This window comes from Streptomyces rishiriensis (assembly GCF_030815485.1).
Classification (GTDB): domain Bacteria; phylum Actinomycetota; class Actinomycetes; order Streptomycetales; family Streptomycetaceae; genus Streptomyces; species Streptomyces rishiriensis_A.
This window is the reverse complement of sequence record NZ_JAUSWV010000002.1, coordinates 853382-909337: the sequence shown is the minus strand read 5'-3', so window position 1 is coordinate 909337 and position 55956 is coordinate 853382. Positions and strand designations below refer to the sequence as shown.

The window sequence follows — 55956 nt, the reverse complement described above, 5'->3', positions numbered from 1 at the left end:
GACGCTGACCCTGTTCGGCCTGCACACACCGGCCCGGCTCTTCGAACGGGACAACGACGCCGTGCGCGAGGAGCTCCTGGGGACGACCCTCGCCCAGCTGGAGGCCCATCTCGCCGAGCCCCTCGCCGACTGTCTGGCCACCGACGCCGACGGCCGCCCCTGCGTCGAGGCGCGGACCCCGCTGGACCTGGAGCGCGACCTCGGGCTGCCCGGCGGCAACATCTTCCACCGCGACCTGGCCTGGCCGTACGCCCAGGAGGGCGCCGGCCGCTGGGGCGTGGCGACCCGGCACGCCAACGTACTGCTGTGCGGCGCGGGCGCGGTACGCGGCGGAGGGGTCAGCGGGGTGCCGGGACACAACGCGGCGATGGCGGTGCTGGAGGAGCCGGCCGGCGGCTGACCGGCCCCGGGATCAGGCCCGCAGGCCCCGTCGACCCGCAGGACCGTGCCCGTGACGCAGGACGCCCGGTCGCTCAGCGGCCAGGCCGCGGCCCGGGCGACCTCGTCCGGGTCGGTACCCGGCCGAGGACAGCGAATCTGGCGGAGTATCAGAAAGGGGCTTCCGTCGTCGCACGGGCTGCGGCATCCTGCGCCCATGCAGACGGAGCTGAGCAAGCAACTGGGAGTCGAGCACGCCGTCTTCGGCTTCACGCCGTTCCCCGCCGTCGCCGCGGCCATCAGCCGCGCCGGCGGCTTCGGCGTGCTCGGCGCGGTCCGCTACACCGCGCCCGACGACCTCAAGCGCGACCTCGACTGGCTCGAGGCGCATGTCGACGGCATGCCGTACGGCCTCGACGTCGTCATGCCGGCGAAGAAGGTCGAAGGCGTCACGGAGGCGGACGTCGAAGCGATGATCCCGGAACCGCACCGGCAGTTCGTGCGGGACACCCTCGCCAAGTACGGGGTGCCCGAGCTGGCCGAGGGCGAGGCGTCCGGATGGCGGATCACCGGCTGGATGGAACAGGTCGCCCGCGGCCAGCTCGACGTCGCCTTCGACTACCCGATCCGGCTGCTGGCCAACGCCCTCGGCTCCCCGCCCGCCGACGTCGTCGCCCGCGCCCACGAACAGGGCGTGCTCGTCGCCGCCCTCGCCGGGAGCGCCCGGCACGCCCGCAAGCACCAGGAGGGCGGCATCGACATCGTCGTCGCCCAGGGCTACGAGGCGGGCGGCCACACCGGCGAGATCGCCTCCATGGTGCTCACCCCCGAGGTGGTCGAGGCCGTCGACCCGCTGCCGGTCCTCGCCGCCGGCGGCATAGGCAGCGGACAGCAGGTCGCCGCCGCCCTCGCACTGGGCGCCCAGGGCGTGTGGCTCGGGTCGGTCTGGCTGACCACCGCCGAGGCCGATCTGCACTCGACCGCCCTCACCCGCAAACTCCTCGGGGCCGGCTCCGGCGACACGGTCCGCTCCCGCGCCCTCACCGGGAAACCCGCCCGACAGCTGCGTACGGAATGGACCGACGCCTGGGACGCCGCCGACGGGCCCGGCACCCTCCCCATGCCGCTCCAGGGCCTGCTCGTCGCCGAGGCCGTCTCGCGCATCCAGAAGTACGAGATCGACCCCCTGCTCGGCACGCCCGTCGGCCAGATCGTCGGCCGGATGAACGACGTCCGCAGCGTCCAGGCCGTCTTCGACGACCTCACCCGCGGCTTCGAGCGGGCCGTGGACCGCGTCAACCGCATCGCCGGAAGGAGCGGCACATGACCAGCACACCCCCCGCGGGCTTCTGGGCCCAGGCGGCCCACGACCCCGACCGCACGGTCCTGATCGCGCCGGACGGAACGCGGTGGAGCGCCGGACGCCTGCACGCCGCCGCCAACCGGCTCGTGCACGGTCTGCGCGCCGCCGGTCTGGAGCGCGGTGACGCCTTCGCCGTCGTGCTGCCCAACTCGGCGGAGTTCTTCACGGCCCATCTCGCCGCCACCCAGGCCGGCTTCTACCTCGTCCCGGTCAACCACCACCTGGTGGGTCCGGAGATCGCCTGGATCGTGTCCGACTCCGGCGCCAAGGTCCTCCTCGCCCACGAGCGGTTCGCCGACCAGGCGCGCCGGGCCGCCGACGAGGCCGGTCTGCCCGCCACCCACCGGTACGCCGTCGGCGAGGTCGAGGGCTTCCGGCCGTACGCCGAACTCCTCGACGGACAACCGGAGTCGCCGCCCGCCGACCGCACGCTCGGCTGGGTCATGAACTACACGTCGGGCACCACGGGCCGCCCGCGTGGCATCCGGCGCCCGCTGCCCGGCAAGCTGCCCGAAGAGGCGTACCTCGGCGGATTCCTCGGCATCTTCGGCGTCCGGCCCTTCGACGACAACGTGCACCTGGTCTGCTCGCCGCTCTACCACACGGCGGTGCTCCAGTTCGCGGGCGCGTCCCTGCACATCGGCCACCCGCTGGTCCTGATGGACAAGTGGACGCCGGAGGAGATGCTCCGGCTCATCGACACCCACCGGTGCACCCACACCCATATGGTCCCGACCCAGTTCCACCGGCTGCTGGCCCTCCCGCCGGACGTCCGGGCACGCCACGACGTGTCGTCGATGCGGCACGCCATCCACGGTGCCGCGCCCTGCCCCGACCATGTGAAGCGGGCGATGATCGACTGGTGGGGCACCTGCGTGGAGGAGTACTACGCGGCCAGCGAGGGCGGCGGCGCCTTCGCCACGGCCGAGGACTGGCTGAAGAAGCCCGGCACGGTCGGCAAGGCCTGGCCCATCAGCGAACTGGCGGTCTTCGACGACGACGGCAACCGGCTGCCGCCCGGCGAACTCGGCACGGTCTACATGAGGATGACGACCGGTGGTTTCGCCTACCACAAGGACGACGACAAGACGAGGAAGAACCGCATCGGTGACTTCTTCACCGTCGGCGACCTCGGTGTGCTGGACGAGGACGGCTACCTCTTCCTGCGCGACCGCAAGATCGACCTGATCATCTCGGGCGGCGTCAACATCTACCCCGCCGAGATCGAGTCCGCGCTGCTCGCCCACCCCGCCGTCGCCGACGCCGCCGCCTTCGGCATCCCGCACGACGACTGGGGGGAGGAGGTGAAGGCCGTGGTCGAACCGGCCCCCGGCCGCGTACCCGGGCCCGAGCTCGCCGCCGCCCTCCTCGACCACTGCGCCGAACGGCTGGCCGGCTACAAGCGCCCCAGAAGCATCGACTTCATCACCGAGATGCCCCGCGACCCCAACGGCAAGCTCTACAAGCGGCGGTTGCGGGAGCCGTACTGGGAGGGGCGGACGCGCCCGGTGTGAGCGGGGGCCGGGAGGCGCGTGGGCGCCCCTTCCGCGCCCGGGCCGCCGGCCCGGCGGGGCGACCGGCACCCGGGGCCGCCGACGACTTGACCCGCCCCGGCCGCCCCCCGAGGATCATGAGTCATGACGCCCGGACATGGCAGCACGGTCGACGGGGTGCTGCGGCGCAGCGCCCGCCGCACTCCGGCCCGCGTCGCGGTGGAGTACCGCGACCGCACCTGGACCTACGAGGAACTCGACGAGGCCGTCTCGCGCGCGGCGAGTGTCCTGCTCGGCGAAGGTCTCGCCCCCGGCGACCGGGTCGGCGCCTACGGCCACAACTCCGACGCCTACCTCATCGCGTTCCTCGCCTGCGCCCGCGCGGGACTGGTGCACGTCCCCGTCAACCAGAACCTGACCGGCGAGGACCTGGCGTACATCGTCCGCCAGTCGGGCAGCGCACTGGTCCTCACCGACCCGGACCTGGCCGGACGGCTCCCCGCCGGGACCCGGCGACTGGCGCTGCGGGACGCGGACGGATCGCTCCTCGTCCGGCTGCCCGCGACCCCCGCGTACGACGGTCCCGAGCCCCGCTCCGAGGACCTGGTGCAACTGCTCTACACCTCGGGCACGACGGCGCTGCCCAAGGGCGCGATGATGACCCACCGTGCCCTGGTGCACGAGTACCTGAGCGCGATCACCGCTCTCGACCTGAGCGCCGGCGACCGCCCCGCGCACTCGCTGCCGCTGTACCACTCGGCGCAGCTGCACGTGTTCCTGCTGCCGTACCTCGCGGTCGGCGCCACGAACATCGTGCTGGACGCCCCCGACGGCGACCGTCTCCTCGACCTGATCGAGGCGGACCGCGTCGACAGCCTGTTCGCCCCGCCGACCGTGTGGATCGGCCTGGCCAACCGCCCCGACTTCGCGACGCGTGACCTGAGCGGGCTGCGCAAGGCGTACTACGGGGCGTCGATCATGCCGGTGCCCGTGCTGGAGCGGCTGCGTGAACGCCTGCCCGGGCTGGGTTTCTACAACTGCTTCGGGCAGAGCGAGATCGGTCCGCTCGCCACCGTCCTCGCCCCCGACGAGCACAAGGGCCGGATGGACTCCTGCGGGCGCCAGGTCCTCTTCGTGGACGCCCGTGTCGTCGACGAGAACGGCAAGGACGTCCCCGACGGCACGGCAGGCGAGATCGTCTACCGCTCCCCCCAGCTGTGCGAGGGCTACTGGGACAAGCCCGAGGAGACCGCCGCCGCCTTCCGCGACGGCTGGTTCCACTCGGGCGACCTCGCCGTGCGCGACGCCCACGGCTACTTCACGATCGTCGACCGGGTGAAGGACGTCATCAACTCCGGTGGCGTACTGGTCGCCTCCCGCCAGGTCGAGGACGCGCTCTACACCCACGACGCCGTCGCCGAGGCCGCCGTGATCGGCCTGCCCGACGCGACGTGGATCGAGGCGATCACGGCCGTGGTCGTCCCGCGCGGCGAGGTCACCGAGGAGGAACTCATCGCCCACGCCCGCGAGAACCTCCCCCACTTCAAGGCGCCGAAGCGGGTGCTGTTCGTCGAGGAGCTGCCGCGCAACGCCAGCGGCAAGATCCTCAAGCGGGAGCTGCGCGAACGGTTCGCCTCATGACTCCCGCAGGTCAGCGATCCGCCTGATCTTGCCCACCGACCGCTCCAGCGACTCCGGATCGACGATCTCGACGGCCACCGACACGCCGATCCCGTCCTTCACGGCCGCCGCGATGCTGCGCGCGGCCGTGTCACGGTCCTCGGGGGTCGCGTCGGGGCGTGCCTCCGCCCGGACCGTGAGGGCGTCGAGACGGCCCTCGCGCGTCAGCCGCAGCTGGAAGTGGGGCGCCACGCCGGGGGTGCGCAGCACGATCTCCTCGATCTGGGTGGGAAAGAGGTTCACCCCGCGCAGGATGACCATGTCGTCGCTGCGCCCGGTCACCTTCCGCATCCGCCGGAAGACGCGTGCCGTGCCCGGCAGCAACCGGGTCAGGTCGCGGGTGCGGTAGCGGACGACCGGCATCGCCTCCTTGGTGAGCGACGTGAGGACCAGTTCGCCCTCCTCGCCCTCCGGGAGGACCTCGCCGGTGATCGGGTCGACGATCTCCGGATAGAAGTGGTCCTCCCAGATGTGCAGGCCGTCCTTCGTCTCCACGCACTCCTGCGCGACCCCCGGGCCCATCACCTCCGAGAGTCCGTAGATGTCGACGGCGTCGATCGCGAACCGGTCCTCGATCTCTTGGCGCATCTGTTCCGTCCAGGGCTCCGCGCCGAACACCCCCACACGCAGCGAGGTGGAGCGCGGGTCGACACCCTGTCGTTCGAACTCGTCGAGCAGCGTGAGCATGTAGGAGGGGGTCACCATGATGATCCGGGGCTCGAGGTCCTGGATCAGCCGCACCTGACGGGACGTCATGCCGCCGGACGCGGGGATCACGGTACAGCCGAGGCGTTCGGCGCCGTAGTGGGCGCCGAGACCACCGGTGAACAGGCCGTAGCCGTAGGCCACATGGACCGTGTCACCGGGTCGGGCGCCCGCGGCGCGGAGCGAACGGGCCACCAGGTCCGCCCACAGGGACAGGTCGGCCTCCGTGTAGCCGACGATCGTGGGGCGGCCGGTGGTGCCGCTGGAGGCGTGGATGCGGCGGACCCGGTCGCGGGGGACGGCGAACATCCCGTACGGGTAGTGCTCGCGCAGGTCGGCCTTGGTGGTGAAGGGGAAGCGCGAGAGATCGCCGAGGTCGCGGCAGTCGTCGGGGTGGACGCCCGCCTTGTCGAAGGACTCGCGGTAGAAGGGCACGCGGGCGTACGCGTGGCGCAGCGAGGCCCGCAGCCGCTCCCGTTGCAGTGCGCGCAGAGCGCTCTCGTCGAGGAGCTCGCCCTCGTCCAGCGGATCGCTCGCACCCGTCATGGAGATTCTCCCTCGTCACGCTCGCCGAGCCATGCCGACCCGATCATCGAACCATGTCAATACGGACGACCGATCATTCGGTCGTTCCTCTCGGGATCAGTAATCCAGGCCGGCCGGCCGCGGGCAAGGGGGCGGCCGTGACTTTCGCCCCGGGGAACTCCGTTGCGGACCGCTGCCGCGCGCGTCGAGGATCGGGGCATGCCCACCTTCACCGCCCCGGACGGGACCGAGCTCGCCTACCACGTACGGGGCGAGGGCGAGCCGCTCGTCGTCCTGCCCGGCGGCCCCCTGCGCGCCTCCGCCTACCTCGGCGACCTCGGCGGTCTCGCCGCCCGGCGCCGGCTGATCCTCCTCGACCTGCGCGGCACCGGCGACTCCGCCGTCCCGGCGGACCCGGCGACGTACCGCTGCGACCGGCAGGTCGACGACGTCGAGGCGCTGCGCGGCCGTCTCGGGCTCGAGCGGATCGATGTGCTCGCCCATTCCGCGGGCGGCAGCCTCGCGCTGCTGTACGCGGCCCGGTACCCGCACCGGGTGTCGCGGCTCGCGCTGATCACCGCCACCCCGTGGGCCCTTGACCGGCCGGCCACGGCCGAGGACCGGCTGACGGCGGCTCGGCTGCGCCGGGACGAATCCTGGTTCAGGGCGGCGTATCCGGTGTTCGAGGCGTGGCTCACGGGCGGGGGCGACCCCGACTGGGAGGTCGTCGGCGCCTTCTTCTACGGCCGGTGGGACGACGCCGCCCGCGCCCACGACGCCGCCGCGGACGAGCAGACCAACTCCGCGGCGGAGAACCTGTTCCTGGACCCGGAGGCCGTCGATCCACCCGCCCTGCGGGCCGCCCTCGCCGAGCTCGCGGCCCCGGTGCTGGTGCTCGCCGGCGAGGTGGACGGCGGCCCCCGGCCCGAGCTCGCCCGGCTCCTCGCCGACGCCTGCCCGAACGCCGAGTTCGCCGTACAGCCCGGTGCCGGCCACTACCCGTGGCTGGACGACCCGGAGTGGTTCGCCGGACGCACCGGCGCCTTCCTCGACGGCACACCCGTCGCCGGTTCGGTGCCGCCCGCCTGAACCGAGGGTGCCTCCACCGGCGAACCCGGACCCGCTCTTCACCTACGGCACCCCGCACCGAGGCATCGCCTTCGACGCCGGGTCCGGGCTGGCTGAGCGGCCGACGGGCGCCACCGGCGTCGCCGGCGCCGGCGTCTTGGCCGTCGGCGCATGCGCTCTGACGTTTTGGGGCCGATGCCCGGCCGGGTCACCGGTCCTCGGCGACCGCCACCTCCCGCGCCCACCGGTAGTCCGCCTTGCCGCTCGGTGAGCGGCGGATGGATTCCGTGACCACCAGCTGACGCGGGATCTTGTAGCCGGCGAGCCGGGAGCGGCAGTGACGCTGGATGTCCTCCAGCGAGGGCTGCGCCGCGCCGTCGCGCACCTGCACGACCGCCGCCACATGGTTGCCCCACGTCGGGTCCGGCACCCCGGCCACCAGGGCGTCGTACACGTCCGGATGAGCCTTGAGGGCCTGCTCGACCTCCTCGGGGTACACCTTCTCGCCCCCCGTGTTGATGCACTGCGAGCCGCGCCCGAGGACCACGACCACGCCCTGCTCGTCGACGGTCGCCATGTCGCCGAGCAGCACCCAGCGTTCGCCGTCCTTGCGGAAGAAGGTCTCGGCCGTCTTCGCCGGGTCGTTGTAGTAGCCGAGCGGCACGTGACCGCGCTGGGCGACCCGCCCGACCTCGCCCGCGGCGACCGGCTCATGGGTGGCCGGATCGACCACTCTCGTACGGGAGTTGACGCGTACCCGGAAGCCGCGCTCGGGTCCCGAGTCCTCCGTCGCCGTGCCGTTGAACCCCGATTCCGAGGAGCCGAAGTTGTTCAGCAGCATCGCGTTCGGCATCAGCTCCCGGAACTGCCGACGGACCGTGTCCGACATGATGGCGCCGGACGAGGACACGCTGAACACCGACGAGCAGTCCGTGCCCCTCAGCGGGCCCCCGAGTGCGTCGATCAACGGCCGCAGCATCGCGTCGCCCACCAGGGAGATGCTGGTGACCTTCTCCCTCTCGATCGTCCTCAGGACTTCCTCGGGCACGAACTTGCGGTGGATCAGGACACGCTGGCCGAAGTTGAAGCCGATGAAGGCGGTGAGGGTGGAGGTGCCGTGCATCAGCGGCGGGGTGGGGAAGAAGGTGATCCCGGCGCCGCCGGCCGCGACCCGCTCGGCGATCTCCTCGGGCTTCTTCACCGGTTCGCCGGTGGGTGAGCCGCCGCCCAGCCCCGAGAAGAAGAGGTCCTCCTGACGCCACATCACCCCCTTGGGCAGGCCGGTCGTGCCGCCGGTGTAGATGATGAACTGGTCGTCTCCCGAGCGGTCCGGGAACCCGCGCCCGGGAGAGCCGCTCGCCTCGGCGTCCGCGAAGGAGATGACGCCCTCGCCCGGCGGCCCCACCCGGACCAGATGCCGCAGCGCCGGGGTCTGCGGCAGCGCCGCCGCCACCCGGTCCGTGAACTCCGCGTCGAAGACGAGGGCCACCAGATCCGCGTCCCGGTAGAGATAGACCAGCTCCTCCTCTACATAACGGTAGTTGACGTTGACCGGCACGATCCGCGCCTTGAGGCACCCCAGCACCGTCTGGAGGTACTCGACGCCGTTGTACAGATGCAGGCCGAGATGCTCGCCGGGACGGATGCCGCTGTCGAGGAGGTGGTGGCCGATGCGGTTGGCCGCCGCGTCCAGTTCCGCGTACGTCAGACGGCGTTCCGCGCCCGTGCCGGGATGGTCGACGTACACGAGCGCCTCACGGTCCGCCGCCACGTCGACGACCGACTCGAACAGGTCGGCAAGGTTGTACTCCACCGCTCCTCCTGACCGGGGGCCTGGTTCTCCGACGGTTCGTCGGTCATCTGAGCAAAGGGGGCGGCAAGTGGGAAGGGCCGGTGCCAATAAATCTGACCGTCTGTCAGAAAACCCTTGAACTGCCATCACGCCTCCTGCAACCTGTTCTCGTTCTTTCCGAGGGGAGACCTGCCATGGGCGGCACCGAACACCTCACCGTGCGCCGCGAAGGCGCCACACTCGTGCTCACGCTCAACAGACCGGAGGCCAGGAACGCGCTCTCGATCGCCATGCTCGTCGGCCTGTACGACGGCTGGCTCGAGGCCGACGCGGACGACTCGGTCCGCTCGGTCGTCCTCACCGGCGCGGGCGGCTCCTTCTGCGCCGGCATGGACCTCAAGGCCCTGGCCGGCCGGGGCATGGCGGGCGAGCGGCACCGCGACCGGCTCAAGGCCGACCCCGACCTGCACTGGAAGGCGATGCTGCGCCACCACCGCCCCCGCAAACCGGTGCTCGCCGCCGTCGAGGGGTACTGCGTGGCGGGCGGCACCGAGATGCTCCAGGGCACCGACATCCGCGTCGCGGGCGAGTCCGCCACCTTCGGCCTCTTCGAGGTGAAACGCGGCCTCTTCCCGATCGGCGGCTCGACGGTCCGGCTGCCCCGCCAGATACCCCGCACCCATGCCCTGGAGATGCTGCTCACCGGCCGGTCCTACACCGCCCGCGAGGCCGCCGCCATCGGGCTGATCGGGCATGTCGTCCCCGACGGTACGGCCCTGGAGAGGGCCCTGGAGATCGCCGAACGCGTGAACGCCTGCGGGCCGCTCGCCGTGGAGGCCGTGAAGGCGTCCGTGTACGAGGCCGCCGAGCTGACCGAGGCCGACGGGCTGGCCGCCGAACTCGCGCGCGGCTGGCCGGTGTTCGACACGGACGACGCCAAGGAAGGCGCCCGCGCCTTCGCCGAGAAACGGGCGCCGCTCTACAAGCGTGCGTGACGCTCCGCGGGTCGAGCGGACGGGGAGGCGCCGTTGGCCGGCTGCGGGCCCGCCGCGAGCCGGTCGCCCAGTTTCCCCCCGCCCCTTACGGGGCCCCGCCCCATCGATGTCGCTCGGCCCGGCCCCAGCACGCCGGATGCCCAAGGAGGCAGCCCTGATGCCCGAAATCCTCAAAGCACCGCTCGTCGTCGAGTTTCCGTTCACCCGGTCCCTCGGGCCCGTCCAGAGCGCCTTTCTCACCGGTCTGCGCGAACGGGTCGTGCTGGGGGTGACGACCACCGACGGCCGCACCCTCGTCCCGCCCGTCGAGTACGACCCGGTCACCGCCGACGACCTCCGCGACCTGGTCGAGGTCGCCCCCACCGGAACGGTCACCACCTGGGCCTGGAACCACGCCCCCCGCCGCGGACAGCCCCTCACCACCCCCTTCGCCTGGGTCCTGGTCCGCCTCGACGGCGCCGACACCGCCCTGCTGCACGCCCTCGACGCCCCCGGCCCCGACGCCGTCCACACCGGACTGCGCGTCCGGATCCGCTGGGCCGAGGAGCGCACCGGCGCCATCACCGACATCGCCTGCTTCGAGCCGTACGACGGCGGACCGGCCCGACTCACGGGCAGCACGGACGAGTTCGCGGATCCGGTCGGCGGAATCGTCGCCACCGCCCGGCTCGACTACACCTACTCGCCCGGCCGCGCCCAGACCGCCTACATCAACTCCCTCGCCGACCGCAGGACCGTCGGCGAGCGCTGCCCGTCCTGCCGCAAGGTGTACGTGCCACCGCGCGGGGCCTGCCCCACCTGCGGTGTCCCGACCGCCGAGCAGGTCGAGGTCGGACCGCGCGGGACCGTCACCACCTTCTGCATCGTCAACATCAAGGCCAGGAACCTCGACATCGAAGTGCCCTACGTCTACGCCCACATCGCCCTCGACGGCGCCGACCTCGCGCTGCACGCCCGCATCGGCGGCATCCCCTACGACCAGGTGCGCATGGGCCTGCGCGTCGAACCCGTCTGGACGGACGGCGCCCGCTACCCCGACCACTACCGGCCGACCGGCGAACCCGACGCCGACTACGACGCCTACAAGGAGCTGCTGTGACCCGGGACATCGCGGTGGTGGCCTTCGCGCAGACCGACGTCCTGCGCACCACCGACGAACTCTCCGAGGTCGAGATGCTCATGCCGGTCCTGCACAGCGTCCTGGACCGGACCGGCCTGAAGACCGCCGACATCGGCTTCACCTGCTCCGGGTCCAGCGACTACCTCGCCGGCCGGGCCTTCTCCTTCACCCTCGCCCTCGACGGCGTCGGCGCCTGGCCGCCCATCGCGGAGTCCCATGTCGAGATGGACGGCGCCTGGGCGCTGTACGAGGCGTGGACCAAGCTGCTCACCGGCGACGCCGACACCGCGCTCGTCTACTCCTACGGCAAGTCCTCCGGCGGCTCCCTGCGCGACGTGCTCACCCGTCAGCTCGACCCGTACTACGTCGCCCCGCTGTGGCCGGACTCCGTCGCCCTCGCCGCCCTCCAGGCGCAGGCACTGATCGACGCGGGCGACACCGACGAGAGTGCCCTCGCCGCCATCGGGGCCCGCAGCCGCCGGGTCGCGACCCTCAACTCCCACGCACAGCTCCGTGGTTCCGTGCCCCAAGGGGACTACGTCGTACGACCGCTGCGCACCGGCGACTGCCCGCCCGTCGGGGACGGCGCCGCCGCCGTGATCCTCGCGGCCGGGGAGCGGGCCCGCGAGCTGTGCTCGCGACCCGCCTGGATCCGCGGCATCGACCACCGGATCGAGGCCCACACGCTCGGCGTGCGCGACCTGACCGACTCGCCCTCCACCCGGCTGGCCGCCGAACGCGCCGGCGCCTTCGAACGGCCCGTCGACACCGCCGAACTGCACGCCCCGTTCAGTGCGCAGGAGGTCGTCCTGCGCAAGGCGCTGCGGCTCGACGACAGCGTGCGGGTGAACCTGTCCGGCGGCGCCCTCGCCGCCAACCCGATGATGGCCGCCGGCCTCGTCCGCGTCGGCGAGGCCGCCGCCCGCATCCACCGGGGCGAGTCCGACCGCGCCCTCGCCCATGCCACCTCCGGCCCGTGTCTGCAGCAGAACCTGGTCGCCGTACTCGAAGGAGAACCGCGATGAGCAAGGAGCCCGTGGCCGTCGTCGGGATCGGCCAGACCAAGCACGTCGCCGCCCGCAGGGACGTCTCGATCGCCGGGCTCGTCCGCGAGGCCGCCCGACGCGCTCTCGAGGACGCCGAGCTGACCTGGGCCGACATCGACGCCGTCGTCATCGGCAAGGCCCCCGACTTCTTCGAGGGCGTCATGATGCCCGAGCTCTACCTCGCCGACGCGCTCGGCGCGGTCGGCAAGCCGATGCTGCGGGTGCACACGGCGGGGTCCGTCGGCGGGTCCACCGCCCTCGTCGCCGCCCAGCTCGTCGCGGCCCGCGTCCACGGCACCGTGCTGACCCTCGCCTTCGAGAAACAGTCCGAGTCCAACGCCATGTGGGGACTGTCGCTGCCGATCCCCTTCCAGCAGCCGCTGCTCGCCGGAGCGGGCGGATTCTTCGCGCCGCACGTGCGGGCGTACATGCGGCGCAGCGGCGCCCCCGACACCGTCGGCTCGCTGGTCGCGTACAAGGACCGGCGCAACGCGCTGAAGAACCCCTACGCCCACCTCCACGAGCACGACATCACGCTGGAGAAGGTCCAGGCCTCGCCCATGCTCTGGGACCCGATCCGCTACTCGGAGACCTGCCCCTCGTCCGACGGCGCCTGCGCGATGATCCTCACCGACCGGGCCGGAGCCGCCCGCGCGCCCCGGCCGCCCGCCTGGATGCTCGGCGGCGCGATGCGCAGCGAGCCGACCCTGTTCGCCGGCAAGGACGCCGTGTCGCCGCGGGCCGGCCAGGACTGCGCCGCCGACGTCTACCGGCAGGCCGGTGTCACCGACCCGCGCCGGGACATCGACGCCGTCGAGCTGTACGTGCCGTTCTCCTGGTACGAGCCCATGTGGCTGGAGAACCTCGGCTTCGCCGACGAGGGCGAGGGCTGGAAGCTGACCGAGGCCGGGGTGACCGAGCTCGACGGCGACCTGCCCGTCAACATGTCGGGCGGCGTGCTGTCCACCAATCCCATCGGCGCCTCCGGGATGATCCGCTTCGCGGAGGCGGCGCTCCAGGTCCGCGGCCAGGCCGGGGAACACCAGGTGGAGCGGGCCGGGAAGGTCCTCGGGCACGCCTACGGCGGTGGCTCGCAGTTCTTCTCCATGTGGCTGGTGGGAGCGCGGCCGCCGCAGTCCTGAAAGGTCCCCCTCACGTGCTCTGTCGGCGTTCGGGACCGATCGCTAGGCTGACCCGCGGACGACGAACCGGGAGGAGCACGGACGTGGCCGAGAGCACCATCCAGCAGCAGCCGCTCACGGGCTGGGACAAGCCGGAGCTGGACCTCAGCAACGCCGAGTGGCAGTCCAGCAGCCGGGGGCGGGGGGATGTCCAGATCGCCTTCGTCGAGGGATTCATCGCGATGCGCAACAGCGGCAGCCCGCAGAGCCCTTCCCTGATCTTCACGCCCGCCGAGTGGGGCGCGTTCGTGTCGGGGGCGCGGGAGGGGGAGTTCGACCTGACCTGAGACCGGTGTCGGCCGGACGGCCGGCAGCGTGACCTTGCCCGGACGGGGGGACCGGGCGGCGACCGGGCGGTGCACGCGCCGGCCGCCATCACCCGGAGCGCGACGGCGCCCCGGGACGACGGACCCGCGTCCCTCCCGGCGGTCGCCGAACGGCGCTGTCCACGTACCATGGCCGCATGTCGTTCCTCCGCCGCCGCAGCGCCACTCCCGCCGGGCCCGACTTCGACGTCCTGGCCATGGATCCGGGCGACTGGCCCGGCAACCTGGGCGCCGGGCTGCTGCCCGCCCCCGACGGCAGCTGTCAGGGTGTCTTCCTGCGCTACGACCTCTTCGGCGGCCGCGGCCCCGCGATGATCATCGGCAATCTGCCCGAGGGCTCCCCGGCCCGCGAGGTGGAGGAGGACGAGGTCCCCTTCGAGGTCGCCCAGCTGCTGCTCGCCCTGGAGAACGACGAGGAGGTGACCGTCGTCGGCACCGAGGACATGCCGGTGATGCAGGGTGACAACCTGCTGATCGTGCGCCGCCTCAAGCTCTCCGAGGGCCGGATCTCCTGCGTGCAGTTCGACCGCAGCGACAACGTCCTGGTGACCATCGCCGCCTGGGACCGCCCCATCACCGACGACCTGTACGCCCTGCTGAAACCGCTCCCGGCGGAGCTGTTCCAGCAGGGCTGAGGCGCGGCTACGACGTCGACGACGTCAGTTTCACGTCCGCTGCCCGCACGAACGCCACCCGGTGCCCGTACTGGATCTCGTAGTACTGGTCCTCGCCGGTCACGACCCGGTGCGAACCGGTGGCGAAGGTGACCGCGTAGTAGTACTCACCCGGCACCTGGTCGCCGACCACGTACTTCTGGCCCTTCGGCAGGGTGTACGGCAGCGGTGAGACCGCCTGGGCCGGGACGCCCGACGGGTAGGCCGACGCCTCCGGGTAGGCGCGGCCGTAGACCGGAACGCCGTCCCGGCCGTCCTTCGGGGTGATCACCCGGCCGGCCGAGGGCACCGCCGTCGGCGAGTCCTTCGGGTTCCGGAACCACGCCTTCTGACCCAGGTACCAGATCGCCGTCCACTCACCCCACTGGTCGGCGACCGCGTACTGCTGGCCGGTGGACACCCGCGAGGAGGTGTCGTTCACACCGGTGGTGGGGGCCGACCCCTGGCCGATGTCCCTGATCAGGGCCGACTTCTCGTCGTGGTCGGAGTACAGCCGCACCGCGCCGGAACCGTGCGCCGCACACGGTTCGCCCTTGGTGGCGCAGTCCGTGTACACCGGCCGGTTGGCGAGGTAGTCCGGCCGGATCGTCACCAGGCCACCGCTCCTGCGGGCCGTCGCCGCGAAGGGCCGGTCCAGCAGTTCGAAGTAGTGCCGCCAGTCCCAGTAGGGGCCCGGGTCGGTGTGCATCCCGGAGACGGTCGCGGTGGTAGGCCCGGGCACGTTGTCGTGGCCCAGGATGTGCTGCCGGTCCAGCGGGATGCCGTACCGCGCGGCCAGGTACTTCACCAGGCGCGCCGAGGACCGGTACATCGCCTCCGTGTACCAGGAGTCCGGCTGGGCGAGGAAGCCCTCGTGCTCCAGGCCGATCGACTTGGCGTTGATGTACCAGTTGCCCGCGTGCCAGGCCACGTCCTTGGCCTTCACATGCTGGGCGACATGACCGTCGGTGGAGCGCAGGGTGTAGTTCCAGGACACATAGGTGGGGTCCTGGACCATGTTCAGCACCCCCTCCCAGCCGCCTTCGGTGTCGTGCACGACGATGTACCTGATGCCCGGCGCGGCCGGCCGGTCGCCGAGGTCGTGGTTGCCGTAGTCGTTGTCGCCGAACTGTTCGTAAGGCGCCGGGATCCACTCGCAGGACACCGTGGTCGGGCACTCCGTGCCGGCCTTGGAGGCCGTGCGCAGGCCGGTCTCCCGCAGCTGGGCGGTCCGCGGGGCCAGGCCCGGCACGGCGGCCAGGACGACGGGCCCGCCGGCGTCCGTGACGCGCTCCGCTCCGGTGCGGAGCACGTCGTAGACGTCGTCGGCGTAGGTGGCGGCCGTCGCGCTGTCGTCCGCGCCCGAGAAGCGCGCCACCGCGCCGTACCAGTCCGCCGGATCGGCGCTCAGCGGCTCGCCCAGGCTCCGCTGCGCGGCGGCGAGGAGCGCCGCGCCGCCCGCGATGTTGGCCGCGGGGTCCGTGCGCAGCCGCTCGGCGCTCAGTCCTGTCAGCTGCGCCGCCCTCGGCAGGGTGCGCAGCCGGGCCGGGAGCTCGTCACCGGCCGGGAGCCGCGTCTGCGGGACCCGGGCCGGGCGGGCGGAGTCGCCACGGGCGTCCTGGGTGCCCCGCCCGTCGCGCGGGGCCGCGGCGAGCGCCGTACGGGCGTCCGTGAGGTGCATCGGTCCGTAGCCGCCGGTCACGCTCGGCGCTCCGGTGTGCGTGTCCCAGCGGGACTGCAGGTAGGAGACGCCCAGCAACAGGTTCCGCGGCACGTGGTACTCGGCGGCCGCGACGACGAAGGCCCGCTGGAGGCCGGCCGCTCCGGACGCCGGGACGGCCGAGGGATCCGTGGCCTCGGCCGGGGAGGCCGCGCCGAGCAGCGGGAGCAGCAGAGCCGCCGACGCCATGGCGCCTGCGGCTCTTCGGGTGTGTCTGCCAGGTCCGGGGTGAGTGACGGGTTTTCGCAATGCGGCCTCCTGGGACGGGCGGGCGGGCGTGCGGGGCCGGACATGAGCCATCTGTCACCGGCTTGCCGACAACCCGTCAATCATGCCCACAGACAGGAGGCTTCCCTCGTCAAGACACCGCTGACGCACCCCGGGGTCCGCGGCGCGCCGCCGTTCAGGCGCAACCCGCGGCTCCCCGTCCCTCAGCGGGTGCCGACCGCCGCACGTACGGCCCGACGGGCCAGCTGGCAGTCGTCGTGCAGCCGTCGCAGCAGCAGGCGCTGTTCCTCGCCGGACGGCGCGCCGCCCGGTTGGGCCCCCGGGGCCGTCGGGCCGCCGTCGTGCATCGAACGCTGCACGGCCGTCTCGTAGGTACGGATCTCGCGGGTCAGGACCAGCATCAGGTTCACCAGGAAGGCGTCACGTGAGGCCGGGCCCGCCGACTGGGCGATCTGACTGATCTGACGGCGCGCCACCGGCGCGTCGCCCAGCGCCGACCACAGCGTCGCCAGGTCGTAGCCCGGCAGATACCAACCCGCGTGCTCCCAGTCCACCAGCACTGGACCGGCCGGTGAGAGAAGGATGTTCGACAGGAGGGCGTCGCCGTGGCAGAACTGGCCCATGCCCTGCCGGCCCGCGGTGGCCGCGATGCCGTGCAGCAGCTTCTGGAGGTCGCCCATGTCCCGGTCGGTGAGCAGACCCAGCTCGTGATAGCGGGCGATACGTGCGGCGTAGTCGAGGGGGGCGTCGAACGTCCCCGCCGGAGGCCGCCAGGCGTTGAGCCGGCAGATCGCGCCGAGTGCCGCCCGGACGTCAGCCCGCGGAGGGGCCTCGGTGGGGTGCCGCTGGAGTGCGGCCGCCCGGCCCGGCATCCGCTCGATCACCAGTGTGCAGTTGTCCGGGTCCGCCGCGATCAGTCTCGGCGCCCGCACCGGAGGGCGGTGCCGGACGAACGTGCGGTACGCGGCTATTTCGTGCCGGATCTGCTCGGCCCATACGGGGGAGTGGTCGAGTAAACACTTGGCGACCGCCGTGCTGCGGCCCGTCGTACCCACCAGCAGCACCGAGCGTCCGCTGCGGCGCAGGACCTGCACCGGGGCGAACTCCGGGCAGATCCGGTGCACGGACGCGATCGCGGTGCGCAGCTGGGCGCCCTGGGGGCCGGACAGGTCGAGTCTCCCGCTGAGCGGTTGCGTGCCGAGCCCCGCGGGACGCCGGGCCGTCCCGGCGCCGAGCGCGGGAGCCGCCGACCGCGCGGCGGGGTCGAGGTAGGGGCCGCCGCCGCCCGGGCGGGTGTGCAGCGACCGGGGCGGGGCGGACACGGAGGACGATGCTGCGTACATGGGAGAAACAGATCCCTTCGTGTGCCGGACGTCAGAGCGCTGCCCCGACCGGTCCTTTCGGGTGCACCCTGGGGAATGTCCCTCGGCGACCGGGTCGGGGTGGCGCTTTCCTACCTGACACCCATTGCCCAGTGGCACACCATCTGGCGAACCCTGGCGAACCCTGGCGAATAGTCGCCCGGCAACTTTCACCGGGCTACTGTCAACTCAGCCGAGAACCTGGGGGCTTGACGTGAGCGGACAACCCAACACCCGCCTCTCGGACCTGTTCGGCCTGGCCGGCTGGTCCAAGGGCGAACTCGCGAGGCTGGTCAACCGGCAGGCGGCGGCCATGGGCCACCCCCAGCTGTCGACCGACACCTCGCGGGTGCGGCGGTGGATCGACATGGGAGAGATCCCGCGCGATCCGGTGCCGCGGGTGCTGGCGGCCCTGTTCACCGAGCGTCTCGGCCGTGTCGTGACCATGGAGGACCTCGGTCTGGTCCGGCACGGGCGTACAGGGAAACGGCCCGGCGGCGGGAGTGTGGAACATCCCGACGATGTGCCGTGGGCGCCCGAACGGACTGCTGCGGTCCTCACCGAATTCACGGGAATGGACCTCATGCTCAACCGACGCGGCTTGGTGGGCGCGGGTGCCGCGCTCGCCGCGGGATCAGCTCTCAGCAGTGCCATGTACGAGTGGCTGCACACCGACCCCACCCTCTCCTCCGACGCTCCTGTCCTCGACCATCCCCTCCTGCACCATGCCGACCCCGCCGGGTCCGACCGCTACGAGGCCGCCCCCATCGGAACGGAGGAGGTGGACGAACTCGAGTGCTCGGTCGAGGTGTTCCGGGCCTGGGACGCGGCCCGCGGAGGCGGTCTGCAGCGCAAGGCCGTCGTGGGACAGCTCAACGAAGTGGGCGGCATCCTCGCCTACCGCCATCCCGCCCATCTCCAGCGACGCCTCTGGGGTGTCGCGGCAAACCTCGCCGTTCTCGCGGGCTGGATGTCGCACGACGTCGGTCTGGAGCCCACGGCCCAGAAGTACTTCGTCATCGCCGCCCATGCCGCACGAGAGGGCGGTGACCGGCCGCGGGCCGGTGAGGCGCTCTCCCGGGCGGCCCGTCAGATGGTCCATCTCGGGCGGCCCGACGAGGCCCTCGACCTGATGAACCTCGCCCAGTCCGGTTCCGGCGACAACGTACTGCCGCGCACCCGGGCGATGTTCCACACCATCGAGGCCTGGGCGCAGGCGTCGATGGGCAAGGGCCAGGCCATGCGCCGCACCCTCGGCCGGGCGGAGGACCTCTTCGTCTCCGACAAGGGCGATGTCACCCCGCCGTCCTGGATGCAGACCTTCAAGGACGAGGATCTGTACGGCATGCAGGCGCTGGCCTACCGCACGCTGGCCGAGTTCGAGCCGCAGGCGGCCACGCACGCCCAGTACTACGCGGAGAAGGCGCTGGCGCTGCGCGTCGACGGGCGGGAACGGTCGAAGATCTTCGACCATCTGTCCATGGCGTCCGCCTGCTTCATCGCCGACGACCCCGAGCAGGCGGACCGGTTCGCCCGGCTGGCCCTGATGGCGATGGGGTCGAACTCCTCCAGGCGTACCTGGGACCGGCTGAGCCAGATGTACCGGCTCACCGCGCAGTACGCCAACTACCCGAGGATCAGCGAACTGCGTGAGGAGATCGTGCTGGCGCTGCCGAAGCAGAAGGGCAGCAGGGCAAGCAAGGGGGGCAACGGCGCTCAGGTGTGAGCGGGCCCCGTCGGTCGGGTCCGCTCACCGGGTGACCCGGGCGACGAGCACGCAGGCGTCATCGGCGCGTTCGCTCTCGCCGCACTCCTCCACGACCATCCGCACACACTCCTGTGCGGTGCGCGCCCCGCCCAGACGAGGGGCCAGGCCGAGGAGGCGGTCGGCGGGCGCCAGTCCGTCGGTGTGCAGCAGGAGCAGGTCGCCCTTTTCGAGGGTCTCCTCGGCCTGCCCGTAGACGGCGCGCGCGGTGGCTCCGAGGAGCACACCCTGCGGTGCGTCCAGCCGGCGTCCCGTCCCGTCGCGGAACAGCAACGGGGCGGGGTGTCCTGCCTGCGCCCACATCAGGGTGCGGGTGTCCGGCCGGTAGCGGCAGCAGACCGCGCTGCCCAGGGCCGGTTGGACCGTGGTGTCCAGCAACTGGTCGAGCCAGGACATCAGTTGGGCCGGCCGGGTGCCCGCCATGGCCATCCCGCGCAGGGCGCCCAGCAGCATCGCCGTGGTCGACGTGACGGTGGGACCGTGGCCGGTGAGGTCGCCGACGCTGAGCAGCGTGTGCCCGTCGGAGAGTTCGAGCGCGTCGTACCAGTCGCCGCCGATCTGTGAGGTCGTCGCGGCGGGCAGGTAGTGGGCGGCGAGGTCGAGGGAGCGGGGGCCCTGGTGCGGCAGGCGCGGTGAGCCGCGCCACGGAGGGAGCACGGCCTCCTGGAGCTCCACCGCCAGCCGGTGTTCGGTCTGGGCGCGGTACCGCTGCCGCTGGAGCGAGTCACGGCTCTCGCGCACCGCCCGCTGGCTGCGGCGCAGTTCGCTGACGTCCCGCAGGACGGCCCACATCGAGGTGGTGCCGCCCTCGGCGTCGAGCACGGGCTCGCCCATCATGTGCACGGTGCGGTGTTCGCCGTCCGGGCGTACGACGCGGAACTCGCCGTCGATGGGCCGGGCGTCGACGAGACAGTCGGTGACCATCGCCGTCAGCTGCGCCCGGTCCTCGTCGTGGACGAGCGCGGGCAGTTCGTCGAGGGTGAGCGCGGGAGCGGCGGGGTCGCGGCCGAGGATCCCGTAGAGCTCCTCGGACCAGACCGCCTCGTCCGTCAGCAGATTCCACTCCGCGCTGCCGACCCGGCTGAGCAGCGACTCGCGCCGGGGCGCGGCCGGTGCGGGCTCGGCGGGCGGCACGGGCGGCGGGCCGTCCCGCAGCTGGGCCAGATGCGTGTCGAGGTCGTCGAGTTGATGCAGCGCCAGGTCGTAGAGCGCGCGCTGCCAGCGGCCCTGCGGGTCCGCCGCGTCGCCGCGGGCGTCCTGCCGTACGGCGTCCATGTCGCCCTTGAGCCGCCGTGTCTGCGTGATCAGCGCGTCGACCGGGCCGCGCCCCGGCGGCTGGGCGGCTGAGCGGTCCGCAGAGACGTGGGGGGGCATGACGCACTCCGATGCGGGACGGTACGGCGAAGGCTGGCCCAAGGGCCGTTACGACTGTTGCACAGCCCGCGACGGCGTGTAAGGGATTTGGCAACACACGATTCGGTGGTGCTTCTGGCATATGCCACTGTCTTCGGGGCGGGGTGGCGGGAGATGCTCGGAGAGGGTCGGATGGAGGTCAAGTCGTAGGTGGCGTACGTGACTTGAGGGACTCCTGAGGGGGCCGAGGGGACCATCGGTCACCTGTTCGGCAGCCTGATGTTCCAGGCAGTGGTCGATGTGACGCAGGTCACATGAATTGGACAGCGTTTTCGCGTAATGCAAAAGGCCCTCGCGAGGTCGTACATGCATGGACATCACTCTGGAACAACCCGTCCGCGCCCGCTTGATCACCGCGGAGGACCAGGAGCTGCCCGTGCCCGCCACGCTCCGCTACGACTCCCTGGACCCCTTCGCCGTGCACGTCGACTTCCCGAGGGAGGTCTCCCTCGCTGGTGAGGCCGTCACCTGGACCTTCGGCAGGACTCTGCTGGAGGAAGGCGTGAACGGTCCGGCCGGCAGCGGGGACGTGCACATCTGGCCCTGCGGACCGGTCCGTACGGTGGTGGAGTTCCACTCGCCGCTCGGCCTGGCCCTGCTCCAGTTCGACACGGCCGCCCTGCGCCGGTTCCTGCTGCGCAGCTACGCCGTGGTCGCGGCGGGCCGGGAGGATGTCGGCGCCGCCGTCGACCAGGGCCTGGAGGCACTGCTCGGCAATGTCTGAGACCCGCCGGGCGTCAGGGTCCGGCCGGACTGTACAGACCGGGGCGCGGGGCGAGTTCGACCGGGACGCACGTGTCGCTCTCCAGGGCCCGGATCCCGGCCTCGGCGACGGCGGAGGCCGCGTAGCCGTCCCAGACGGTGGGGCCGGTCACCAGCCCGCGCCGGGTGGCGTCGACCCAGCTCTGGATCTCGCGGTCGTAGGCGTCCGCGAACCGCACGAGGTAGTCCTGGGGCACGTCCGCACCGGCGGCGCCGCCTGTGGTGACGAGCACCCCCTGGTCGTCGCCGATGCGTGCGCTGCCCGCCTTGCACACGGCCTCGCAGCGCACCTGGTACCCGAAGCCGCAGTTGACGAAGATCTCCACGTCCACCAGGGCGCCCCCGTCGGTCTCGAAGAGCACGAACTGCGGGTCGAGCAGACCCTGCGGGGCGCCGGAGGAGGGGCGCGGGCGCCGCACGGTGACCGCGGTCAGCTCCTGGCCGAGCAGCCAGCGGGCCGCGTCGATCTCGTGCGAGACGGAGCTGTCGATCAGCATCGCGCTGGTGAAGCCCGGCGGCGAGGAGACGTTGCGGTGCACGCAGTGCAGCATCAACGGCCGCCCGAGCCGCCCGTCGTCCAGCAGCGCCTTGAGCCTGCGGTACCCGGCGTCGTAGCGCCGCATGAACCCGATCTGCGTCAGCCGTCGCCCCAGCCGGGCCTCCGCCTCGAGTATGCGCAGCGCCCCGGCCGAGTCCGGCACCATGGGCTTCTCGCACAGCACCGGGAGCCCGCGGGCGAAGGCCGCCAGAAGCGCCTCCTGGTGCGCGGGGCCGGGGGAGGCGATCAGCACGGCCTCGACGCCGGGCGCGTCCAGCGCGGCTTCGGCCTCCGTGTGGACCGTCACCCCCTCGATCCCGGTCGCGGCCTCCTTGGCGCGCGCGGCGTCGGGATCGGCCACAGCGGCGACCCTGGCTCCGCTCACCACGCGGTCGAGACGGCGTATGTGGTCGGCTCCCATGTGTCCGGCACCCAGTACGGCCACGCCCAGCAGGTCACCCACGCGTACTCACCCTCCCGGTCGACGATCACGCCGTAGCGTACGCCGCCGGTGGGAGCCCCCGACCGGGCCCCATACCGGGCCCCATAACGGGCCCCATACCGGGCCCCATACCGGGCCCCATAACGGGCCCCATACCGGGACCGGCGGCCGAGCCGCCGCCGGGCGGGCGGGGATCGGTCAGTAGCGCAGCACGCCTGCCATCCCGTCGACGTCGCCCAGCGTGCCGTCGGGTACGAAACGCACCTCGGCGCCCGTCTCCAGGCACTGTTCGACGATCTCGTCCACGATGTCGTCGCGGGCGTCGAGATCACCGCTCACCGCGGGGACGAGGTGGTCGCCGCCGTCGCGGACCGTGACGCGGTAGTTCTCCTCGACCGCCAGCAGCCGGATCCGGCCCTCCCGGGCGTTCCGCCAGAGCTCGTCGACGCCGGCCGCGAACGTCTTGTGACCGCGGGCCGAGTCGAGTTCCCGGGCGACGGCCGCGGTGTCACGGCGGGCCTCCGCGTCGTGCAGCGGGCGCACCGCCTGCCACACGGCGTCGGGCGTGCCGTGGGCGAGCCCGCCGTGTGCGACGTGCACCGCGTCCCGGGTGACTCCGCCCAGCTCGTCGAGGAGCGACAGCGCCGCCTGCTCGCCGGTGACGTACAGCGGTCGGGGGTGCTCCCGCAGCAGCCTGCCCAGGGCGGTGTCGGCCTCGCGCAGAAACTGGCGGGCGCCTTCGTCGCGGAAGGTGCTGGGGAGGTCGCCGGTCCGCTCCATGCGCTCGGCGTCGAAGTTCGGCTGACTCCTGACCAGCGGGAATCCGCCTGCGTGCTCCTCGGTGACGCGGTCGGCGCCGCCGTTCCACAGCGTGACGCGGTCGGCGGAGACCGACAGGACCCAGAACGGTCGGTCGGCGGCCTGGGCCGAGACGAGGTTGCGGGTCAGAAAGGTGTCGGAGAACACGACGCGTTCGGGGACGGCGCGTGCCAGGGACCACACCTGGTGCTCACCCGGGGCGGCGTAGATGACCAGGCCGTCCTCGGTGTGCGCCAGATCGATCTCGGCGAGGGCCCGGTCGAGCTGGTGCGCGACGTCGGCGCGCCGCTCGCGGCTGACCGCCGGGTCGCTCTCCAGCTGTTTCTTCGCCTCGGCCACGACATTGCGCAGCCGGACCCGGTCCTGGGCGCTCTCGGGTTCCCGCCGGTGCGTCGGCGTCAGCACGGACACCGCGGGATAGGGGCGCGGGCGGCGCAGTTCGGAGAGAGTCGCTGGGCTGAGTGCGTGCTCCATACGAGCACGATAGGTCCCCATCGCCTTTCAGGCATTCGGGGCAATCGCCCCGCACCTTCCGTCCCGACTGCGCGGGCTGCACCGCGTGCGGGGGCGACCCCGAACTCGGCCGGAGTCGGGGGACGTTCGAGAGCGGGGACGTCCTGCGCGTCGCCCGGGGCGTGGTGCCGGCGGAGGTCGTGAGCGAACGGACGTCCCGGCGGGCGCGAGCCCGCGGGCGCCCGACGGTGACGGCGACCCCCTCGCCCGGTTACCGTACGCGTCAGTAACCGGGACCGCACCGCAGGAGGCACCCATGCCGCAGCTCGAAGTCGACGGCGCAGCACTGAGGTACGACGACGAGGGCCCGCGCGACGGCGACGGGGTACCCCTGGTGTTCGTGCACGGCTGGACGGCGAACCGGCACCGCTGGGACCACCAGATGGCGCACTTCGCCGAGCGGCGCCGGGTGATCCGGTTCGATCTGCGCGGCCACGGCGAGAGCAGCGGCGCGGGCGTCAAGACGGTCGCCGAGCTGGCCGCGGACCTCCTGGCCCTGCTCGACCACCTGGAGATCGATCGGTTCGTGCCGGTCGGCCACTCGATGGGCGGGATGATCTCGCAGACCGTGGCGCTCTCGCATCCCGAACGGGTGGAGCGCATGGTGCTGGTGAACTCCATCGGCCGGATGACCTACAGCCGGGGCAGGGGCCTGCTGATGGGCGTCTCCACCCTCGTCCCCTTCAAGCTGTTCGTCGCCGCCAACATCCAGCGGGCCTTCGCCCCCGGCTATCCCCGCGACGAGATCCGCGCGTACATCAAGTCCTCGGCGGACACCCCGCGCGAGGTGGTCATGACGCTGTACGGCGCCATGCGCGCCTTCGACGTGCTGGACCGGGCGGGAGAGATCCAGGCGCCGACCCTGATGATCCACGGCTACCACGACGTCCAGCTTCCGGTGCGGCAGATGCTGCGCATGGCCAAGGCCTGTCCGGACGCCACCGTCCGCATCCTCGACGCGGGCCATGAACTCCCCGTCGAGAAGCCGGCCGAACTGACGGCGGCGATCGACGCCTTCGTCAGCGTCGGGCCGGCGTCGCCCGCCCGGCCGTCGCCGCGCGCGCGGCTGTCGTAGCCGTATAGCGGTGTGGCCGTCTGCCGCGGGGCCCTCGCTATCCGAAGCCGTCCGGGTCCGCGGCCTTCCAGTCCGCCTCCCAGGTCTGCGGTGGTCCGGCGAGCAGTTCTCCCGGCGCCAGCCACTCGTACAGCTCCGCGTACGAGCGGCAGGCGCCGGGCCGGGTCCGCCGGACCAGATGGCCGGGGGTGAGCTCGGCAGGCTCGCGGACGCCCATCGCCGCCATGATCCGGACGGCGTCGCGGACCGTCTCCCACTGGTAGCGCCGGACCCGCCGGGCCTGGTCGGCCACGTTCAGGGCACGGACCCGCAGCGGATCCTGGGTCGCGACGCCGGACGGGCAGGTTCCGGTGTGACACCGCAGCGCGCCGACACAGCCGACGGCGCGCATCATCGCCCGGGCCGCGTTGGTGTAGTCGGCGCCCTGCGCGAGACGGGTGACGATGTCCGAGCCGGTGGCGATCCGCCCGCTCGCCCCGATCCGCACCCGGTCCCGGAGCCCGACGCCGAGCAGGGCGTTGTGCACGGTGATCAAACCCTCGGTGAGGGGCATGCCGAGATGCCCGGCGAACCCCGCGGGCCCGGCGCCCGTCCCGCCCTCCGATCCGTCCACCACCACGAAGTCGGGCGTCAGGCCCTCCGCCACCATCGCCGCGCACACCGCGAGGAACTCACGCCGCGAGCCCACGCACAGCTTGAACCCGGTCGGTTTGCCGCCCGCCAGCTCACGCAGCCGGGCCAGGAACAGCACCAGTTCACGTGCCGTCGAGAACACCCGGTGGCAGGGCGGCGACATCACCGTCTCGCCCACCGGGACCTTCCGTTCCCGCGCGATCTCGGCGCTCACCTTCACCCCGGGCAGCGTCCCGCCGCTGCCCGGCGCGGCCCCCTGGGACAACTTCAGCGACACGCACCTCACCTCGGGCAGCGCCGCCTTGTCCGCGAACTCCCGCGCGTCGAAACCGCCGTCGGCGTCGCGGCAGCCGAAGTACCCCGTCCCGATCTCCCAGACCAGGTCGCCGCCGCCGCGCAGATGGTGCTCCGACAGCCCGCCCTCCCCGGTGTCCTGCGCGAAACGACCCAGCGCCGCACCTCTGTTGAGGGCGAGGACCGCGCGTGACGACAACGCGCCGAAGCTCATCGCGGACACGTTCAGCAGCGCCATGTCGTAGGGCTGGGAGCAGTCCGGCCCGCCCACCCGCACCCTCGGAGGTTCCTCGGCCGGCTCGACCGGACGCAGCGAGGGCACCAGATACTCGTCCACGTCCCGGTCGCCGCCGAACGGCTCCCGCGCGCCGCCGCTCGCCGGACGCACGCGTACCGGCTCCGACGGATACCGCAGCCGTCCGACCAGCGGGTGGTTGCGCAGTACGGAGCGGCGGCGCTGGAGCAGGTCCCAGCCGCCCAGACAGGCCGACGCCAGCAGCGGACCGGCCGCGATCCACCACCAGGGGGACCGGGCGGACGAGGCTGCCGTCGCCGCGGCCGCGAGGAGACAGACGAGCAGCAGCGGCAGGTACCGGCGCACTCAGCCGTCGTCCTCGTCGGGCCCGCAGGAACTGCCGCTGGGCGGGAGGGAGCCGTACAGCAGGAAGTCGTCGACCTTGCGGTGCACGCACTTGGACGACCCGTATCCGGTGTGCCCGTCGCCCTTGTTGTCGAGCACCACGGCGGGGGAGCCGAGACGCTTCGCCGTCTCGACGGTCCAGCGGTACGGCGTCGCCGGGTCGCCACGCGTGCCCACCAGCAGCATCTTCGGGGTGCTGAGGTCCTTCACCTCGTCGCGGATGAAGTCGGTGCCCTTGGGACGGCCGTAGCACATCAGGACCTCGTTGAGGCGGTACTGGCCGAAGACCGGTGAGGCCTTGTCGTACGCCGCACGCAGCCGCTCGAGGTCCGCGGTGATCTGCGCGGCCGTCGGCCGGTCGGGGTCGTCGGCGCAGTTGATGGCCATCAGCGCCGCGGGCAGGTTGTCGAGGGGGATGTCCTCCTCGTCGACGAGGGCCCCGGGGGAGGGCTCGCCGCGGGCCGGGTCCCGCAGCGTGAACGGCAGCGGGAGGGCGAAGCCGCCGGTCGCGAAGCTCAGTACGCCGCTGGCGTCGCCGTTCTCGATGAGCTGCGCCAGTGCCCGTTCCAGCAGCGGCCACAGCTCCTTGCTGTACAGCCCCTGCCCGAGCGCGCCGACGAGGTCCTGGCCGGAGAAGTCCTCGCCGAAGTCGGTCGGCACCGGGTCCTCGTCCAGCGAGCGCACGAGCCGGACGACCTCCTCGCGGGCCACCCGCGGATCCTGACCGAACGGGCAGGCGATGTCCTTGGTGCACCAGCCGACGAAGTCGTCCAGCGCCACCTGCTGCCCCCGGGCGCCCGCGACGCCCTGCTCGGTGAGCGGCTCGGTCAGGGTGTCGACGCCGTCGAGGACGAGCCGGCCCACCTTGCCGGGGAACCGGGCGGCGTAGACCGCGCCGAGCCGGGTGCCGTACGAGAAGCCCAGGTAGTTGAGCTTGCGGTCACCGAGCGCCGCGCGCAGCACGTCCAGGTCCTGTGCCGCGTCGACGGTGCCTATGTGCGGCAGCACCGGTCCGGAGTGCTCGGCGCAGTCGGCGGCGACCCGCTTCAGCCGGGTGAGGAACGCCTGGGGATCGGTGAGAGCCGACTCGTCGTCCAGGGAGGCCAGCCCGCTCTCGGCGCCGTCCCCGCAGCTGACGGGGGAGGAGCGGCCGACACCCCGGGGATCGAGGCCGACCACGTCGTAGGCGTCGGTGAGATCCATGAACCCCTTGCCTGCGTAGGCGAGTTCGGGGACGCCTGGGCCGCCGGGGCCACCGAAGTTGAGCACCACCGAGCCGCGCTTGTCGCCGGTGGCCCGGTAGCGGGCGAGCGCGAGGTCGAGCGTGCCGGATGTGGGGCGGCCGTAGTCGAGGGGGACGGTCAGGTCGGCGCACTGCAGGTCTTCCGGCATGCCGTCGCCCTCGCACGCCGCCCACACGATCTTCTGGCCGTAGAACCGGGAGAGATCGGGACGGTCGTCCCCTTCGGTGTCGCGGTGCGCGGTCGCCGTCGGCAGGCCCGCGCCCATCAGGGTCAGTGCGGCGGTCGCGGCGAGCGCGCAGCGCCGCAGCCCGGGCCGCGTCGGCAGCTTGACCAGCATCAGTGCCTCCAGAGACGCCCGCAGCGGTCCGGGAACGGCGCCCTCGCTCACGATAAGCGGCCCGCCGGCGACCCGCCTCCGGGCGGGCGGGGGCGGCCCCGGGCCCCCTTGGGCGCCGCGCCGGGCGCGGCCCGCGAGGCCCGTGCGGGGCGGCTGACACCAGTTCGAGGACGGGACCGGAGGGGGATCAGAAAAGGGAGCCAAAGGGGTGAAAAAGCGTTCAGGCATAACTCGGGCGGCGCGCCGACGTTCTACCGGTGCGGGCGAGTGCCCGCGATTGATGTCTGGAAGGCAGGGACCCATGAGACGGGTTACCCGAACCGGTGTGATGGCCGTCGCCGCGGTTTCCGGTGCGATGGCTGTGACACTGCCCGCACACGCCGACTCCGCGGCGGACGGCTCCGCGGCCGACTCGCCCGGGCTGATCTCCGGCAACGGTCTCCAGCTGCCGGTGAACCTCCCCGTGAACCTGTGCGGGAACACGGTGAACGTGGTGGGGGTGCTGAACCCCGCGGCGGGCAACACCTGCGTCAACGAGGGTGCGGCGGCCGCTGCCGGGCCGCGCGGCGCGTCGTCCGACGGAGGCGCAGCCGCGCACGGCGTCACGCAGGACTCCCCGGGTGTCGTCTCCGGCAACGGCGTCCAGTTGCCGGTCCACCTCCCGGTGAACGTCAGCGGCAACAGCGTGAACGCCGTCGGCATCGCGAACCCGGCATTCGGCAACGAGTCCGTCAACGTTTCCGATGCGGAGCCCGCGCCGCCCGGCGAGCCCGCTCCGCAGCCGCCGGCCCGGCACAACCCGCCCTCGCAGCCCCAGCATCCGGGCCCGCGGGCCGTTCCGCAGACGCCGGCCCTCGCGTCGCACAGCGGGGTGCCCGAGGCCGTGTCCTCGCTCGCCCGCACGGGCGCCGACGCCACCCTGCCCGCCCTCGCCGGCAGCGCGGCCCTGCTGCTCGGCGGTGTGGCCCTCCAGCGGCGGTTCCGCCCGCACGCGGAGCGCTGAGCCGCCCCGCGGCGGACGGATGTGCAGGTCCCCTCGGTCGCACGCGGCGGAGCGAGGGGCCTGCGCCGCGCCGGCGCTCAGCTCGGACGAGGTCCGGCGAGGGAACTGCTCGGGCGGGGTCCGCACCGGACCCGGCGCCTCCAGTTCGAGCCGGCCCGCTGGTCGGCGGCCCGTCTGTCGCCCTCGGAGCGGACCGCGGCGACGGTCTGCACGTCCGGCGAACACTGTCCGCTGCGCGCGGCAGCCCGCGCCTGGGTGGGCCTGCGGTCGCCGGAAACCCACCCTGTTGTGGTCCTCGGCGAGTACCGTGCCGTCCGCGCCCACCAGCACCGAACCGCACGGCTCGTCCCCCGACCGCAGGGCCTCCGGCGGCGAGTTGCACACAGCGGCGCGGATACGGCGGTTCGGCGGCCTCGACCATGACGCACGGCGCTCCTCGCGGGGGACCCGGGCTTCGCAGGCCGGCCCGGCCTAGGCCCGGCTCCGCGTGACCGGAAAGGCGTGCCGGCGGCCCAGCGCGGCCGCGGCGAGGGCCAGTGCTACCAGGGGCAGCGCCGTCCAGGGCAGGGCCCCCGCGCCCAGCGTCTCCAGGACCACGCCTCCGGTCAGTGAGCCGCCCGCGATGCCCGCGTTGTACACCGTGGTCTGGAGCGAGGTCGCCACGTCCGAGGCGGCGGGCCCCGAAGCGTCCACCAGTGCCGTCTGGACGAGGGTCGGCGCCCCGCCGAAGGCCACTCCCCACAGGGCGACGGAGACCAGCAGCACGGCGGGCGCGTCGGCGTACCGGCCGAGGGCGAGCATGACCGCCGCGCAGACGGCGAGCGCGCCGAGCAGCGTGGCGCGCGGACGGCGGTCCACCAGCAGGCCCGTCCCCCAGATCCCGGCGACCGTGGCCGCCCCGAACACCAGCAGCACCACGTCCGTGCGTCCGAACCCCGCGTGCTCGGTGAACGGCGCGATGTACGTGTACAGCACCTGGTGGCCCAGCAGCAGGAACAAGGTGACGGAAAGGATCACCGGGAGTCCCGGCAGCAGGGCGACCCGGGCGAGCGGCACCCGCTCGCCCCGTGCCTCGCCCGGGAAGCGCGGGACCCGCCACCGCACCCAGCCCACGAGCAGCACCGCGAGCCCGGACAGCAGCCCGAACGTCACGCGCCAGCCGAGCATCTCGGCCAGCGCCGTTCCGGCGGGCACGCCCAGCGACAGCGCGAGCGTGATGCCGGCCAGCACGACCGCGATCGCCCGGCCGCGCCGCTCGGCCGGCACCATCCGGGCCGCGTACCCGGCGAGCATCGCCCACAGCGTGCCGCCCATGACGCCGGCGACCAGACGTGCGGCGAAGGTCAGGCCGTACGACGACGACAGGGCGACGACCGCGTTGCTCAGCGCGAAGCCCAGCAGGGTGCCGACGAGGACCGGCCGGCGCGGCAGGCCGCGCAGCAGCGCGGTCACCGGGATCGCCGCCGCGAACGACGCCACCGCGTACCCGGTGACCAGAAACCCGACCCGGGCCTCGGGGACGCCGAGCGCGAGCGCCATGCGCGGCAGCAACCCGGCGGGGAGCAACTCGGTCACCACGGCGGTGAAGGCGGCCGTGGACAGGGCGAGCAGCCCCGGCCAGGGCAGGGACGCGGGCACGGCGGTGCCCTTGACCATGGAGGTGGTGGACATGCGACCATGCTCGAACATTCACATCAGTGTGAAGGCAAGCGTGGCCCTGCTCGGAACCCGCGCCGGGCGACGAGGGCGCCGTGACGGGCACCTGCGACCGGAAGCGACGATCGGAGCGCGACATGAAGATCGGTGACCTCTCCGGCCGCACGGGCGTCCCCACCCGGCTGCTCCGCTACTACGAGGAGCAGGACCTGCTCCACCCCGACCGGGGCGAGAACGGCTATCGCTCGTACGGGGAGGCGGCCGTCCGGGACGTCCAGCAGATCCGCGGGCTGCTCGAATCCGGCCTCACCACCGAGATGATCCGCGCGATCCTGCCGTATCTGTCCGGTCCCGACGAGATCGTCCTGCCGGCCGAGCACCTCACCCCGGAGACCGCCGCGCTCCTCGAGGGTCACATCGACCGCATCCAGGCCCGGATCGACTGCCTGGCCCGCAACCGCGACCGGTTGAGCGCCTATTTCTCGGCGGTACGACCGGACGGTGTGGCAGCGCCCCACTCGTCCCCGCACGGGTAATTGCGTTGTCGAGGACGGGCGCGGGTGCTGGAGTGGGCGCATGGATCATGCCGCGGTACTCGCCCTGTACGACCGGGACATGCGCGAGGGCGCGCGCCCCGAGAGCTCCGACGCGCGCGTCGAACGGACCGGCGGCGTGGTCCGTCATGTCGGCGGGGAGGGCGGCTGGAGCGGGGTGCTCTGGTCGGACCTGGACTCGGGCGACGCCGACGCGGTGATCGCGGAACAGGTCGCCTACTTTACCGGGCTCGGCCACGAGTTCGAGTGGAAGCTGTACGGGCACGACCGTCCGGCCGACCTCGCGCAACGTCTCGCGGCGGCCGGTTTCACCGCCGATCCGGAGGAGACCTTGATGATCGGGGAGACCGTCGACCAGCTGATGGACGCCGAACCGCCCGTGGGCGTCCGCATCGTCCCCGTCACGGACCGGGCGGGCGTCGAGCTCATGGTCGAGGCGAACGAGAGGGCGTTCGGACACGACGGCTCCTGGCTGCGCGACCTCCTGCTCGCGCGGCTCACCGCCGAGCCGGACGCGATCGTGGCCCTGGTCGCGATGGCGGGGGACGTGCCGGTGAGCTCGGCGCGGATGGAACTCATCCCCGGGACGCGGTTCGCGGGCCTGTGGGGCGGCGGCACCGTCGAGGGCTGGCGCGGCCGGGGCGTCTACCGCGCGCTGATCGCCCATCGCGCCCGTATCGCCGCCGACCGCGGCTACCGCTATCTCCAGGTCGACGCCTCCGACCAGAGCCGCCCCATCCTCGAACGTCTGGGCTTCGCGCCCCTGAGCACCACGACGCCGTACGTGTACGCGCGCTGAGGGCGGCGACCGGTGTTCCGCCGTGCGAGGTGTCCCGGCCGCCATACGGTCCGCCGCGTCGCATGGCCGTCCGGAGCGGGACGGCCCGCGTTGCATCCCTGGGGCGGCTCGGGACCGGTTGGGCGCGGGACTCCTCGTGGCCGACGACGGGAAAGCCGACGCCCGGGCGGGTACGACGTTCCCGGCCGGGCGGCTGTCGTCAGCCCCGGTCGGCGTTCTCCGGGCGGAGGGACCAGGTGCGCAGCAGGACTTCGCGGCCCTTGGCCTGCCGGGTCACGGGCAGCTCGTCGGTGAGCGTGAACCCGCAGGCGTGGGCGACGGCCTCGCTCGCCGTGTTCCCGTGCTCGATGCACAACACCAGCCGCCGTGGCCTGAGTTCGCGCAGCGTGAGTTCCGTGACCAGGCGCACCGCCCGGGCGGCGAGCCCCTGCCCGCGGTGCTCGGCGCCGACACCGTAGGCGAGTTCGGCGTCCCGCTCGTCGGAACCGCTGCGGAACAGCAGCACCTCGCCCCTGGGGCGCCCGCCGTCCGTGGTGACCGCGAGCTGGGCGGTGCGGCCCTCGGCCCGGCTCGTGCGCGCCTTGTCGAGGTAGGCGCGGGCCGCGCCGGAGTCGAAGGGCGAGACGACCGGGGTCCACCGGGCGATCTCGGGGTCGTCGTACATCTCCACCAGCGCGTCGACGTCGTCCTCGGTCCATTCGCGCAGCACGATCCCCGCCCCTTCGAGCCGCAGCGGTGCGGTCGGTACGACGAAACTTCCCTTGGTCTCCATGCGCCGATCCTGTCCAGCGGCGCCCCGATCGACAAGTGCCCCGCCCGCAGCGGGGGTTGTCCTCCGGCGGCAGGCGACGAACCGACGAAGCGAGGCTCCGCGCCAGGTCGCCGGGCGACGCACGCGCCGCGGCCGGGCCGGTCCACGCGTGGGGACCGGCCCGGCCGTCGTCCGGGGCGGGAGGGGCTCTCTACGACTGCGGGGTACTCCGCGCCGCCGTGGCGGTGCACATCAGTCCCAGGATCAGGGCCAGCGCACCGATGATGATGTTGTTGACCGCGACACCGGCGTCCGGGCTGTCGCCGACGACCCACGGTGCGATGATCATCCAGATGCCCAGCGCGCACATGGCCCAGCTCAGGCCGTACATCCGCGCGGGAGCCGCGGTGAATCCGAGGGCCAGCAGGCCGATCGCGATCCCGACGATCAGGTTGTGGGTCATGAGCGCGGGCTGGCTGGCGGTGTAGTGAAGGATCCACGGGGACACGGCGCAGTACAGACCGAGCAGGAACACCGGTCCGTCCACGAGCGCCACATCACGACCGCCGAGCATGCGGGCGTACCTCGCCTGCATCTCGGGGACATCGGGGTGCGTCGACATGTCACCTCTGGTGGGCGAGACGTTGGCCATGACGCGTCTCCTTCGACTTCCGGGCCCGACCGCTTCGGAGCGGTGTGCGGTGAGTGCCGCGCCTCTCCATTCTGCTCTTATTTATCCTTTATGTGCAGAGCTAGAAGGTGTTGTTCGGGTATCTGCTTGTTCATCCCTGACGGCAGGGATGCCCGTCCCCGAGCCGGACCGCCGGATCGCTCTCTCCGGGCCGACGACCGGCTCCGCGCCCGGCGCCCGGCGTACCGGTAGCCGTGCGCCACGCCTGCACCGGCGCCTCCCGGGCCACGACGGGTGGGATCCGTCCGCCGCCCGACGGGCGGGGGATCCGTCCGCGTCCATTTTCCCGGAGAGGTCGAACGCAGCGTTTGTGCATCGAAAAGCAGGGTTCGTTCGGGGACGCGCGCGTCGGCCGGGGTCTCAGTCCTGCGGTCCGGACCCCAGGCGGCCGCGCAGCCGCAGCATGCCGCGCCGGGCGTGGCTCTTGACCGTGCCCAGGGGCCAGCCCGTCCGCTCGGCGATCTGCGTCTGCGTCAGGTCCTCGTAGAAGGTCAGCCGCAGGACCTGCCGCTGCGGTGCCGGAAGCCTGGCGAGTTCACCGCGCACCAGCACGTGGTCGAGGGACCCCTCGGGACCGCCGAGGCCGGGGTCGCGCAGGGTCAGCCAGGAGCCGGCCGAGGCGACGAGTTCCTGGCGGCGGGTCCGGGCGGCCAGCGCGTCGGCGATCTTGCGCCGGGTGATGCCGACGATCCAGCCGCCGAGGGCGCCGCGCTCGGGCCGGTAGCCCGCACGACCGCTCCACACCCCGAGGAACACCTGCTGGGTGACGTCCTCGGCCTCCCTCGCGTCGCCCAGGGAACGCCAGGCGAGTGAGTGCACCAGGGCGCGCCAGCGGTGGTACACGGCGGCCAGGGACGCCTCGTCCCCCGCCGCCAGTCCCCGGGCGAGTTCCGCGTCGGCGAGCGACTCCTGGATCGGGGCGGGACAGGGCACGGCGGTCTGCTGCGTGCTCATGGCGGCGGCTCCTCGCGTCGGGCGGCCTGCGCTCAGGCCGTTCCGGGACGTTTTCTGGGGGGTGCCCCGAGGAGGTCATCCTGCGAGTGGGACACCACGCGCCTCAACATGCGTCGTTTCTGCGTCGTATTGTCGTTCCATGAGCACGATTCCGACCACGGGCCCGAGCGCCGACGACGCGGGACTGACGACCGGAGCGCTGGCCCGCCGACTGGGTGTCGCGCCCACCACCCTGCGTTCCTGGGACCGCCGGTACGGCATCGGGCCGGCCGTCCGTGCCGACGGGCGGCACCGGCGCTGGCGCCCGGGCGACGTGGCCGTACTGGAGACGATGTGCCGGCTCACCTCGTCCGGAGTGCCGCCCGCGGACGCGGCCCGGGCGGCGAAGGAGACAGCGCCGCCGCCTTCCGCCGAGCCGGAGGACGGGGACGCCGTACGGCCGGCCACGGCAGGTGTGCCGCCGTTCGGCGGCGACGTCCGCCAGGAGTGCCGGGGGCTCGCCCGCGCCGCCGTACGGCTCGACGCGTCGGCCGTCGCGGAGCGACTGGCCACGGCCGTCGAACGGCACGGACTCGTCGTCGCCTGGCAGGAGGTGATGGTTCCGACGCTGCATGCCGTGGGACGCAAGTGGGCCTCGTCCGGCGACCGGTACGTCGAGGTCGAGCACCTGCTGTCCTGGCACGTCTCCACCGCCCTGCGCCGCGCCACCCGCGCTGTCGTGTCCCAGGACGCGGCGAGCGGCCCGGGGCCGGTGGTCCTGGCCTGCGTGCCGGGCGAGCAGCACAGCCTGCCGCTGGAGGCGCTCAACGCGGGGCTCGGCCAACTCGGCGTTCCCACCCGCATGTTCGGAGCGGCGGTGCCCGTCGAGGCGCTGACCTCGGCCGTGCACCGGCTGGGGCCGGTCGCCGTGGTCCTGTGGGCCCAGGCCCGCTCCACCGCCAGCCTGCCCCTCGCCCGGCACATCGCCGAGACCCGCTGGGGCGTCACCGGAGCCCGTCGCGCCCCGGTCGTGGTGCTCGCCGGCCCCGGCTGGGCCGGCCGCCCCGTGCCGGGCCTGCCCCGCCCGACCGGCCTGAGCGACGCCCTGACGGTGCTGGCCACGACCTACGCCCCCTGACGGTGCCGGACACCGGCTACGCCCCCTGACCGAGCCGGCCACGACCTACGCCCCTGACGGGCCGTGCCCGCTCGCGCTCCACATCGGACGGGAGCGGGTGCCCGCACCAGCGGGCCGGGCGGATGCGCGGGCCCGGTCGCATCCGCCACGGGCCGGTGGCGGCCGCACCGCGCTCGCCGGACTGCTCAGGGCCCGGCGGGGCGGTCGAGGGAGTCAGCCCAACTGCTTGAGCAGCTCCGTGGCGAGGGGGGCGGAGGAAGCGGGGTTCTGGCCGGTGACCAGGTTGCGGTCGACCACCACGTGCGGCGCCCACGGCTCGCCGACCCGGACCTCGACGCCCGCCTCGGTGAGCCGGTCCTGGAGCAGCCACTTGGCCTTGTCGCCCAGACCGGCCTGAAGCTCCTCCGCGTTGGTGAACGCCGCGACCCGGTAGCCCGCGAAGGCGTTGGAGCCGTCCTCGGCCACCGCGGCGAGCAGCGCGGCAGGGCCGTGGCAGACGACACCCAGGGGCTTGCCCGAGCGAAGGGCGTCGACCAGGAGCCGGCCCGAGACGGCGTCGACCGCCAGGTCTTCCATGGGGCCGTGTCCGCCCGGGTAGAAGACCGTGGCGTAGTCGTCGAGGTCGACGTCCTCCAGCCGCACCGGCCGTCGCAGCTCCCGCATGGCGTCGAGCGCGGCGGCGATCCGGTCGGCGGCCTGCTGACCGCCGTTGGCCTCCGCGGCCAGGCTGCCCTGGTCCACGGTGGGGACGACACCGCCCGGTGTCGCGACGACGACCTCGTGGCCGGCCGCCCGGAACGCCTCGTACGGGGCGACGGCCTCCTCCGCCCAGAAGCCGGTGGGGTGAAGCGTGCCGTCGGCGAGCGTCCAGTGGTCGGCGCCGGTCAGCACGAAGAGGATCTTGGCCATGGGTGAACTCCGGGGGTGTCGGTGCCGGCGTTCGCGAGGGCGAACCGCCGACGGGTTGGATGCCTCGAACCTAGGCGGTCGAGGCATAGGGAGCCAATGACGATTCCGATGCCCGGCATAGGGCTTCCTATGGGAGGTGGGGAGATACTGGGGCCTGTGGAACACACCGACGGCCGCCCCGCCGAGCACCTGGACCTGAACCTCCTGCGCACCTTCCTCGCCGTGTACCGCTCGGGCTCGTTCACCGGAGCCGCACAGTCGCTGGGGCTGTCCCAGCCGACCGTGACGACGCAGATGCGCGCGCTGGAGCGGCAGGCCGGGCGCGAACTCTTCGAGCGGCTCCCGCGGGGCGTCTCGCCGACCGCCGTCGCCGACGAGCTCGCCGCCCGCGTCTCCGCGCCGCTCGACGAACTGGCCACCGTGGCCGGTCCTGACCCGGCGGCCGGACGGGCCGACCCGGTGCATCTCGCCGGGCCCGCCGAGCTCCTGTGCACCCGGGCCCTCCCGGCGCTGGCGCCGCTGGTGGCCGGGGGCGTCCGGCTGCGCGTCGCCACCGGTCTGACCGACCGGCTGCTCGAGGAACTGCGGACGGGACGGCACGACCTGGTCATCGCCACGACCCGGCCGCGCGGCCGCACCCTGACCGCCGTCCCGCTGACGGACGAGGAGTTCGTACTGGTCGCCGCACCGGAGTGGGCCGGCCGGCTGCGGGCACCGCTGGCCACCGACGGGCCGGCGGCACTGCACGCCGTCCCGCTGGTCACCTACGCCGAGGACCTGCCCATCGCGCGCCGCTACTGGCGGCACGTCTTCGGCCGCCGCCTGTCGGACTCCGCCGCGGTGACCGTGCCCGACCTGCGCGGGGTGCTGGCCGCGGTCGTCGCGGGGGCGGGGATCACCGTGCTGCCCCGTTACCTCTGCCTCGGCGAGCTGGCCTCCGGCGCCCTCGTCCCGCTCCACGAGCCGGCGGACCCGCCGATCAACACGACGTTCCTCGTCCAGCGCCCCGGCGCGGTGGAGAGCCCGGACGTGACCCGGGTCCGCGACCTCCTGCTGGGCGTGGCACCCTCCTGGTGACGCGCGCTCAGAAGCGCTCCCGGGCCCGCCTGAAGCGGGCGAGTCCGTCGGAGAGCCCGACGATCGGATCGGGGTAGCCGAGCGCCGCCCGGTCCCCGCCCGGCAGCTTCCAGGGCTCGTGCACCGCGGGCGCCGCCACCCCCTCGAGCTCCGGCAGCCAGCGACGTACGTACGCCCCGTCGGGGTCGTGGCGCTTCGCCTGGGTGACGGGGTTGAGAACCCGGTTGGGCCGCGAGTCGGTGCCGGTTCCCGCCATCCACTGCCAGTTGAGCTGGTTGTTGGCCACGTCCCCGTCGACCAGCAGGTCCAGGAAGTGCCGGGCGCCGACGCGCCAGTCGACGTACAGCGTCTTGGCGAGGAAACTCGCGGTGAGCAGCCTGCCCCGGTTGTGCATCCACCCCTCGTGGCGCAGCTGCCGCATCGCCGCGTCGACCACCGGGTAGCCGGTACGGCCCGCCCGCCAGGCCTCGATGTCCGCGCCCGCCGTCCGCTCCGAACGCCAGCGGTCGTGTCGGGTGCGGTAGTCGGCGCTCGCCGCGGCGGGCCGGGCCGCCAGCACCTGGCGGTGGAAGTCGCGCCAGGCCAGCTGCCGTACGAACGCCTCGGCTCCCGGCCCGCCGACGCGGCGCGCCCGGTGCACCAGCTCCACCGGGGACAGGGTGCCGAAGTGCAGATGGGGCGAGAGCCGGGAGGTGGCGTCACCGGCCAGGTCGTCCTGCCCGTCGCCGTAGGCGGCGATGTCCGACCGCAGCCAGCGGGCGACCCGCTCGCGGCCCCGCACCTCGCCTCCGCGGGCCAGCCCCGGCGACAGTCCCGACAGCCCGTTCCTGGTGGGGAGCGCCTCCGAGCCGACCACGTCGGGCACCCGCACGGTCCGGGGCGGGCCGAGCGGTTCGCGCTGCCGCCACTGCGACCAGTGCCGGAAGTACGGCGTGAAGACGGCGAAGTGGTCGGAGGAGCCCGGGGTCACCGCGCCCGGACCGACGGCGGTCGTCACCGCGTCGTGCACATGCAGTCGTACACCCTCCGACTCCAGGGCGCGCCGCAGCCGTTCCTCGCGGCGCCGCGCGTGCGCGCTGCCGTCGGCGGCCAGGTGGACCTCGTCCGCGTCCGCCTCGGCTGCCACCCGGCACACCTGCTCGACCAGGTCGCCCGAGCGCACGACGAGCCGGCCGCCCCGCGCGCGGAGCCCGGCGTCGAGATCGCGCAGACAGTCGGCGAGGAACGCCAGCCGGTTCGGCACGGCGAACCCGGCATCGTCCACGGCCCGGTCGCGCACGAACAACGGGACCACCTGCCGCGTCCCGTCGAGGGCCGCGCGCAGCGGCGGGTGGTCGTGCAGACGCAGGTCGGCGGTGAACAGGACGACCGAGACGTTCATGACAGGGCTCCGGGGCAGAGGTTCGGACGAGCGGCTGCTTCGCGGGCGGCGCCCGGCGGAGGCCGGGGAGAGCGGCGCGGGTCGCCTCGACGGCCGGTCAGCGGACCGGCTCCCGCGCCCGCGCCTTCGCGTCCGCCACCGCCGCCTGGGCGATGTTGCGGGCCATGCCACCGAACACGAGGGCGTGGAAGGGGGAGACGCCCCACCAGTAGGCGTGGCCGAGCAGCCCGTGCGGGTGGAACACGGCGCGCTGACGGAAACGGGTACGGCCGCCGGATTCCTCTTCGGCGCACATCTCCAGCCAGGCCAGGCCCGGCAGCCGCATCTCGGCCCGCAGCCGGAGCAGGCGCCCGCGTTCGATCTCCTCGACCCGCCAGAAGTCCAGCGAATCGCCCACCCGCAGCCGGGCGGCGTCCCGGCGGCCGCGGCGCAGCCCCACCCCGCCGACCAGCCGGTCGAGCCGGCCGCGGACGGCCCAGGCGAGGGGGAAGGAGTACCAGCCGTTGTCGCCGCCGATGCCCTCGATCACCCGCCACAGGGATTCCCGGGGAGCGTCGACGACCAGTTCGCGGACGTCGGTGTAGAGGCTGCCGCCGGCCCAGCCGGGGTCGGTGGGCAGCGGGTCGCTGGGGGCGCCCGGGACGGACGCGGAGGACCACCGGGTGGCGACCCGGGCGTCCCGTACCTTGCGCAGGGCGAGCCGGACCGCCTCGTCGAAACCGAGGGGATGGCCGGGCGGGTCCGGTACGTACCGGGCGATGTCGTGCTCGTGGCAGACCACCTCGTGCCGCAGCGACTCGGTGAGCGGCCGCGCGATCGAGGCCGGCACCGGGGTCACCAGACCGACCCAGTGACTGGACAGGCCGGGGGTGAGGACCGGCACGGACAGGATGATCCGGCGGGGCAGTTCGGCGACGGCCGCGTAGCGGAGCATCATCTCGCGGTACGTCAGGACGTCGGGCCCGCCGATGTCGAAGGCCCGGCTGACGTCGTCCGGCATCCCGGCGGAGCCGACGAGGGCGCGCAGCACGTCGCGGACGGCCACCGGCTGGATACGGGTGTGCACCCAGCTCGGAGTGACCATCACCGGCAGCCGCTCGGTCAGATAGCGCAGCATCTCGAAGGAGGCCGAGCCCGAGCCGATCACGACCGCGGCCCGCAGCACGGTGGTGGGCACGCCCGAGTCGAGCAGGATCCTCCCCACCTCGGCGCGTGAGCGCAGATGCGGTGAGAGCTCCCCCTCGGGCACCCCGGCGGGTGTGAGGCCGCCGAGGTAGACGACGCGGCGCACTCCCGCCGCGCGCGCCCCCTCCGCGAAGATCCGGGCCGCCCGCCGGTCGGTCTCCTCGAAGTCCTCACCGGTGCCGAGCGCGTGCACCAGGTAGTACGCGACGTCGACGTCGCGCAGCGCCGCCGCGACCGAGGCGGCGTCCGTGACGTCCCCGCGCACCTTGTCGACATCGCCGGCCCACGGGTGGTCGCGCAGCCGGTCGGGTGAGCGGGCCAGACAGCGCACCCGGTGTCCCGCCGCCAGCAGCTCCGGGACGAGCCGGCCGCCGATGTATCCCGTGGCGCCGGTCACCAGGCACAGGGTGCCGCGGCCGTCTGCGGTCATGAGTCCTCGCTCCTTCGCGTCGGTGGCCCTCTCGCAGATCGCTTCCACGCGCGGGACGGCCGCGGATGCGGCAGGGGCTTGTGCGCACGAACGAGTGACCGCGGACGGCGACTGCGCCGGCCCCCCGGCCACGGCGAACGACCGTGAGGGGCGGGTGCCGGGACAGCCGTCCGAGGCACCGGGGACGCCGACCGACCTGCACGTCTTCGCCGTCCGGTCGCGGCGGACGAACGGCGAGATCAACCGGCTGGTGCACGGGTTCGCGGGCGACCAGGGGCTCCCTCGCCCGGATCGCCTTCCTCGTCGCCTTCGGCGTGTTGCCCGACACGCTCGTCGTGCGCTCGCTGCCGGTGCCCGCGCCGGCGCGGGACATCGGCGCCCCGGCCTGGTGGCCGGGCGGCTCGGACACGGCCGCCGCAAGGCGGTGACGGGCCGTCGGCAGGCATCCGAACATGACCGCGCCGATCCCGGGCAACCGAACCCCGAAGAGGTTGTCCGTTTCGCACGGGAGGTGTCTGCCGCTATGGGCGCGAAGGTGTTGGAGCGTTTCCCCGCAGGATCCCCGCGAGGATCGTGGCCGGCGGAGGAGTACGCGGCACGGCGGCGGGCCGAGGGGGAGCCCGCGACCGTGGTGATGGATCTGAAGTCGGATGCCTTCCTCGTCGTGGTCCCGCTCGGCGACGAGGACTGATCGGCACCTGGGCCGGCGCCGCCCGGGCGCGGTCCGGGCCCGGCCGTCGGGGTTCGGTCGCCTTCAGGCTTTCGCCCGTCGTCGGCCGCGCCGCCACCGGAACCGGGCGCCCTACGGCGCGGGCACCGCGAGGGTGCGCCCGGTGGCGGAGACGGTGGCGCCCCCGTGCAGTCCCCGGTGGCCGAGATGCCGGAGGCGGCGGGGCCGCCGACCGCGACAGGGCATCCGCGGCCCGGCGGCGCTCACGGTGGCCGACCGGGAGGCCGGCGGCTCACGGCGCCCGCCCGGTCCGTGCCGGCCTACGGCGCCTCGGGCGCCCCGCCCAGCGTGCGTGCCGTCCGGACGAACACCTCGTGCAGGTCCCGCGCGGCCTGTGGCACCGATTCCGCCCGCCGCCGGTGCAGCATCAGCAGCACCCGGGTCGTGTCGCCGCTGATCGGCCGGTGGGTGAGGGCCCCGAGCCGTTCCAGGGGGTCGCCGACCACGCTGAAGTCGGGCAGGACCGTCGCCCCCAGCCCCTCGGCCACCATCAGCTTGCCCATCTCCGCCCCGTCGGTGGAGTAGGCGAAGGAGGGACCGCGGCCGTCCAGCAGCCGGTGGACGTAGCGGTGCATGACATAACCCGACCGCATCCCGATCAGCGGTACGTCGAGCAGGTCGTCCGCCGAGACCGACGGCGCCGAGGCCAGCGGGCTGTCGGGGCGCACGCACACCACCGGCCGGCCGCGCAGCAGCTCGGTGGAGTCGAACTCGGCGGGCACGTCGTCGCCCTCGAGGTGGTTGACCAGGCCCAGGTCGAACCCGCCCTCCAGCAAGCCCCGGTGGATGTCGGTCTGCTGGGCGCCCACCACCTCCACCTGGGTCACGGGGTGCGCCGCCCGGAACTCCCGGACCACCGGGATGAGCAGCGGCACGGTCGCCGCGTTCACCGTGCCGACCCGCACCATCCGGCTGATCCGGTGTTGTTCACCCGCCGCCGAGCGCAGCCGGTCCACCGCGTCCAGCACCCCGATGATGTGCGGCAGGAGTTCCCGGCCCGACGCGCTCATGGTGGCGCCGGACCGCTTGCGTTCCAGGAGATCCACTCCGAGTTCCCGCTCGAGATTGCGCACGGTCTCACTCAACGCGGGTTGGGAAAGGCGTAGTTCCTCGGCGGCCCGGCGCAGGGAACCGAGCCGGGTGACCGCCGCGATGTATTCCAGCTGTTCCGTTCGCACGACGAAACAATGCGGGTCCGCGGAAAGCCTGTTCAAGGGTTTCCCTGTCACACCTTCGTGAAATTCAATGGTCCGCGATACGAGACCGGTCGGGTTTGCCTTGACTGCCGTCGTCGGCGGCTGCCACGATCGGGGACATGAAGATGCGACCGGACCTCACGCGGCGACGCCACGTCGACCTCGCGCGCGTCTCCAGCGCCTCCTGTTGCGCCGCGGCCTGATCACTTCCCCGCGATCCGCCGTGCTTTTCCTTTTCTCCGGCTGAATTCATCGCGCCCGCATCCCGTCGGCGTTCTCATACCCGTGGCGCCCGCGCGCCGAGTGAATTCGGCATGCCCGGGAACAGGCGCCGGGGACACGGCCACCGCCGGGGGCACGAACTGCTTCCGGCGCATGGTCCGCGCCCCTGCACGCCACGACCCCGTCGCCCGCAGGCGCCGCGAGGTCGGCTGCCGGGTCCTCGAGGGCGAACTGCCCGAATCCTCTGGTACTCCTGACCGCTCCCACCGGGTCGCCCTGCCGTGCGGGGTGGCCCGGGTTCCTTCGAAAGAGGACCCATGGCCACCGTCCTGTCCGTCTCCGGCAGCCCTTCCGCCTCCTCCCGCACCGGCCGTCTGCTGCGCCACCTCGACCAGCGGCTCGCCGCCCAGGGGCACGAGGTGATCCCCCTCGACGTCCGTACCATCCCGGCCGAGGCCCTGCTCGGCGCGGACTTCCGCCACCCGGCGATCGTCGAGGCGGCCGAACTGGTCGCCCGCGCGGACGGCGTCGTCGTGGCCACCCCGGTCTACAAGGCGTCCTACTCCGGAGTCCTCAAGGCGCTTCTCGACCTGCTCCCGCAGTACGCGCTCACCGGCAAGACCGTCCTGCCCCTGGCCACCGGCGGCTCCACCGCCCATGTCCTGGCCATCGACTACGCGTTGCGCCCCGTGCTCAACTCCATGGGCGCGGCCCACATCGTGCAGGGCTGGTTCACCCTCGACAAGGACATCACCGCGCACGAGGACGGCTCCCTCAGCATCGCTCCGGCGGCCACCGAGGCGCTGACCCAGGTCGTCGACCAGTTCTCTGCCGCGCTCGGGCGGACACCGCTTCTGGCCGCGGCGAGCTGAGTGCACGATGTCCGCCCATGTCATCGCCGACGACGCCGAGGCACTGGCCGTCGCCGCCTCGCTGGCCGCGGAGTTCCGTCCGGGAGCCTGCGCACGCGACCTCGAACGCCGCCTGCCGAGAGCCGAGGTGGACCGGCTGTCCGCCTCCGGGCTGCTCGCCGTCACCGTCCCCGCCGACCACGGCGGGGCGGACGTCAGCACCCGCACGCTCGCGGAGATCTTCCGCCTGCTGGGCGCCGCCGACGGCAGCCTCGCCCAGATCCCACAGAGCCATTTCGTGTACGTCAACGTGATCCGGCGTCAGGGCACGGCGGAGCAGCGCACGTTCTTCTTCGCCGAACTGCTCGCCGGCCGGCGCTTCGGCAACGCCCAGTCGGAGGCCGGCACCCGGCACGTCCAGGACATCCGCACCCGACTGGAGCCCCGGCCGGACGGCTCCTACGTCCTGACCGGCGTCAAGCACTACTCCACCGGCGCCCTCTTCGCCGACTGGATCCCGGTACTGGCCCGCGCCGAGGACGACAGGCTGCACGTCGCCTACGTGCCGTCCGACGCGCCCGGGCTCACCGTGATCGACGACTGGGACGGGTTCGGCCAGCGCACGACGGCCAGCGGCACCGTCCGGCTCGACGGCGTCCCGGTGTCCGCGGACCGTGTCCTGCCGCACCACCTCACCTTCGAGGGTCCCCAACTGCACGGCGCGGTGGCCCAGTTGCTGCACGCCGCCATCGACGCGGGGATCGCCGCGGGCGCGCTCGCCGAAGCGGCGGAGTTCGTACGGACGAAGAGCAGGCCGTGGTTCGAGAGCGGCGTCGAGACGGCCGGCGAGGATCCGCTGCTGATCCAGCGGTTCGGCGAACTCGCCCTTCAGGTCAGGGCGTCGGAGGCACTGCTGCGCGAAGCCGCCCACTCGGTCGACGCGGCGCACGCCGACCTCACCGACGACACGGCCGCCGAGGCGTCGCTCGCGGTCGCCGCGGCGAAGGTGCAGGCGGCGCGGACGGCGGTGGAGGTGTCGAGCGCACTGTTCGAGGTCTCCGGCACCCGCTCCTCCCTCAACTCCCTGAATCTGCACCGCTACTGGCGCGACGCACGCACGCACACCCTGCACGATCCGACCCGCTGGAAGATCCAGCACATCGGACGGTTCGTACTGAACGGCACCCGGCCGCCGCGCCACGGGCTGCTCTAGCGCCACGCCCGCGCAACGCCATGGCCGGCCCAGGACCGGCAACGGCCGCCTCGTACCGCCAGACGGACATTCCCGAACGGAGACCCGCGTGTCCCTCACCTTCCACTGGTTCCTCCCCACCAACGGCGACAGCCGTCATGTCGTCGGGGGCGGTCACGGCACCCCCGCCACCGTCTCCGGAAGGGACCGGCCGCCGACCGTCGCCTATCTGAGCCAGATCGCCCGCGCCGCGGAGGACCTCGGATTCGTGGGCGCGCTGACCCCGACCGGGGCCTGGTGCGAGGACGCGTGGCTGACGACGGCCATGGTCAGCCAGCACACGGAGCGGCTCAAGTTCCTGGTCGCCTTCCGGCCGGGCTTCGTCTCGCCGACGCTCGCCGCGCAGATGGCGTCCACGTTCCAGCGGCAGACCGGTGGACGGCTCCTGCTCAACGTCGTCACCGGCGGCGAGAGCCACGAGCAGCGGGCCTACGGCGACTTCCTGGACAAGGACGACCGTTATCGCCGCACGGGTGAGTTCCTCCAGATCGTCAGGGAGTTGTGGGAGGGCGGGACCGTCGACCTGAAGGGCGAACACCTCCAGGTCGAGGACGCCAAGCTGGCCCGGGTGCCGGAGCCGGTGCCCGAGGTGTACTTCGGCGGGTCCTCGCCGATCGCCGGTGAGGTCGCCGCGAAGTACGTCGACGTCTACCTCACCTGGGGCGAGCCGCCGGCCCAGGTCGCCGAGAAGATCGCCTGGGTGCGGGGGCTCGCGGCGAGGGAAGGGCGGACGCTGCGCTTCGGCATCCGGCTGCACGTCATCACCCGCGACACGGCGGAAGAGGCGTGGGCGGAGGCGGACCGGCTGCTCGCCGGGTTCGACGCGGAGACCGTGAAGTCCGTCCAGGCCGGGCTGGCGCGCAGCGAGTCCGAGGGCCAGCAGCGGATGCTCGCCCTGCACGGCGGCGGCAACCGCGACGGGCTGCAGATCCACCCCAACCTGTGGGCCGGGATCGGCCTGGTGCGCGGGGGCGCGGGGACCGCGCTGGTGGGCAGCCACGAGGAGGTCGCCGCGCTGATCAAGGAGTACGCGGCGCTGGGCATCGAGGAGTTCGTGCTCTCCGGGTATCCGCACCTGGAGGAGGCGTACTGGTTCGGCGAGGGCGTGCTGCCCCGGCTGGCGACGGAGGGGCTCTGGCGGCATCCCTTCCGCACCGGGGCCGCTCCCTCGACGCAGGTGCCGTTCGCCGGCTGAAGCATGCGTTTCGTCCGTGGCGGGCCTCGCCCCCCCGCGGCGGGCGGGACCCCAGTGCCGGTGACGTGGACCAGATGCACGCGTATGCCCCGGCACGGAGACACGAGGCGCCGGGGAGCATCCTTCCCGGCGCCCTCGCCCCGGCGCAGGGCATCCTCACCGGCGGGCCGGTGAACCGGATCGCGGGCGTGCTCCGCCTGCCGGTGAGCCCGCCTGCCGGTGAGCCCGCCTGCCGGTCAGCCCGTCAGGGCGTCGAGGTGAGCCGTCCGTGACTCCCGCGTCTGGGCCTGGACCATGAGGAACAGGGCTTCCCGCGCCAGGCGCTGGGCCCTGTTCGTCAGCAGCATGGAGCGGCCGCCGCCGGCGACCACCGCTGCCGTGGTAGCGGTCCGCATCACCTCGTGGGCCTGTGTCCGCAGGGCCAGGCGGTCCGCCAGGTGCTCATGGGGCGCCGGACCGTCGGCGAGGGCGTAGGCCTGGGTGCGGACCGTCGTGAGACGGGTGCGCAGCGGGCCCGCCGTGTCCTCGTCCAGCAGGGCCAGGGCCGCCTCCGCGAGACCGAAGACCGCCGGGTTGGCGTTCACCGTCCTGAGGCGGTCCGCGGCCGACCAGCGTTCGTGCGGCATGCGCAGCGCGACCGCGTCCTCCGGGAGCCACAGGCCGTCCAGTTCCAGGGAGACCGTGCGGGCCGCGGTGAGGGCGGCGAGACGCAGGGGGGCCGAGGAGCGCAGACCCGGCTGCTCCCGGGCCTCGGTGAAGGCGAACAGCACCTCGCCGCCGTCGGTGACCCCGGCGAGCAGCAGCACATCGTTCAGGCCCCACCCCGTGTACCAGGGGACCGTCCCGTCGAAGCGCCAGCCGGACTGCTCCCGGGTGACCCGGACGGGGACGCGCGGATACGCCCGCAGATGCGCGTACGCGACGCCCGACAGCAATGCACCGCTCGCCAGCGGGCCCAGCAGGCGCTCGCGCACCGGGCCCTCGTTCCTGGCCAGCGTCAGCACCGGGGTGTGGTGCTGCGCCTGCACGAACCAGGTCGAGCAGCACGCCCCGGCCAGGATCTCCGTCGTCTCGCGCATCACCGCACCGGGTGCCGCGGCCCCGCCGTACTCCTGCGGCGCGTTCAGCCCGAGCAGGCCCGAGCGCCGGATCTCCGCGAGGTGGCTCCTGGGCACCTCGCCCTGGTCCACCTGTTCGGCGTGCGGAGCGAGGAGGTCGTCCGCGAGGCGGCGGGCGCGGGTGACGAGGGGATGCGGTGCGGTCATGGGCGGGATTCTTCCCGTTCGGCGGCGCGGGGTGTCGATCCGGGGCACCGTCGTTCGTGTAGGAGGTGACAGAACGGCCCGACCGCATGGAGGACGTCATGAAGTACTACCTGCTCAGCGTGATCACGCCCAGCGAGGGCGAGCCCCCGTCGGCCGAGGGCATGGCGGAGATCGGCCGCAACCTCGAGACCTTCCACCACGAGCTGCGCGAGGCCGACGCCTGGGTGTTCGCCGGGGGGCTGCACGGGCCCGAGACGGCCACCGTGCTGCGGCCGGACGGCGGCGACGTGCTCGTCACCGACGGGCCGTACGCCGAGGGCAAGGAGTACCTCGGCGGGATCTGCCTGATCAAGGCGCCGGACCTGGACGCGGCCCTGCACTGGGGCCGACGGGCGACCTGGGCCACCACCCTCCCCATCGAGGTGCGCCCCTTCATGGGCGAGGCCTGATGCCCCTCGATGTCGAAGCCGTGTTCCGCGCGGAGTACGGCCGGGCCGTCGCCGTCCTGGTCCGCCTCCTCGGTGACATCGACCTCGCCGAGGAAGCGGTCCAGGACGCCTTCACCACGGCCGTCGGGCGCTGGCCGCGGACCGGTGTGCCGCCGAGCCCGGCCGGCTGGATCATCACCACCGCCCGCAACCGGGCCGTCGACCGGCTGCGCCGGGAGTCCACCAGGGACGCCCGGCACGCCGAGGCCGTCCGGCTGTACGCCGCCGAGCCGCCCGTGGAGGAGGGACCCGTGCGCGACGACCGGCTCCGACTGATCTTCACCTGCTGCCACCCCGCGCTGGCGCCGCAGGCGCAGGTCGCCCTCACGCTGCGGCTCCTCGGCGGACTCAGCACCGCTCGGCTCGCCCGCGCCTTCCTCGTCCCCGAGCCGACCATGGCCCAGCGGCTGGTCCGCGCCAAGGCGAAGATCCGGGACGCGCGCATCCCGTACCGCGTGCCACGCGACGCCGACCTGCCCGACCGGCTCGAGGGCGTGCTCGCCGTCGTCTACCTGATCTTCAACGAGGGGTACGGGGGCGACCCGGGCCTGTGCGCCGAGGCCCTGCGACTCGGCCGGCTCCTGGCCGAGCTGATGCCGGACGAGCCCGAGGTCACCGGACTGCTGGCGCTGATGCTGCTCGTCCACTCCCGGCGCAGCGCGCGGGAGGGGCGCCGACGGCACACTCGTACCGCTGCCCGAGCAGGACCGCGGACGCTGGGACCGGGACCTGGTGACCGAGGGGCAGTCGCTGGTCCGTGGTTGTCTGCGCCGCGACCGGCCCGGCCCGTACCAGATCCAGGCCGCGATCCAGGCCGTCCACAGCGACGCGCCGACCGCCGCCGACACCGACTGGCGGCAGATCCTGCGCCTGTACGACCAGCTCATGGAGTGCGCCCCGAGCCCGGTCGTCGCGCTGAACCGGGCCGTCGCCGTGGCGGAGACGGAAGGCCCGGGCCGGGCGCTCGGCCTCGTCGACGCGCTGGACCTCCACGGCTACCACGTCTGGCACGCGGTCCGTGCCGACCTGCTGCGCCGCCTCGACCGGCGCACCGAGGCCGCGGGAGCCTACGAGGCGGCCCTCGCGCTGAGCGAGAACCCGGCGGAACGAGCCTTCCTCGACAGGCGCAGGCGCGCACTAGCCGGGGACGTCGCCGGGTAGTCGCCGTTCCCGGGAATGTATTTTGGCGCCTGAAAGGTTGGCATATACATCGAGCTGTCGGCCCGCCCCGGGAACGCACCGGACGAACCGATCGCTCGCACCCGGCACGAGCAGCCGACCGCTCGCCCCGAGACCGAGACCACAGGGCCGCAAGGCCCCCGCACCCCAGCGAGGCACCGTGACCACCGCCGCCACCCCCGAGCAGCCCGCCGACGTCGTGGCCCGGCTGCGCGCCACGTTCCGCACCGGCCGCACCAAGCCCGTCGGACGGCGCACGGAGCAGCTGCGCCGCCTGCGCGAGCTGCTCACGGAGCGGGGCGCCGACCTGGCCGACGCTCTCCATGCCGACCTGGGCAAGAGTTCGGCCGAGGCGTACCGCACCGAGATCGACTTCACGGTCCGGGAGATCGACCACACCCTCGATCACCTGGACGAGTGGCTGCGCCCCGAGTCCGCCCCGGTCCCGGCCCATCTCGGAGCCGACGCCACGGCGTGGACGCAGTACGACCCGCTCGGTGTGGTCCTCGTCATCGCCCCCTGGAACTACCCCGCGCAGCTCCTGCTCGCCCCGCTGGTCGGCGCCCTCGCCGCCGGCAACGCGGTGGTCGTCAAGCCCAGCGAGCTCGCGCCCGCGACCTCCGCCGCGCTGGCCCGCCTGCTGCCGGAGTACCTCGACACCGACGCGGTCGCCGTCGTCGAGGGCGGGATCCCGGAGACCACCGCCCTGCTGGCCGAGCGCTTCGACCACATCTTCTACACCGGCAACGGCGCCGTCGGACGCGTCGTCCTGCGTGCCGCCGCCGAGCACCTCACCCCCGTCACGCTCGAACTCGGCGGCAAGTCCCCGGCGTTCGTCGACCGCGACGCCGATCTCTCCGTCGTCGCCGACCGGCTGGCCCGCGGCAAGTTCCTCAACGCCGGCCAGACCTGCGTCGCCCCCGACTACGTCCTCACCGACCCGGAGACGGCCGCCGCCCTCGAACCCCTGCTGGCCCGCGCGGTCGAGACGCTCTACGGGACCGACCCGCAGGCCTCCGCCGCCTACGGCCGCATCATCAACGAACGCCACTTCGACCGGCTCGTGGCGCTGCTCGACTCGGGGCGGATCGTGGTCGGCGGCGGCAACGACCGTACGGACAAGTACCTCGCACCCACCGTCCTCGCCGACGTCGACCCGCGGTCGCCCGTGATGCAGGAGGAGATCTTCGGTCCGGTCCTGCCGATCGTCACCGTCGACGGCGTGGACGAGGCGATCGGCTTCATCAACGACCGCGACAAGCCGCTCGCCCTGTACGTCTTCTCCGAGTCCGGTGACACCCGGGCCCGCATCGCCGCCGAAACCTCCTCCGGGGGTCTCGGCCACGGACTGCCGCTCGCCCATCTCACCGTCTCCGACCTGCCGTTCGGCGGGGTGGGCGGGAGCGGCATGGGCAACTACCACGGCCGCTACTCCCTCGAGACGTTCAGTCACCGCAAGGCGGTACTGGAGAAGCCGCTGCGCTGAGCGACGCGAGGCGCGGGGGGCGGCAGCGGCCACGGGCGGGCGAAAACGGACGTGATCGAGCGGAAGTAGCCCACCAAGCGGCCTTCAGGGGACGGGTGTTAGCCCGGAATGGCACGGTCCGTAGTCCGAAACGGCCAATTCCGTCGGACTTTCGAATCCGGAGTGCACGAATCGGCACCGCCGGACGCCGTGGAGGCAGAAGGTGTGACCGATGCCTTCCGGGGTCCCTGAGCCCCGCACAGCCAGCGGAAGGACCGAAGGGTCCGTGAACGACCAGTTCGAACAGCTCGCCCGCGACGTGGCGTTGTCCGTGCTAGCCCTGCGGGTCTTCGGGCCCGGCGTCCTCACCCTCGCGCGCCGGTCCGTCGCCGCACTCGTGCGGGTGGGCGTCCGGGAGATGGACCACCGGCTCCCGGGAGGCGATCGGTGACCCAGGAGGAGCTGCGACCCGCGGGCAACCCGCGGGCGCCGGAGAAACTGCCCCTGGACTTCAGCGCCTTCCACCAGATGCACCGGCCGCGCTACGTCCGCGAGGCCGAGCGCTGTCTGCGCTGCCGCGCGGACGCCGAGGAGGCCGTGGACGAGGCGTTCGTCCAACTCGCCCGGCAGTGGCCCCGGATACTGAGCGCCGAGAACCCCGCCGCCTACGCCTGGCGGGTGATGAAGAACCGCGTCGTCGACCACGCCCGGGCCCGTGGCCGGCGGGCCACGCTGATGGACACGGCCGTCTTCGAGACGGTCACCCTCCAGGGCGCCGAGGACGCCTTCGAGGTGATCGAGCAGAACCTGCGGCTGTTCCGGGCGATCTCCGCCCTCCCCGAGCGTCAGCGGGACGTCATCCGGCTGCGCTACTGCGAGGGTTACAGCACCGCCGAGGTGGCGTTCCAGCTGGGGATCACCGAGGCCGGGGTGCGCTCCACCGAACGCTATGCCAAACGCCGGCTGCGGGAGATCTACACATCGTGCGCCGAGGAGGAGGCGGAGCGGTCATGACCTTCGACACCGTGAGCGACATCGACACACTGCTGGCCGGGGCGCGCCTCGTGCCCACGGCCCCCTGCACCCGCTCGGACATCGAGGCCGCCGAGGCCCGGATCGCCGCCCGGGTCGCGGCGGGCGGCCCCGACGAGCCCGCGGCGCGGGTGTGCCCGCAGCGCGCCGCGGCGGCTCGCAGGCCCCCGCGGGTGCACCCCGCGGCCCGGGACCTCAGGGCGCTCTGCGAGGCGCTGCTGACCCGTACCGGGGCGCTCGAGGGTCTGGGCAACTTCCTCGGCAGCTCCCTGCCCGAGCCCTCCGGCGCACGGATCCTCGGCAGCCTCCTGTACCTGGCCGACTGCGAGGACAGCGCCCGCTTCTGGTGGCAGTACGGCGCCGGAGCCTCGGACACCGTCTCCTCGTACTGCCTCTACCTCCACCACCGCTCGCTGGGGGAGGACGAGGAGGCCGACTGGTGGCTGCGCCACACGGAGATCACCCCCGCCACACTGAGCCGGGAGGCCACCGAACTGGAGATCGCCACGGCGCTGCACGTGCTCAGCGGTCTGCGGCGCGGCGGGAGAGGACTGCCCAGGGCGTTGCGGGCGCTGGTGGAGTACGTGCCGGCCGTGGTCGGCTTCGTCGACGACGATCTCGAACTCCCGCTCCCCGACGGCGATCTGGCCGAGATCGTGGAGGAGGTCGTCGCCCATGGCACCCCGGCCGCCGAAGGCCGCCGGGGTGCCAGGTCCGGCGCGCTGCCGGAACGCCGGGAGCCGGCCGTGCACACCGTGTCCTCGGCCACCCCGCGTACGGCCCGGCACTGGAGCCGCGACGTCCAGGAGGCACTGCGCAAGTGCGAGGAGACGGTCGCCTGTTGAGGGCCGGCGTCTCCCGGCCGAGCCCAGGCGCCGCGCGTGCGAGACTGCCCTGATGACCTCCGGAACGATCACCGCGGACGCCGCGGGAACCTGGGACATCGGCGACCTGACGGTCGGCCGCATCGGCTTCGGCGCGATGCGGCTGACCGGCAGCGCGGCCTTCCACCTCGGCACGCCGAGCGACCGCGGCCGTTCGATCGCCGTCCTGCGCAGGGCGATCGAACTCGGCGTCAACCACATCGACACCGCCGCCTTCTACTTCTCCGCCCTCCGCTCCGCCAACGAGCTGATCAACAGCGCGCTCTCCCCGTACCCGGACGACCTGCTCATCGCCACCAAGGTCGGCCCCTTCCGCGACTGGTCGGGGGAGTGGGGCGTCTCGGCCCGTCCTGAGGACCTGCGCGGCCACGTGGAGGAGAACCTGCGCCAGCTCGGCCGCGACCACCTCGACCTGGTGTACCTGCGCCGGATGCGCCAGGAGTCGATCGCCGAGCACTTCGGCGCCCTCGCCGAACTGCGCACCGCCGGACTCGTCCGTCACCTCGGCATCTCCGACGTCGAACCCCGCCATCTCGCCGAGGCGCAGGCCATCGCCCCCGTCGTCAGCGTGCAGAACCGCTACGGCCTCGGCCACCGAGCCCCGCGGACCGAGGAACTCCTGCGCGTCTGCGGCGAACAGGGCGTCGCCTTCGTGCCGTTCTTCGCCATCGCGGGCGACGGCGGAGCCCAGGGCGCCTCCACCGCCCACGACGAGGCGGTCTTCGCCGTCGCCCGCGACCACGGCACGTCCCCCGCCGCGGTCCGCCTCGCCTGGACCCTCGCCCGGGGGCCGCACGTGCTGGCCATCCCGGGCACCGGAGACCCCGGCCATCTCGCGGAGAACGTGGCCGCGGGCGCGCTGCGCCTCACGGCCGGGGAACTGGAAGACCTGAACGCCGCCCACCGCGGCGCCGGTGGAACACCGGAGAACTGATCTGGCGACGGGCCGACTGGTTCGACGGGTCGGCCGGATGCGATAGGTCGGCTGGGTTCGACGGGTCGGCTGGGGTTGTGGGGTCGGCCTGGGTTCGACGGGTCGGCTGGGGTTGTGGGGTCGGCCTGGGTTCGACGGGTCGGCTGGGGTTGTGGGGTCGGCCGGGTTCGACGGGTCCGCTGGGGTCTGGAGTCGGCTGGGTTCGACAGTTCGCCTGGGGTTGTGAGGTCGGCCGGGTTCCACGGGTCGGCTGGGGTTCGGGAGTCCGCTGGGTTCGACGGTTCGCCTGGGGTTGCGGGGGTCGGCTGGGTTACACGGTTCGGTCGGATTCGACGGGCCGGGCGGGTTTGACGGTGCGGCCGGAGTCAATGGCTCAGGTGGTCCGGGTGGTCCGGGTGGTCCGGGTGGTCCGGGTGGTCCGGGTGGTCCGGGTGGTCCGGGTGGTCCGGGTGGTCCGGCGGGCCCGGCGCGTCGCCGCACGCAGACAGAGGGCCCGGCGTCGCCGCCTGGCCGGGCTCCCGTAAACGGCGTCCGGCGGCGGGATCCGGGCGGCGTCGTCTACCCGACCCACACCCCGTCCCGCATGAGATGCCGTCCAGGCAGCTCGTGCTCCTCGCGCCACGCCTGCACCGCGACCGGCCGCACCCGGAAGTAGGCGTACGACGCGCTGTCCCGGCCCGGATCCCAGCCCGTCTTCGCCAGGAACGCCGAGGCGGCCTCCCGCGGTACCTCCTCCCGCGTGTACGTCTCGACCTCGCCGTCGACGAGAACCACGTCCCGCGTGTCCCCGAAGGCCAGGCGGGCCCGGCCGCCGTCCCGGAGGTTGCGGCCGGTGGGGTTGGTGAGGCGGGTGGACAGCCACAGGTGCTCGCCGTCCCAGACGAACCACAGCGCGACGAGGCAGGGCAGCGCCTCCCGGTCCGCCGTGGCGACCCAGATGTCGACTTCGCGTTCGAGCCGGTCCAGCAGCTCCCGCTTGCGCCGCTCGGGGGTGCGGGGCGGCTCCGTGATCTTCATGCCCGGGACGGTAGCGACGGCGAGGCCTCTCCCGCCTCGGGCCACGGTCCCGACCCTGCCTCGGGCCCGCGACCTAGGCCTGCCACACCCCGCGACGCACGACGTGATCCGCCTGATGCCGACGGCAGGCCCCCTCTGGACGCCGCCGCGGAGGCGACTGGCGCGCGGAACGTTTTACGTATAACCTCTCCCGTCAATCGCCCCTCCCGGCAGCCTCCCGCACGCTCTCCGAAAGGCCACGATGAGTCGCATCGCCCTGGTCACACTTGTCGTCGACGACTACGACGAGGCGATCCGCTTCTACACCGAGGCGCTCGGATTCCGGCTCGTCGAGGACGAACCCCGCCCCGACGGCGCCCGCTGGGTCGTCGTGCGGCCGGGGGACCGCCAGGACGGCGTCGGGCTGCTGCTCGCCCGGGCCAGGGGCGACGCCCAGCGCGCCCGGATCGGCGACCAGACCGGCGGCCGCGTCGGGTTCTTCCTGCACACCGAGGACTTCGCCGGCGACCACGCCCGCATGCTCGCCGCCGGGGTGACCTTCCTGGAGGAGCCCCGCCACGAGGCCTACGGCTCCGTCGCCGTCTTCCAGGACCTGTACGGAAACCGCTGGGACCTGCTCCAGCCCGCCACCACCTGAGAACCACCCGAGGAACACACACTCATGACCGCGTCCCCCATCGACACCGACACCCTGCGCCGCCTCCCCAAGGCCGTTCTGCACGACCACCTCGACGGCGGCCTGCGCCCCGCCACCGTCGTCGAGCTCGCGGACGCGGTCGGCCACACCCTGCCCACCACCGACCCCGACGAACTCGCCGCCTGGTACTTCGAGGCCGCCAACTCGGGCGACCTCGTGCGCTACATAGCCACCTTCGAGCACACCCTCGCCGTCATGCAGACCCGCGAGGGACTCCTGCGCACCGCGGAGGAGTACGTGCTCGACCTGGCGGCCGACGGAGTCGTCTACGGCGAGGTCCGCTACGCCCCGGAGCTGAACGTCAACGGCGGGCTCACCCTCGCCGAGGTCGTGGAGACGGTCCAGGAGGGCCTCGCGGCCGGAATGGCGAAGGCGGCAGCGGCCGGGACGCCGGTCCGGGTCGGCACGCTGCTCTGCGGCATGCGGATGTTCGACCGCGTGCGCGAGGCCGCCGACCTCGCGGTCGCCTTCCGGGACGCCGGTGTCGTCGGCTTCGACATCGCCGGAGCCGAGGACGGCTTCCCGCCCGCCGACCACCTCGCCGCCTTCGAGCACCTGCGCCGCGAGAGCGTCCCCTTCACCATCCACGCCGGCGAGGCCCACGGCCTGCCCAGCATCCACCAGGCCCTCCAGGTCTGCGGCGCCCAGCGCATCGGGCACGGCGTGCGCATCACCGACGACATCGTGGACGGCAAGCTCGGCCGGCTCGCGGGCTGGGTGCGCGACCGCCGGGTGGCCCTGGAGATGTGCCCGACCTCCAACCTGCAGACCGGCGCGGCCCGCTCCATCGCCGAGCACCCGATCACCGCGCTGAAGGACCTCGGCTTCCGCGTCACCCTCAACACCGACAACCGGCTGGTCTCCGGCACGACGATGACCCGCGAGATGTCGCTGCTCGTCCAGGAGGCCGGCTGGACCGTCGAGGACCTGCGC

General features: G+C 73.1%; 51 protein-coding genes and 4 pseudogenes (2 of these 55 only partly in view). 34 read left to right on the top strand and 21 right to left on the bottom strand.

The window, feature by feature from the left end:
• On the top strand, nt 1-400 hold the 3' end of the coding sequence (locus QF030_RS06445; RefSeq protein WP_307161672.1) for a phytoene desaturase family protein. The gene continues 1190 nt to the left of window position 1, outside the view; the window shows 400 of its 1590 coding nt (coding positions 1191-1590); its start codon lies beyond the left edge, outside the window; it ends in the stop codon at nt 398-400.
• A gap of 26 nt (nt 401-426) precedes the next feature.
• On the opposite strand, the pseudogene QF030_RS06440 reads toward QF030_RS06445, so the two are convergent.
• Nucleotides 427-513: pseudogene (locus tag QF030_RS06440) on the bottom strand (short-chain dehydrogenase); the annotation flags it as partial.
• Between the two features lie 82 nt (nt 514-595).
• Between QF030_RS06440 and QF030_RS06435 the strand changes: the two are divergent.
• The 3 genes from QF030_RS06435 to QF030_RS06425 all read left to right on the top strand — a co-directional run bounded on the left by QF030_RS06435 (nt 596) and on the right by QF030_RS06425 (nt 4875).
• Complete coding sequence (locus QF030_RS06435) at nt 596-1705, top strand: NAD(P)H-dependent flavin oxidoreductase (RefSeq protein WP_307161671.1); 1110 nt, start codon at nt 596-598, stop codon at nt 1703-1705.
• Nucleotides 1702-3255 (top strand): acyl-CoA synthetase, encoded by a 1554-nt coding sequence (locus tag QF030_RS06430; RefSeq protein ID WP_307161670.1) that lies wholly within the window; start codon nt 1702-1704, stop codon nt 3253-3255. The genes QF030_RS06435 and QF030_RS06430 overlap by 4 nt, the downstream gene beginning before the upstream one ends.
• A 123-nt stretch (nt 3256-3378) precedes the next feature.
• Complete coding sequence (locus QF030_RS06425) at nt 3379-4875, top strand: acyl-CoA synthetase (protein WP_307161669.1); 1497 nt, start codon at nt 3379-3381, stop codon at nt 4873-4875.
• Here the strand turns inward: QF030_RS06425 and paaK are convergent.
• Entirely contained in the window at nt 4870-6165 is a 1296-nt protein-coding gene (gene paaK / locus QF030_RS06420) for a phenylacetate--CoA ligase PaaK (RefSeq protein ID WP_307161668.1), read from the bottom strand. The genes QF030_RS06425 and paaK overlap by 6 nt on opposite strands.
• A gap of 198 nt (nt 6166-6363) precedes the next feature.
• Between paaK and QF030_RS06415 the strand changes: the two genes are divergently transcribed.
• Nucleotides 6364-7233: an alpha/beta fold hydrolase gene (locus QF030_RS06415; RefSeq protein WP_307161667.1), complete on the top strand. Its 870-nt coding sequence runs from the start codon at nt 6364-6366 to the stop codon at nt 7231-7233.
• A gap of 187 nt (nt 7234-7420) precedes the next feature.
• Here QF030_RS06415 and QF030_RS06410 read toward each other — a convergent pair whose 3' ends face one another.
• Nucleotides 7421-9025, bottom strand: coding sequence for an acyl-CoA synthetase (locus QF030_RS06410; RefSeq protein WP_307161666.1), 1605 nt, complete (start codon nt 9023-9025; stop codon nt 7421-7423).
• A gap of 173 nt (nt 9026-9198) precedes the next feature.
• On the opposite strand from QF030_RS06410, the gene QF030_RS06405 reads away from it, so the two are divergent.
• From QF030_RS06405 to QF030_RS06380, 6 genes are all read left to right on the top strand, one after another.
• Entirely contained in the window at nt 9199-9999 is an 801-nt protein-coding gene (locus tag QF030_RS06405) for a crotonase/enoyl-CoA hydratase family protein (RefSeq protein ID WP_307161665.1), read from the top strand.
• Between the two features lie 157 nt (nt 10000-10156).
• Nucleotides 10157-11098 carry a Zn-ribbon domain-containing OB-fold protein gene (locus QF030_RS06400; protein WP_307161664.1) on the top strand — a complete coding sequence of 314 codons (942 nt, stop codon included), beginning with the start codon at nt 10157-10159 and terminating at the stop codon, nt 11096-11098.
• Nucleotides 11095-12144: a thiolase domain-containing protein gene (locus tag QF030_RS06395; RefSeq protein ID WP_307161663.1), complete on the top strand. Its 1050-nt coding sequence runs from the start codon at nt 11095-11097 to the stop codon at nt 12142-12144. Before QF030_RS06400 ends, QF030_RS06395 begins: the two co-directional genes overlap by 4 nt.
• The gene (locus tag QF030_RS06390) at nt 12141-13307 is read left to right on the top strand and encodes a thiolase domain-containing protein (RefSeq protein ID WP_307161662.1); all 1167 of its coding nucleotides are present in this window, start codon (nt 12141-12143) and stop codon (nt 13305-13307) included. The genes QF030_RS06395 and QF030_RS06390 overlap by 4 nt, the downstream gene beginning before the upstream one ends.
• 83 nt (nt 13308-13390) lie before the next feature.
• On the top strand, nt 13391-13633 hold the full coding sequence (locus QF030_RS06385) for a DUF397 domain-containing protein (RefSeq protein WP_020126126.1): 243 nt from the start codon (nt 13391-13393) through the stop codon (nt 13631-13633).
• Between the two features lie 176 nt (nt 13634-13809).
• Nucleotides 13810-14307: a hypothetical protein gene (locus QF030_RS06380; protein WP_020126127.1), complete on the top strand. Its 498-nt coding sequence runs from the start codon at nt 13810-13812 to the stop codon at nt 14305-14307.
• Between the two features lie 7 nt (nt 14308-14314).
• Here the strand turns inward: QF030_RS06380 and QF030_RS06375 are convergent, their stop codons facing one another.
• Together QF030_RS06375 and QF030_RS06370 are read right to left on the bottom strand one after the other, a co-directional pair.
• Nucleotides 14315-16234 carry an N-acetylmuramoyl-L-alanine amidase gene (locus QF030_RS06375; RefSeq protein ID WP_307161661.1) on the bottom strand — a complete coding sequence of 640 codons (1920 nt, stop codon included), beginning with the start codon at nt 16232-16234 and terminating at the stop codon, nt 14315-14317.
• A gap of 242 nt (nt 16235-16476) precedes the next feature.
• Complete coding sequence (locus QF030_RS06370) at nt 16477-17616, bottom strand: aminoglycoside phosphotransferase family protein (protein WP_307161660.1); 1140 nt, start codon at nt 17614-17616, stop codon at nt 16477-16479.
• Nucleotides 17617-17848: 232 nt separating this feature from the next.
• On the opposite strand from QF030_RS06370, the gene QF030_RS06365 reads away from it, so the two are divergent.
• Nucleotides 17849-19360, top strand: a complete 1512-nt coding sequence (locus QF030_RS06365; RefSeq protein ID WP_307161659.1) for a DNA-binding protein NsdB — start codon at nt 17849-17851, stop codon at nt 19358-19360.
• Between the two features lie 24 nt (nt 19361-19384).
• Here QF030_RS06365 and QF030_RS06360 read toward each other — a convergent pair whose 3' ends face one another.
• Nucleotides 19385-20773 (bottom strand): PP2C family protein-serine/threonine phosphatase, encoded by a 1389-nt coding sequence (locus tag QF030_RS06360; RefSeq protein WP_307161658.1) that lies wholly within the window; start codon nt 20771-20773, stop codon nt 19385-19387.
• Between the two features lie 349 nt (nt 20774-21122).
• Here QF030_RS06360 and QF030_RS06355 point away from each other — a divergent pair, with 349 nt between their 5' ends.
• Complete coding sequence (locus QF030_RS06355) at nt 21123-21536, top strand: SsgA family sporulation/cell division regulator (RefSeq protein WP_307161657.1); 414 nt, start codon at nt 21123-21125, stop codon at nt 21534-21536.
• A 13-nt stretch (nt 21537-21549) separates the two neighbouring features.
• Here QF030_RS06355 and QF030_RS06350 read toward each other — a convergent pair whose 3' ends face one another.
• Together QF030_RS06350 and QF030_RS06345 are read right to left on the bottom strand one after the other, a co-directional pair.
• The gene (locus QF030_RS06350) at nt 21550-22575 is read right to left on the bottom strand and encodes a Gfo/Idh/MocA family protein (protein ID WP_307161656.1); all 1026 of its coding nucleotides are present in this window, start codon (nt 22573-22575) and stop codon (nt 21550-21552) included.
• Nucleotides 22576-22752: 177 nt separating this feature from the next.
• Nucleotides 22753-23847: a baeRF3 domain-containing protein gene (locus QF030_RS06345; protein ID WP_307161655.1), complete on the bottom strand. Its 1095-nt coding sequence runs from the start codon at nt 23845-23847 to the stop codon at nt 22753-22755.
• 295 nt (nt 23848-24142) lie between these two features.
• Here QF030_RS06345 and QF030_RS06340 point away from each other — a divergent pair, with 295 nt between their 5' ends.
• The gene (locus QF030_RS06340) at nt 24143-24961 is read left to right on the top strand and encodes an alpha/beta fold hydrolase (protein ID WP_307161654.1); all 819 of its coding nucleotides are present in this window, start codon (nt 24143-24145) and stop codon (nt 24959-24961) included.
• 37 nt (nt 24962-24998) lie between these two features.
• Here QF030_RS06340 and QF030_RS06335 read toward each other — a convergent pair whose 3' ends face one another.
• Nucleotides 24999-26489, bottom strand: coding sequence for an FMN-binding glutamate synthase family protein (locus QF030_RS06335; protein ID WP_307161653.1), 1491 nt, complete (start codon nt 26487-26489; stop codon nt 24999-25001).
• The gene (locus tag QF030_RS06330; RefSeq protein ID WP_307161652.1) at nt 26490-28109 is read right to left on the bottom strand and encodes an alpha/beta hydrolase; all 1620 of its coding nucleotides are present in this window, start codon (nt 28107-28109) and stop codon (nt 26490-26492) included.
• Between the two features lie 328 nt (nt 28110-28437).
• On the opposite strand from QF030_RS06330, the gene QF030_RS06325 reads away from it, so the two are divergent.
• Complete coding sequence (locus QF030_RS06325) at nt 28438-29112, top strand: chaplin (RefSeq protein ID WP_307167488.1); 675 nt, start codon at nt 28438-28440, stop codon at nt 29110-29112.
• Nucleotides 29113-29238: 126 nt separating this feature from the next.
• Nucleotides 29239-29376, top strand: a pseudogene (locus tag QF030_RS06320) (nucleoside deaminase); the annotation flags it as partial.
• On the opposite strand, the pseudogene QF030_RS06315 reads toward QF030_RS06320, so the two are convergent.
• Both QF030_RS06315 and QF030_RS06310 read right to left on the bottom strand, forming a co-directional pair.
• A pseudogene (locus tag QF030_RS06315) lies at nt 29375-29533 on the bottom strand (nucleoside deaminase); the annotation flags it as partial. The pseudogenes QF030_RS06320 and QF030_RS06315 overlap by 2 nt on opposite strands.
• A 50-nt stretch (nt 29534-29583) precedes the next feature.
• Entirely contained in the window at nt 29584-30783 is a 1200-nt protein-coding gene (locus QF030_RS06310) for an MFS transporter (RefSeq protein ID WP_307161651.1), read from the bottom strand.
• Between the two features lie 122 nt (nt 30784-30905).
• Here QF030_RS06310 and QF030_RS06305 point away from each other — a divergent pair, with 122 nt between their 5' ends.
• Nucleotides 30906-31304, top strand: a complete 399-nt coding sequence (locus tag QF030_RS06305; RefSeq protein WP_307161650.1) for a MerR family transcriptional regulator — start codon at nt 30906-30908, stop codon at nt 31302-31304.
• Nucleotides 31305-31344: 40 nt separating this feature from the next.
• Nucleotides 31345-32121, top strand: a complete 777-nt coding sequence (locus QF030_RS06300; RefSeq protein ID WP_307161649.1) for a GNAT family N-acetyltransferase — start codon at nt 31345-31347, stop codon at nt 32119-32121.
• 199 nt (nt 32122-32320) lie between these two features.
• Here the strand turns inward: QF030_RS06300 and QF030_RS06295 are convergent, their stop codons facing one another.
• From QF030_RS06295 to QF030_RS06285, 3 genes are all read right to left on the bottom strand, one after another.
• On the bottom strand, nt 32321-32893 hold the full coding sequence (locus tag QF030_RS06295) for a GNAT family N-acetyltransferase (protein WP_307161648.1): 573 nt from the start codon (nt 32891-32893) through the stop codon (nt 32321-32323).
• A gap of 190 nt (nt 32894-33083) precedes the next feature.
• Complete coding sequence (locus tag QF030_RS06290; RefSeq protein WP_307161647.1) at nt 33084-33524, bottom strand: SPW repeat protein; 441 nt, start codon at nt 33522-33524, stop codon at nt 33084-33086.
• 399 nt (nt 33525-33923) lie between these two features.
• Complete coding sequence (locus QF030_RS06285) at nt 33924-34517, bottom strand: sigma-70 family RNA polymerase sigma factor (protein WP_307161646.1); 594 nt, start codon at nt 34515-34517, stop codon at nt 33924-33926.
• Between the two features lie 139 nt (nt 34518-34656).
• On the opposite strand from QF030_RS06285, the gene QF030_RS06280 reads away from it, so the two are divergent.
• Nucleotides 34657-35634, top strand: a complete 978-nt coding sequence (locus QF030_RS06280; protein WP_307161645.1) for a MerR family transcriptional regulator — start codon at nt 34657-34659, stop codon at nt 35632-35634.
• Between the two features lie 213 nt (nt 35635-35847).
• Here the strand turns inward: QF030_RS06280 and QF030_RS06275 are convergent, their stop codons facing one another.
• Nucleotides 35848-36543, bottom strand: a complete 696-nt coding sequence (locus tag QF030_RS06275) for a type 1 glutamine amidotransferase domain-containing protein (protein WP_307161644.1) — start codon at nt 36541-36543, stop codon at nt 35848-35850.
• Nucleotides 36544-36672: 129 nt separating this feature from the next.
• Here QF030_RS06275 and QF030_RS06270 point away from each other — a divergent pair, with 129 nt between their 5' ends.
• A complete protein-coding gene (locus QF030_RS06270; protein ID WP_373428741.1) occupies nt 36673-37620 on the top strand; it encodes a LysR family transcriptional regulator in 948 nt (315 codons plus the stop codon).
• A gap of 7 nt (nt 37621-37627) precedes the next feature.
• Here QF030_RS06270 and QF030_RS06265 read toward each other — a convergent pair whose 3' ends face one another.
• Both QF030_RS06265 and QF030_RS06260 read right to left on the bottom strand, forming a co-directional pair.
• Nucleotides 37628-39001 carry a cryptochrome/photolyase family protein gene (locus QF030_RS06265; protein WP_307161642.1) on the bottom strand — a complete coding sequence of 458 codons (1374 nt, stop codon included), beginning with the start codon at nt 38999-39001 and terminating at the stop codon, nt 37628-37630.
• Between the two features lie 97 nt (nt 39002-39098).
• Entirely contained in the window at nt 39099-40616 is a 1518-nt protein-coding gene (locus QF030_RS06260; protein ID WP_307161641.1) for an SDR family oxidoreductase, read from the bottom strand.
• 523 nt (nt 40617-41139) lie between these two features.
• Between QF030_RS06260 and QF030_RS06255 the strand changes: the two genes are divergently transcribed.
• On the top strand, nt 41140-41307 hold the full coding sequence (locus tag QF030_RS06255) for a hypothetical protein (protein ID WP_199920247.1): 168 nt from the start codon (nt 41140-41142) through the stop codon (nt 41305-41307).
• Between the two features lie 299 nt (nt 41308-41606).
• Here QF030_RS06255 and QF030_RS06250 read toward each other — a convergent pair whose 3' ends face one another.
• Nucleotides 41607-42524, bottom strand: a complete 918-nt coding sequence (locus tag QF030_RS06250; protein WP_307161640.1) for a LysR family transcriptional regulator — start codon at nt 42522-42524, stop codon at nt 41607-41609.
• Between the two features lie 137 nt (nt 42525-42661).
• On the opposite strand from QF030_RS06250, the gene QF030_RS40540 reads away from it, so the two are divergent.
• The 4 genes from QF030_RS40540 (at nt 42662) to QF030_RS06235 (ending at nt 46062) form a co-directional block, all read left to right on the top strand.
• Nucleotides 42662-42745 (top strand): putative leader peptide, encoded by an 84-nt coding sequence (locus QF030_RS40540; protein WP_373428880.1) that lies wholly within the window; start codon nt 42662-42664, stop codon nt 42743-42745.
• Nucleotides 42746-43081: 336 nt separating this feature from the next.
• Nucleotides 43082-43636, top strand: coding sequence for an NADPH-dependent FMN reductase (gene ssuE / locus QF030_RS06245; protein WP_307161639.1), 555 nt, complete (start codon nt 43082-43084; stop codon nt 43634-43636).
• 7 nt (nt 43637-43643) lie between these two features.
• Nucleotides 43644-44828, top strand: coding sequence for an SfnB family sulfur acquisition oxidoreductase (locus tag QF030_RS06240; RefSeq protein WP_307161638.1), 1185 nt, complete (start codon nt 43644-43646; stop codon nt 44826-44828).
• An 88-nt stretch (nt 44829-44916) separates the two neighbouring features.
• Nucleotides 44917-46062: an LLM class flavin-dependent oxidoreductase gene (locus tag QF030_RS06235; RefSeq protein WP_307161637.1), complete on the top strand. Its 1146-nt coding sequence runs from the start codon at nt 44917-44919 to the stop codon at nt 46060-46062.
• 236 nt (nt 46063-46298) lie between these two features.
• Here the strand turns inward: QF030_RS06235 and QF030_RS06230 are convergent, their stop codons facing one another.
• A complete protein-coding gene (locus QF030_RS06230) occupies nt 46299-47327 on the bottom strand; it encodes an acyl-CoA dehydrogenase family protein (protein WP_307161636.1) in 1029 nt (342 codons plus the stop codon).
• Nucleotides 47328-47425: 98 nt separating this feature from the next.
• Between QF030_RS06230 and QF030_RS06225 the strand changes: the two genes are divergently transcribed.
• From QF030_RS06225 to QF030_RS06195, 7 genes and pseudogenes are all read left to right on the top strand, one after another.
• Entirely contained in the window at nt 47426-47776 is a 351-nt protein-coding gene (locus QF030_RS06225) for a YciI family protein (protein WP_307167487.1), read from the top strand.
• Nucleotides 47776-48976: pseudogene (locus QF030_RS06220) on the top strand (RNA polymerase sigma factor). The gene QF030_RS06225 and the pseudogene QF030_RS06220 overlap by 1 nt, the downstream one beginning before the upstream one ends.
• A gap of 178 nt (nt 48977-49154) precedes the next feature.
• Nucleotides 49155-50480 (top strand): aldehyde dehydrogenase family protein, encoded by a 1326-nt coding sequence (locus tag QF030_RS06215; RefSeq protein WP_307161635.1) that lies wholly within the window; start codon nt 49155-49157, stop codon nt 50478-50480.
• A 265-nt stretch (nt 50481-50745) separates the two neighbouring features.
• A complete protein-coding gene (locus tag QF030_RS06210) occupies nt 50746-50910 on the top strand; it encodes a hypothetical protein (protein ID WP_159051450.1) in 165 nt (54 codons plus the stop codon).
• The gene (locus QF030_RS06205) at nt 50907-51473 is read left to right on the top strand and encodes a sigma-70 family RNA polymerase sigma factor (protein ID WP_307161634.1); all 567 of its coding nucleotides are present in this window, start codon (nt 50907-50909) and stop codon (nt 51471-51473) included. Before QF030_RS06210 ends, QF030_RS06205 begins: the two co-directional genes overlap by 4 nt.
• A complete protein-coding gene (locus QF030_RS06200; protein WP_307161633.1) occupies nt 51470-52336 on the top strand; it encodes a hypothetical protein in 867 nt (288 codons plus the stop codon). The genes QF030_RS06205 and QF030_RS06200 overlap by 4 nt, the downstream gene beginning before the upstream one ends.
• Before the next feature lie 52 nt (nt 52337-52388).
• Nucleotides 52389-53309: an aldo/keto reductase gene (locus tag QF030_RS06195; RefSeq protein WP_307161632.1), complete on the top strand. Its 921-nt coding sequence runs from the start codon at nt 52389-52391 to the stop codon at nt 53307-53309.
• 558 nt (nt 53310-53867) lie between these two features.
• Here QF030_RS06195 and QF030_RS06190 read toward each other — a convergent pair.
• Nucleotides 53868-54326, bottom strand: coding sequence for a pyridoxamine 5'-phosphate oxidase family protein (locus QF030_RS06190; protein WP_307161631.1), 459 nt, complete (start codon nt 54324-54326; stop codon nt 53868-53870).
• Between the two features lie 241 nt (nt 54327-54567).
• On the opposite strand from QF030_RS06190, the gene QF030_RS06185 reads away from it, so the two are divergent.
• Nucleotides 54568-54963, top strand: a complete 396-nt coding sequence (locus tag QF030_RS06185) for a VOC family protein (protein WP_307161630.1) — start codon at nt 54568-54570, stop codon at nt 54961-54963.
• A gap of 24 nt (nt 54964-54987) precedes the next feature.
• Nucleotides 54988-55956, top strand: the 5' portion of a protein-coding gene (locus tag QF030_RS06180) for an adenosine deaminase (protein WP_307161629.1). 99 nt of this gene lie beyond the right edge of the window; 969 of the gene's 1068 nt are visible here — the first part of the coding sequence; it begins with the start codon at nt 54988-54990; the stop codon falls past the right edge of the window.

Excerpts from the sequence above, each read along its gene's own strand:
- QF030_RS06340 (WP_307161654.1), top strand. The coding sequence starts at position 24,143 with ATGCCGCAGCTCGAAGTCGACGGCGCAGCACTGAGGTACGACGACGAG.
- QF030_RS06240 (WP_307161638.1), top strand. The coding sequence starts at position 43,644 with ATGTCCGCCCATGTCATCGCCGACGACGCCGAGGCACTGGCCGTCGCC.
- QF030_RS06275 (WP_307161644.1), bottom strand. The coding sequence starts at position 36,543 with ATGGCCAAGATCCTCTTCGTGCTGACCGGCGCCGACCACTGGACGCTC.
- QF030_RS06230 (WP_307161636.1), bottom strand. The coding sequence starts at position 47,327 with ATGACCGCACCGCATCCCCTCGTCACCCGCGCCCGCCGCCTCGCGGAC.
- QF030_RS06415 (WP_307161667.1), top strand. The coding sequence starts at position 6,364 with ATGCCCACCTTCACCGCCCCGGACGGGACCGAGCTCGCCTACCACGTA.
- QF030_RS06405 (WP_307161665.1), top strand. The coding sequence starts at position 9,199 with ATGGGCGGCACCGAACACCTCACCGTGCGCCGCGAAGGCGCCACACTC.
- QF030_RS06280 (WP_307161645.1), top strand. The coding sequence starts at position 34,657 with ATGAGCACGATTCCGACCACGGGCCCGAGCGCCGACGACGCGGGACTG.
- QF030_RS06435 (WP_307161671.1), top strand. The coding sequence starts at position 596 with ATGCAGACGGAGCTGAGCAAGCAACTGGGAGTCGAGCACGCCGTCTTC.
- QF030_RS06355 (WP_307161657.1), top strand. The coding sequence starts at position 21,123 with ATGGACATCACTCTGGAACAACCCGTCCGCGCCCGCTTGATCACCGCG.
- QF030_RS06360 (WP_307161658.1), bottom strand. The coding sequence starts at position 20,773 with ATGCCCCCCCACGTCTCTGCGGACCGCTCAGCCGCCCAGCCGCCGGGG.
- QF030_RS06425 (WP_307161669.1), top strand. The coding sequence starts at position 3,379 with ATGACGCCCGGACATGGCAGCACGGTCGACGGGGTGCTGCGGCGCAGC.
- QF030_RS06195 (WP_307161632.1), top strand. The coding sequence starts at position 52,389 with ATGACCTCCGGAACGATCACCGCGGACGCCGCGGGAACCTGGGACATC.
- QF030_RS06390 (WP_307161662.1), top strand. The coding sequence starts at position 12,141 with ATGAGCAAGGAGCCCGTGGCCGTCGTCGGGATCGGCCAGACCAAGCAC.
- QF030_RS06325 (WP_307167488.1), top strand. The coding sequence starts at position 28,438 with ATGGCCGTCGCCGCGGTTTCCGGTGCGATGGCTGTGACACTGCCCGCA.
- ssuE (WP_307161639.1), top strand. The coding sequence starts at position 43,082 with ATGGCCACCGTCCTGTCCGTCTCCGGCAGCCCTTCCGCCTCCTCCCGC.
- QF030_RS40540 (WP_373428880.1), top strand. The coding sequence starts at position 42,662 with ATGAAGATGCGACCGGACCTCACGCGGCGACGCCACGTCGACCTCGCG.
- QF030_RS06330 (WP_307161652.1), bottom strand. The coding sequence starts at position 28,109 with ATGCTGGTCAAGCTGCCGACGCGGCCCGGGCTGCGGCGCTGCGCGCTC.
- QF030_RS06265 (WP_307161642.1), bottom strand. The coding sequence starts at position 39,001 with ATGAACGTCTCGGTCGTCCTGTTCACCGCCGACCTGCGTCTGCACGAC.
- QF030_RS06225 (WP_307167487.1), top strand. The coding sequence starts at position 47,426 with ATGAAGTACTACCTGCTCAGCGTGATCACGCCCAGCGAGGGCGAGCCC.
- QF030_RS06300 (WP_307161649.1), top strand. The coding sequence starts at position 31,345 with ATGGATCATGCCGCGGTACTCGCCCTGTACGACCGGGACATGCGCGAG.
- QF030_RS06310 (WP_307161651.1), bottom strand. The coding sequence starts at position 30,783 with ATGTCCACCACCTCCATGGTCAAGGGCACCGCCGTGCCCGCGTCCCTG.
- QF030_RS06185 (WP_307161630.1), top strand. The coding sequence starts at position 54,568 with ATGAGTCGCATCGCCCTGGTCACACTTGTCGTCGACGACTACGACGAG.
- QF030_RS06370 (WP_307161660.1), bottom strand. The coding sequence starts at position 17,616 with ATGTACGCAGCATCGTCCTCCGTGTCCGCCCCGCCCCGGTCGCTGCAC.
- QF030_RS06255 (WP_199920247.1), top strand. The coding sequence starts at position 41,140 with ATGGGCGCGAAGGTGTTGGAGCGTTTCCCCGCAGGATCCCCGCGAGGA.
- QF030_RS06290 (WP_307161647.1), bottom strand. The coding sequence starts at position 33,524 with ATGGCCAACGTCTCGCCCACCAGAGGTGACATGTCGACGCACCCCGAT.
- QF030_RS06260 (WP_307161641.1), bottom strand. The coding sequence starts at position 40,616 with ATGACCGCAGACGGCCGCGGCACCCTGTGCCTGGTGACCGGCGCCACG.
- QF030_RS06295 (WP_307161648.1), bottom strand. The coding sequence starts at position 32,893 with ATGGAGACCAAGGGAAGTTTCGTCGTACCGACCGCACCGCTGCGGCTC.
- QF030_RS06430 (WP_307161670.1), top strand. The coding sequence starts at position 1,702 with ATGACCAGCACACCCCCCGCGGGCTTCTGGGCCCAGGCGGCCCACGAC.
- QF030_RS06270 (WP_373428741.1), top strand. The coding sequence starts at position 36,673 with ATGGGAGGTGGGGAGATACTGGGGCCTGTGGAACACACCGACGGCCGC.
- QF030_RS06305 (WP_307161650.1), top strand. The coding sequence starts at position 30,906 with ATGAAGATCGGTGACCTCTCCGGCCGCACGGGCGTCCCCACCCGGCTG.
- paaK (WP_307161668.1), bottom strand. The coding sequence starts at position 6,165 with ATGACGGGTGCGAGCGATCCGCTGGACGAGGGCGAGCTCCTCGACGAG.
- QF030_RS06285 (WP_307161646.1), bottom strand. The coding sequence starts at position 34,517 with ATGAGCACGCAGCAGACCGCCGTGCCCTGTCCCGCCCCGATCCAGGAG.
- QF030_RS06190 (WP_307161631.1), bottom strand. The coding sequence starts at position 54,326 with ATGAAGATCACGGAGCCGCCCCGCACCCCCGAGCGGCGCAAGCGGGAG.
- QF030_RS06400 (WP_307161664.1), top strand. The coding sequence starts at position 10,157 with ATGCCCGAAATCCTCAAAGCACCGCTCGTCGTCGAGTTTCCGTTCACC.
- QF030_RS06200 (WP_307161633.1), top strand. The coding sequence starts at position 51,470 with ATGACCTTCGACACCGTGAGCGACATCGACACACTGCTGGCCGGGGCG.
- QF030_RS06345 (WP_307161655.1), bottom strand. The coding sequence starts at position 23,847 with ATGGAGCACGCACTCAGCCCAGCGACTCTCTCCGAACTGCGCCGCCCG.
- QF030_RS06380 (WP_020126127.1), top strand. The coding sequence starts at position 13,810 with ATGTCGTTCCTCCGCCGCCGCAGCGCCACTCCCGCCGGGCCCGACTTC.
- QF030_RS06375 (WP_307161661.1), bottom strand. The coding sequence starts at position 16,234 with ATGGCGTCGGCGGCTCTGCTGCTCCCGCTGCTCGGCGCGGCCTCCCCG.